Origin of the sequence: Kribbella sp. NPDC048915 (assembly GCF_040649595.1) — a bacterium.
GTDB lineage: Bacteria > Actinomycetota > Actinomycetes > Propionibacteriales > Kribbellaceae > Kribbella.
This window is the reverse complement of the sequence record NZ_JBEZFT010000051.1, coordinates 1-50,222: the sequence shown is the minus strand read 5'-3', so window position 1 is coordinate 50,222 and position 50,222 is coordinate 1. Positions and strand designations below refer to the sequence as shown.

Sequence of the window (50,222 nt, the reverse complement as noted above, 5' to 3'; positions counted from 1 at the left end):
GTCGTAGGAATCTCCGGGTTTCCGCCCCACGGTGGGTTCACCCACGGTGTTGTGGGTTCCGCACCCCTCACACGGGTCAGGAACCCACACCACGATGGGTGAACCCACCGTGCGAGGACGCTCGCGGTCGTCCGGCGCCGGCGCCAGCGCCGGCTCGGTCACCCGGCCCCGGGCCCTGCCATGGATCGGTCACACGCGCCGGATATCCGCTCGTGTTGGGGGTGCCGGGGGAGTACGCCGCGGACGTTCCTCGCGCCGGACCTCTGCCCGGTCCGGCGATGTTGCGTCACTCGGCGCCGCAGCGGGTTTTGCAGAGGGTGTCGGTGAGGGTGAGGATCGCGCCGGGGGCTTCCGAGCTGGATTCGGTGGAGAAGTCGATGGTCCAGTTGCCGGCCTTGGTCGAGCCGGCGGGCTTGCCTTCGAGTTTGTTCAGCCAGTCGACGATCGGCTGCCGCGGGTTGACGTGCGCAATTTCCAGGACCTGTGGAGCGACCGCGGCCAGTTTCGTTGTCGCCTCGGCCGGTGCGCCGGATGCCTGCAGTGACAGCACCGGGGGACGCGGGTGGTCACCGAGGAGCACCTGCACCGACGTGGTGCCTTGGGTACACCGCTCGTAGGCCTCATCGGTGCTGCAGCTGTACTTATTGGCCTTCAACGCGGCCACGACCTGCGCGGCGGTGAGGTCCGGCAGCGTCGCGTCGGCTCCCGGTGAGGTCGGCGTACCAGCCGAAGCAGATGGCGCAGCGGATGGTGTAGCAGGCAGCGTGGTCGACGTGCTCGGGCTGCTGCCAGACTCGGACGACGGCTCCTCGTTGCCGGAGCAGGCGGTGGTTGCGGCGAGCAGCGCTGCGCTGGTCAGCGCAGCGCCGTACCAGCGGTTCAGACCGGCACCTCGATCGCTGCGTCAAGGGCGATCGTGATCATCTCGGAGAACGTCGTCTGCCGCTCTTCCGCGGTCGTCACCTCGTGGGTGATCAGGTGGTCGGACACGGTCATGATGCCGAGCGCGCGGCGGCCGAACTTGGCGGCCAGTGTGTACAGCGCGGACGCCTCCATTTCGATGCCCAGGACGCCGTACTCCGCCGTCCGCGACACCAGGTCGGGGCGGTCGTTGTAGAACAGGTCGCCGGAGAACACCTGGCCGACGTGCACGTTCAGCCCGGCCGTCTCGGCCGCGTCCACCGCCGCGCGCAGCAGCTGGTAGTCCGCGGTCGGCGCGTAGTCGATGCCGTGGAAGCGCAGCCGGTTCATCTGCGAGTCGGTGCTCGCGGACATCGCCACGATCACGTCGCGGACCCGGACCGCCTCGGTGAGCGCGCCGCAGGTGCCGACCCGGATCAGCGTCTGGACGTCGTACTCCGCGAACAGTTCGTGCGCGTAGATCGCTGCGGACGGCTGGCCCATGCCGGAGCCCTGGACCGAGATGCGCTCACCCTTGTAGGTGCCGGTGAACCCGAACATGTTGCGGATCTCGGTGTAGCAGGTCACGTCGGACAGGTAGGTCTCCGCGATCCACTTGGCCCGCAGCGGGTCCCCCGGAAACAGCACCCGGGGCGCGATCTGGCCCTTCTCGGCGGCGATGTGAATGCTCATGCCGGGATGCTCTCATGGAGCCGGGGTAGGTTGAGTCATGTGGCCTACTCCATCGCTCCCGGTTCACTAGCCCTGTCCCGGTCCGTCCTGGACCGCGCCGCCGACCGCCGTCGTGACGACGACTGGCTGGACAAGGCCTGGGCCGCTCCGGACACCCAGGTCGTCGTCGTGGCCGGTGACAAGATCCAGGTGCTCGACGACCGCTCCGCACTGCGTTTCGTGGCGCCGGCCGCGGCACCGGACGGCATTCGCATCTTCCTCGGACTCGACCGCGAGACCGGCGCCGGCATGACCGCCGAGGGGCGGGCCGTCTTCGGCGTGCTGGTCGAGGGCGAGGCGGACGAGTCGTACGGCGGTCTGCGCGAGCTGGGCGCCGTACTGGACGACCGTGAGGCCGGGATCGCGGTCCACATGATCGGACTGTCCAACTGGCACGGCGTCCACACCCACTGCGCGAACTGCGGTGCGCACACCGAGGTGGTGGAGGCCGGCCACGTCCGCCGGTGCCCGGTCTGCGGGCTGTCGCACTTCCCGCGCAGCGACCCGGCGATCATCGTGCTGGTCACCGACGACCAGGACCGGGCGCTGCTCGGCCGCAACGAGGCGTGGCCGCCCGGCCGCTACTCCACGCTGGCCGGTTTCGTGGAGCCCGGCGAGTCGCTGGAGGCCGCCGTACGGCGTGAGGTCCTGGAGGAGACCGGGGTGATCGTCGGGCCGGAGATCTCCTACGCGGGCAGCCAGCCGTGGCCGCTGCCCGCGAGCCTGATGCTCGGGTTCTACGCCAAGGCGACCGGGTTCGACATCGAGGTCGACGCGGACGAGATCGCCGAGGCGAAATGGTTCACCCGGGACGACGTCCGTGCGCTGGTCGAAGCCGGCACGATGGCCCTCCCGGGTGCCATTTCGATCTCCCGCCGCCTGATCGAAGGCTGGTACGGCGACAGCCTCACCGGCAGCTGGTGACCACCCCTCCCGTCACCGGCCCACGTTCGACCGCGCCGCAGCGATCCTGATCAGGGCGCCTTCCCAGCGCTGCACCGATCCGTCCGCCTCGAGCTGCCTCAGCTTGCGGTCGACGGCGAGGACATAGGCCGCGTGGTTGGGCCAGTCCGCCTTCGCGTCCGGCAGGGTGTCGGTCAGCGTGCACCCGTAGCTGAGGAAGCGGTTCTGTACGTGGCTGTCGACGTTGCCGGTCCACACCGTCGCTCGGAGGTCCGACTGCGGACACGAGTCGGTCGGCGGTGTGTAGGAGGCCAGGTTGGTCGGGTTGATGTAGCCGTCCGGGCGAAGCAGCGTGTAGTAGGTGCCGTTCGGTGTCTGTGTGAGCCGGTTGAGTCCCCGGTTGCGCAGTACGGTCGCCTGTCCACTCAGGATGTCCACGACGAACAGCCGGCCACCGGTGACGCCGTACAGGTAGCCGTCACGCCAGGAGAGCGCTCCGTCCTGTGAGCCGGTCACTCCGCTGAACACCGGGAGCAGTCGCTTGACCGCACCGGTTGCCGGGTCGATGGCGAAGACGATGCCGTCGGCGAGGCCCCAGATGTTGCCGTCCGGGCCGGTGATCAGCTCGTTGACGCTGGCTGCTCCGGCCACCGGCACGACGTCGGCGAGCACCTGTCCGGTCGACGGGTCGACCTTGATCAGATGCGCCTCGGTGGCGACCGGCTCGGTGCCCTGCCCGCCTTCGATGCTGGAACCGACCCAGACCGCCGACCCGGACGGCACGATCGAGGAGATCGTCTGGTCGGGCACCAGGTTGCGGTAGACCGTGTGGCTGCCTGTCGGTACGTCGTACACGGTCAGCGCGCCGCCGTACTCGCCGTACGCCGGTGTGGTTCCGACGTACACACGGTCGCCGGCGGGTACTACTGCGACCGGGCGGTTCTGGTGGTCGCTGTCGACCAGGCTGAACAGTTCCTTCGGGTTGGTCGGGCTGTCCGGCTGGGTGGGGTCCCACAGCGAGAGGCGTCCGTACGGGTAGATGCCGACGTACATCTTGCCGTTGCCGTCCCACGCCCAGCCCTCCACCTGGCCCTGCCGGGTGGTGACGGTGGACTTACCGGTCTCAGGGTCGTAGATGGCCGTCGAGCCGTTCAGGTACACGTTGACGAACACCTTGCCCGTGGCGGGGTCGGCCAGCGTGTGCATGAGCGGCGAGGGCACGTACTGGAACGGTGAGCTCCACTGCGCCAGCGTCCCGTCCGCAGGGTTGTAGCGGAACGTTCCGCCGGAGTAGTTGCCGGCCAGCCCGTACAGCACCTGCTGGCCGTTCTCTGTCACCCACCCGTAGCCGATGGAGGCGCCACGGGTCACAGTGCGCGGCGGCGTGACCGGACCGACCGTGTCGGTCTCCAGGTCGTAGTGCGTGAGCGAGAGCGTGTTGTTGGTGAAGTAGACGCCACCCGGGCCTGCGGGCGAGACACCGCGGGCAGCGATCGGGTAGTCCATCACCAGCTCGCCGGTGGTGGCGTCGGTGTACTTGATCTGCTCACCGGTGACCGCATCCACGACAACCAGCCGGCTGCTGGCGTTCGCGAACACCTTCCCGCCGGCGTAGTCCAGGTCGATGAAGTCCTTGGCCGTCGTACCCGGGGGAGTGATGTCCTCGACCGTCTTGGTTTCGGGGTCGATGCGGAGCAGGCGGGCGTTCGGCGTGGAGACACCGACGAACAGCTTGTTGTGGTCCGGGTCGTACACGGTGGACCGCGCGTACTGCTGCACCGGGTCGAGCGAGCCGTAGTCGGTGACCTCGCCGGTCGTGGTGTCGTACTTGAAGGCGTGCGCGTTCGGGTAGGTCCCGGCGTACACGTTGCCCTCGGGGTCGGCGGTGAGGCCGTAGATCTGCGACTGGCCGGGGATCGGCTGCCCCAGGTCGGTCACTTCACCGGTGACCGGGCTGTAGCGGTACAGGTGCGCGTTCGCGTACGTACCGAGGTAGACGTCGCCGTTCGGTGTCACGACGATCGCCCAGCCGCCGGCCGCACCCTGCAGCGGCACGGTGCGGAGCAACTCGCGGGTGTGCAGGTCGACGACGTTCAGGCGTGCATTCTCCCCGGCGGGTACGGCGTACACGACGTCGCGGCCGTCCGGCGTACGGCCGACCGCCCCTTCCATGATCGTCAGCGAGCTGACCGGCGAGCCGAGGTCCTGGATCACCTCGGCGCTCGGCGCGAACAGCTTGGACGGCGTACCGAGCGGCCAGTTCTCCGACGGGAACTGATCGGGTATGCCGTCCGGACGGTCGCCCGGCGGCGCCGCGCCCGCGGGCAGACCCGCGGTGAGCAGCAGGCCGAGCGTGGCGGCAAGGGTGATCAGGGCACGGCTGACGTGACGGCGCTGGAACATGGGCGGACTCCCTGCGACGTGGTTCATCGCAAGGTATATCGGTCATGACCGTAAAGTCCATAACTCAGGCGCTATGACCTGAGTTCGCGCTCCCGGACCGCTCGGTCCGTAACCCGGTCGGTCAGGCGACGAGCTTGTCGGCGACCTGCGCGAGCGACGGGTTGGTCATCGCGGTGCCGTCGGCGAAGACCACGGTCGGCACCGTCTGGTTGCCGTTGTTGAGCCGCTCGACGATCTTCGCGGCCTCCGGGACCTGCTCGATGTCGATCTCGGTGAACTCGATACCGGCGCGCTTGAGCTGGCCCTTGAGGCGGTGGCAGTAGCCACACCACGGCGTGGAGTAGATCGTCAAAGCCGACATCGGCGGACTCCTCGAGGAGCTGGGAGGGGTTTTGTCGGGCCGCCCGTCTAGGGTTGCCTTCGACGTATCCGAACCATGGTGCAGGTGGTGCTGTTCCCGTATGTCCCAGCCCGTGAGCGACTTCACACGCCCCGCCTCCGCCGAGGCCCTGCTCGAGGCCCTCGACCCCGAGCAGCGGGCGGTCGCGACCGCGCTGCACGGCCCGGTCGTGGTGATGGCCGGTGCCGGCACCGGGAAGACCCGCGCCATCACCCACCGGATCGCGTACGGCGTGCAGACCGGGACGTTCGACCCGGTCCGGGTGCTCGCGGTGACGTTCACCCAGCGCGCCGCGGGGGAGATGCGCGGGCGGCTCGCGCAGCTCGGCGTCCAGGGCGTGCAGGCCCGCACATTCCACTCCGCCGCGCTCCGGCAGGCCCGCTTCTTCTGGCCGAAGGTGTACGGCGGGGAGCTGCCGCCGATCGCGGACCGCAAATTCCCGCTGCTGACCGAGGCGGCGTCGCGCTGCCGGGTCCGGGTGGACACGCCTGCGCTGCGCGACCTGGCCGGTGAGGTCGAGTGGGCCAAGGTGAGCAACGTCCGGCCGGACGACTACGCGCGGCTGGCGCCCCGGGCCGGGCGTGCGCTCGCGGCCTTCGACCCACCGACGATCGCCCGGATCTTCGCGGCGTACGAGGACGTCAAGCTGGAGCGCGGCCGGATCGACCTCGAGGACGTGCTGCTGTGCACGGTCGCGCTGCTCGCGGAGGACGAGCGGGTCGCCGCGGAGATCCGCCGGCAGTACCGGACGTTCGTCGTGGACGAGTATCAGGACGTCTCGCCGCTGCAGCAGAGCCTGCTCGACCTGTGGCTGGGCGGCCGTGAGGACGTCTGTGTGGTCGGTGATCCGGCGCAGACGATCTACTCGTGGGCCGGCGCCGATCCGGAGAACCTGGTCCGCTTCAAGGCCCGGCACCCGTCGGCCACGGTGATCAAGCTGGTCCGCGACTACCGCTCGACCCCGCAGATCGTCGACGTCGCGAACAAGATCCTCGACGCGGCCGGTCCGACCGGACTGCCCGGGCGGGTCACGCTGCGCTCACAGAAGGAGGCCGGCCCGATTCCGGTCTACCGCGAGTACTCCGACGAGGTCGCGGAGGCCGATGCGGTGGCGCGGGCCGTCGTACGGCTGAAGGACGAGGGGGTGCCGCTGCGGGAGATCGCGGTGCTGTTCCGGACCAACGCCCAGTCGGAGAACTTCGAGCAGGCGCTCGCCGAGCGGAAGATCCCGACCGTGCTGAAGGGTGCGGAGCGGTTCTTCGAGCGGGCCGAGATCCGCCAGGCTGCCGTGCTGCTGCGCGGTCAGGCGAAGGCCGGTCAGGGGACGGACGATCTGGTGACGACGGTGACCGGCGTACTGGCCGGGGCCGGGTGGACGCCGGAGCCGCCGACGGGGACCGGCGCGGTCCGCGACCGGTGGGAGTCGCTGAGCGCGCTCGTGGCGATGACGACCGACTTCGCAGCGGAGCACCCAGACGCCGGGCTGCGCGAGCTGATGGCCGAGCTGGACCGGCGGGCGACCATCCAGCACGCGCCGCTGGCCGAAGGCGTCACCTTGGCCACGCTGCACGCGGCCAAGGGCCTGGAGTGGGACTGTGTCTTCATCGTCGGGGCGCACGAGGGGACGCTGCCGATCAGCTACGCCCAGACGCCGGTCCAGGTGGAGGAGGAGCGGCGGCTGTTCTACGTGGGAGTAACCAGGGCGAAGCAGCAGCTGTTCGTCAGTTGGTCCACCTCACGGTCGCCGGGCGGCCGCGGGCAGCGCGGGCCGACCCGCTTCCTGGATCCGATCGGCGTGCGGTCGGCGCGGACCGAGTGGTCCCCGTCGCCGTCCTCCGCCCGTGAGCGCTCGGCGGCCGAGGCGCGCTCCGGGCGGCCGATCCCGAAGTGCCGGGTGTGCGGGCGCGGTCTGCTCGACGCTGGCGCGCGCAAGCTCGGCCGCTGCGAGGACTGCCCGTCCACGATCGACCAGAAGCTGTACGACGCGCTCGTCGCGTGGCGTACCGAGCAGGCGGAGTCCGAGCGGATGCCGGCGTTCGTGATCCTCACCGACGCCACCCTGACCGCGATCGCCGAGACCCGCCCCGAGGACGCCCAGGCGCTCCGCCAGATCCCCGGCATCGGCCACACGAAGCTCGCGAAGTACGGCGAGAAGATCCTCAACCTCTGCACCCGCTGATGCCCGTTCGGGCAAAAAATGTTGCCAGCCACGCGATCGGGGGCGCATCCTGGAGGACGTGCCGCGTTCTGCTGCTGGCAGACGTGGCAGTTAGGTGACAAGGGCAACGATCCCGGAGCGTGCGGAAGGCGTCCCGGAGCGTGCCGGAAGTGCGGGGCCGACGGGTAGATCCGGACGTCGGAGCGGCAACTTCCGGCCAACTTCGCAAACTGGCGATAAATAGTTTGCGGGCTCCGGCGCGGACGGCGTACTGTTCCTTCTGCGGTCGAAGCCTGACCGAAAACTTCAAACCACCATAGCGATCGAGCTAACCGCCCGCTTCGCCACAACGAGAGGAGGTGCCCTGGGATGAACATCAACACCGTCAAGAAGCCGTTCGGCGACGTTTTTGCGCTGCCGTGCGCCCTGATTCCGGGCGCCTCGCCGCGTCTTCACGTCGCGACCGTTGTGCTGATGGCTTCCGGCGCTGCCCTGTTCCAGGGCGGAGCTGTCGCCGATGTGAAGTACGGCGGTTCGGGTTCTCGAGCATGGAGTCCACCGGTCTGACAAGCGTCAGAGCCGGCACCTCCAAGGCCGCGGAACCCGACAAGGGTCCCGCGGCCCTTTTGTTTGTCCACAGATTTGGCGGCTGTCAACCGGCAGCTGTCACCGACGACAAGAGACCAGCACCGAAAAGTCACTGGGAGGTGACCGGAATGAGCGTTAGCTTCCTCGATGTCTTCACCGAGGTGGCAACGTCGCAGGACCTGCCCTGTCGGTCCTACGCACCAGAACTCTTCTTCGCCGAATCGCCGGCGGACGTCGAGTACGCCAAGTCGCTGTGCACCACCTGCCCGCTGAAGGCCGAGTGCCTGGCCGGAGCGCTCGAGCGTTCCGAGCCGTGGGGAGTGTGGGGCGGCGAGCTGTTCGTCCAGGGTGTGGTGGTTCCGCGCAAGCGGCCCCGGGGGCGCCCCCGCAAGAGCGACACCGTTACCGCAGCCTGACGACCGACCCTTATTCGAATCGAGTCCGAACGTGACCACTCAGATTTTCACCAGGAGCACCGAAATGCATTTACTTCATGAAGATCTCGCCCGTGCTCATTGTCGTGCCTCACTGAAGGCCGCAGAGCAGAACCGGCGCTTCCGCCTCGCTCACCAGATCGAGAAGGCGCAGAAGCAGGCCGAGCGGGCCAGCAGGCGAGCGGAGAGGGCCAGTGCACGGGCGCGCCTCTACCTCGCACGCATGGTCTGATCCACCACAGAAACACAGCCTGACCAGCTGAACGACCAGGGGCGGCACCCGGCACCGGGTGTCGCCCCTCAGCTGTGCTCTCCCGGCGGCCGCGGCTCAGAGCGGATGATTCGGTCACCCCGTCCGCGCGCCGCCGGTGTCACACTGAAGGCGTGACCCGAGCAACCTGTTCGCTGTGCGGTCAGCAGGCGGAATCCGAGGACCCGCCGCTGACCTGGGCGACCTCCGTAGAAAACGGCCGCAAGCTCCTGTACTGCGACCGCTGTGCCCGCGAGAACGTCCGCAACTTCGAGGGGAAACTCGACTCCGCCTACTGGTGAGTCACACCTCGTACTGATCCGGGACGCGCATCGCCGGCCCGCCGACGTGCAACCCGAGCGGTTCGGCCCTCCCGGCCGGCTCCTCCCACGCCTCCTGCCGTCCGAGCACCGTGAGATCGAGGTACCGGTAGCCGTTGTGGAAGTCCTCGATCCCGCGTCCGAACGTCGACCAGGTGTGGAAAACCTCGTCGTCGACCCGCAGGAACGTGCTGATCCCGGGCATCTCGGTCCCGTTCAGGTCCGTGGTCCACGGGCCGTCCGTCCACGGCGTGCCCTTCTCCATGGCCAGCTCATCCTGCGTCCGGAAATGCAGCATCACCGGCGCCACCCGGTCGTCGAGGGTGGCGTGGAAGTCGAAGTTGAAGCTGCTCCGGTACGACGAGTACCACGGGAACGTCCAGCCCAGGCGGTCCTTGAAGCCGGCTAGCTTCTCGTACGGTGCGCGCGAAACGGCGACCAGCGAGGTGTTGCGCACGTGCAACTGGCGGAGGTGGCCGATCTCGTCGGCGGCGGACGAACAACTCGGGCAGGCCTCGTCCCAGTCCGGCGCGAACATGAAGTGATGCACCACGAGCTGCTGCCGCCCGTCGAACAGGTCCAGCAGCCTGACCGGACCGTCCGGACCCTCGAACTCGTACTGCTCGGCGACGCGAACCATCGGCAGCCGACGGCGCTCCGCGTTCAGCCGGTCCCGGGCCCTGGTCAGCTCCTTCTCCTTCGCGAGCAGCTCCCGGCGCGCGACCAACCACTCCTCGCGCGTCACGACCTCCGGCAGATTCCCGATCTTCGCCACCGTCGAGCTCCTTCCGTCCGCGGACTCACAAGGCTAGAGGTCCGGAGGGACAAATCGGGTCGGCTGTCGATTCGGGCTCGGTTCGGTCGACGCAAGGAGTGAAGACACCTCCTCGGGAAGGACCGGAGCCATGACACTCAGCCGCGAAGCGGACCCCGTGACCACCGGCAGGCGGCAGTGGATCGCGCTCGGCGTGCTGTGCCTGGCCACGCTGCTGGTTTCACTCGACCTGTTCGTGATGCTGCTCGCGGTGCCGGCGGTCACCGAGGCGCTCGGTGCGTCCGCCGGGCAGCAGCTGTGGATCCTGGACGTGTACGGGTTCATGGTGGCTGGCCTGATGATCACCATGGGCACGCTCGGTGACCGGCTCGGGCGACGCCGGCTGCTGCTGATCGCCGCCGCCGTGTTCGGGGTCGCTTCGGTCGTGGCGGCGTACTCCGTTTCGCCCGGCATGCTGATCGGCGCCCGCGCGGTGCTGGGGATCGCCGGAGCCGCGATCGCGCCGTGCACCCTGGGCCTGATCTCGGCGATCTTCCCGAACGAGCGGCAGCGCGCCACCGCACTCGGCGTCTGGGGCGCCTGCTTCACCGTCGGCGCGGTGATCGGGCCCATCGCGGGCGGCGTCCTGCTGAACCACTTCTGGTGGGGCTCGGCGTTCCTGATCGGCGTCCCGGCGATGGTCGTCCTGCTGGCGGTGGGTCCCTTCCTGCTCCCGGAGTACCGCAACGAGCAGTCGGGGCGGATCGACGTACCGAGCGTGGTGCTGTCGCTGGCCGCGATTTTGCCGGCGATCCACGGGCTCAAGCACCTGGCCTCCCACGGCGCCGACGTCGAGGCCGCGGTGGCGCTGGTGGTCGGCGCGGTGTTCGGTGCGATCTTCGTACGGCGGCAGCTGCGGCTGGCGGATCCGCTGGTCGACGTACGGCTGTTCACGCGGCGGACGTTCAGCGTGACGCTCGGCAGCATGACGGCGTACTCGATGCTGTCCGGCGGAACGATGGTGTTCGTTGCGCAGTACTTCCAGCTGGTGAAGGGGATGACGCCGCTGGCCGCCGGGCTTGCTCTGCTGCCCGGGATGATCACGTCGACGCTCAGCTTCCAGATTGCGCCCTGGCTCGCGCAGCGGATCCGGCCGGGCCTGCTGATCCCGACCGGCATCGCCTGCACCGTCGCCGGGATGGTCGTGATCAGCCAGAGCACCTCGACCACGGTGCTGATGCTGGCGTTCGCCTTCGAGTGTTTCGGGCCGGGTGCGCTCGTCACGCTGGGGACGAACTTGGTCATCGGGTCGGTGCCGCCGGAGCGCGCTGGGTCGGCCGGTGCGCTGACGCAGACGGGCAACGAGTTCGGTTACGCGCTCGGGATCGCCGTACTCGGCAGTGTGGTCACGGCGGTGTACCGGAGCCGGACGGACGGCCGGCTCGGCAACTCGCTGGGCGAGGCGGTCGGCAGTGGCGCCGGCGGCGACGTACTCGACGAAGCCCGCGACGCGTTCACCTCAGGCCTGCACGCCGCTGCTGGCCTGACGGCTGTGGCGCTGACCGGGGTGGCGATCCTGCTGGCCGTCACGCTGCGACGGCTGCCGGCCCTCGGCCGTCGGTGAAGCTCGGTCGTCGGTGAAGCTAAGCGGTCGGTGAAGCTCAGCGGTCGGTGAAGCTCAGTCGCTTCCAGGCGGTCGTCATTCTGTGCCGTCCGCACTCGGGCAGGCACGGGGCGTTTCGGACCTGGCCGATTCGGTCTCGGATACGCAACGAAATCGCCGCACAGGGCATTTGTTCCCTACTCTTCCGCGGGGGGAATCCGCCACCGTCCATTCTTCCCTGGGGGGAAACAAATGTTCCGCAAGCTGCTTGTGGCAGCCCTTGCCCTGATCGTTGCGACTGCCGCCCTCGTGTTCGTCGATCGGGCTGCCGACGCAGCTGCGGCGAACGTCTCGATCACTGCGACGCAGGCGACCACCGGGACCACCACGCTGACCTATCGCGCAACCGTCCTCAAGGCCGGCACGATCCGCGAAGTCACGATGGCGATCCCGGCCGGCACCAGTGGCCGGGTCACGTCGATCAACGGCACCGTCAGTTCGGTGACCCGGACGGTACTGCGCTGGCGCCCGGCGAAGGTTGTCAAGGTCGGGGTCGGCGCCCGGCTGGTGATTCCGCTGTACGGGCTGAAGTTGCCGGCCGGTGGCCCGTGGACCCTGGGCTTCAAGTCGATGGGTACGGCGAACCAGGTGATCACCTCCGGCGCGGGCGTCCTGCAACCGCTCCGTACGTACACGCCGCAGGTCGCGGTGGTCACGTCGAACCCGATTCCCGGGAAGACAACGAACATCGTCTACCAGGCGACAGTCACCCGCGCCGGCGCGCTGGCCGCCGTACGGATGCAGCTGCCGACCGGCGCGACCGGCCCGTACACCACGGTCAACGGCACGCTCACGGTCAGCAGCGGGTATGCGACCTGGAAGCCGAAGGCGCCGATCAACGTCGCGGCCGGTGCCCGGCTCGGGATCCCGGTGAACGGTGTCAAGCTGTCCCGGTTCGGCGGAACCATGAGCCTGAGCGTGCAGGCGACCACGTCGACCGGCACCGTGCTGACGTCGGGCTCCACCAGCGTCACCTACATCGCGCCTCCGGCGGAGATGCCTGCCCTGGCCGAGGATGCGATCGCCCAGCCGGCCCCGGGCTGCCCGACGGCCTGGCCGACCACGACCGCCGAGAACGCCAAAGCCGGCACGGCCGACTGGGTGATCTCGACGGCCGCGAACCCGAACCTGGCCGCCTACCTGACCAAGGTTTCGGCCGCCTGCGGCGACACTGTCGACCTGAAGGTCACGTCCGGCAACAACGTCAGCGTCGTCGCGTACCGGATGGGGTACTACGGCGGCCTCGGAGCGCGCGAGGTCTGGCGGCAGGACGACGTACCGACCGTGGTGCAGCCGAAGCCGACCACCGGTGGTCAGACCAAGGACGGCAAGCCGCTGAACATGACGACGGCCGAGAACTGGACCAAGACGCTGACTCTCTCGGTGGACAAGGACTGGGTGCCCGGGACCTACCTGATCAAGGTCGTCGACGGCGCGTCCGCGACGTACGCACCGCTGACGGTCCGCGACGACACCGGCAACAAGCACGCCTTGCTCATCCAGCAGGCGACGGCCACCTGGCAGGCGTACAACTCCTACGGCGGCGTCAGCTTCTACACCAGCCTGTCCGCAGGGTCGGGCCGGCTCACGTTCGACCGTCCGTACAACGAGGGCCAGGGCTCCGGGCAGTTCCTCACCCTCGAGCAGGGCCTCGTCTTCTGGGCCGAGTCGAAGGGCCTGGACGTCACCTACTGGACCGACAACGACCTCGACCAGTACGGCGGTCAGGTGAAGGACCGCGCCGGTACGTTGTTCTTGCCCGGCCACGACGAGTACTACTCGCTGCGGATGCGGGCCGCGATCAGCCAGGCGATCGCCCGCGGCGTGAACGTCGCGAACCTCGGCGCGAACACGGCGTACCGGCTGATCACCTTCACCGACGAGACCCGCCGCGCGTGGGACATCGACCGGTACACCGACGGCTACAACTCCACCACCTGGCGGTACCAGGGCGATGCGTACGCGTCGCAGCCGCTCCTCGGAGCCGACTACATCTGCGCGGTGACACCCGGAGACCTGACTACGACCAGTAACTGGATCTTCAAGGGCGTCCCGACCGGCACCAAGCTGAAGGGCTTCATTGCCGGCGAGGTCGACGACGTCTGGCCGGGGCTCTACAAGCAGCCCGGGCTGACCACCGTGGCCAGCGGGAACGCGACCTGCCACACGAACGGCCGGGTCGCACCGATGAAGACCACCGTCTACACGGCGCCGTCCGGTGCGCGCGTGCTGAACGGGTCGACGTTCGCCTACGGCTGCTTCCTGATGGCCCGCTGCCCGTCCAACTGGAACGTGACCGTCGACGCCGCCGCACAGCAGGCGGCCGCCACGATCGTCGGCAACATCACCCAGTGGGTGTCGCGCGGCACCATCACCGTGCCGGCCGACACGACGGCCGCGAAGGTACGCGTCGCGGTACCGAAGTACAAGCTGGCGACGTCACCGCAGGGCTGACCTCGACGAAGTCGTGGTCGTTGGGGCTGGTCACCGTACTGACCGGCCCCATCGCCTTGCTGACCGGCGCTGAGCGCTCCTGTGCAGGGCGCTCAGTCGTCGGTGAAACCGGGCAGGAGCTCGTCCAGGACGGAGCGGAACGGGGCCTCGGCCTCGAGCTGGGACAGCACCGCGATGCCGCCGATCCAGACCCGGTGGATCAGCAGGTACGACGGCGGCAGGTTGAGCCGGAGCGCCAGTGATGCGTTGGGGGAGCGGAAGTCGCTGGTCCGGTTCGCCTGGGCGCGCATCCACGCCCGGCTGAACTGGAACGTGTCGACCCGCGCCGGCTCGGCGAACGGCGCCAGGTAGTCCATCAGCTGCTCGGGATCGATGTCCATCCGCGGCTTGATGAACCCCTCGGCCCGGAGGCCGTCGCGGACTGCGACACCGTCGCCGTTCAGCGAGATCCGCAGCAGCCGGCCGATCGCCGGCGGCAGGCCGTCCGGGAGCCGGGCGCAGAGACCGAAGTCGACCACGCCGAGCCGTCCGTCGGCCATCACGCGGAAGTTCCCCGGGTGCGGGTCGGAGTGCAGCAGACCGGCGTACTTCGGCCCGCTGAACATGAACCGGACGTACTTCAGCCCGATCTCGTCGCGCTCCTGCTTGGTGCCCTCGGTGATGTACGACGACAGCGGGCGGCCCTCGACCCACTCGGACACGATCACCATCGGCGAGTGCTTCACGACACGCGGTACGACGAACTCCGGGTGGTCCCGGAACGCGTCGGCGTACTGCTGCTGCGCCTGCGCCTCGCGGTCGTAGTCGAGTTCCTCGCCGATCCGCTCCTGCAGCTCGGCGATCAGCGGCTTCACGTCCAGGCCGGGGATCATCGGGCCGATCGTCCGGCCGAGCCGGCCGAGCTGCCGCAGATCGGCGCGCAGCGCCTCGGCGGCGCCCGGGTACTGCAGTTTGACCGCGACCTCACGGCCGTCCTTGAGCCGCCCGCGATGCACCTGCCCGATCGACGCTGCCGCGGCGGGCAGGTCGTCGAACTCGTCGAACCGGTCCCGCCAGCGTTTGCCCAGCTCCCGCGACAGGATCGTGTGCACGGTCGAGGCCGGCATCGGCGGAGCGGAGTCCTGGAGCTTCGTCAGCGTCGCACGGTACGGCGCGGCGAACTCCTCGGGCATCGCCGACTCCATCAGGCTCAGCATCTGCCCGAACTTCATCGCACCGCCCTTGAGTTCACCCAGGACGGCGAACAGTTGGTCGGCGGTCCGGCGCTGGAACTCGGCCAGCACCGCCTCCGCGGGCGCACCGCCGATCCGCTTGCCCAGACCGACCGTCGCCCGCCCGGCGGCGCCGAGTGGCAGGCTGGCGAGTTTGGCGGTCCGGCTCAGCGCTTTACGAGGGAGGTCCGACACGTTCCCATTCTGTCCGGTCACCCAAGCCCGGCGCCCGCAGGGGCCGCTGTGGGCGAGCTGCGGGGTGTCGTGGGCCTGGACCGTGGATCGGGGCCGTGGACGACGAAAGGCGGTGCCCGGCACGGGGAACGTGCCGGGCACCGCCTCTACGACTTGGTGCGTCAGGCCTTGCCGAGGATCCGGTTCAGGTTCGTACCGCACTCGGGGCACTTGGCCTTGGCCATGCGCGTGCCCTTGTCGTTGACCTTGACCTCGCCGTCGGCGGTGCGCTTGGCCTTGCACTTGACGCAGTAGAACTCGCCGCTCCAGGTCTCTGCCATGAGGGCCCTCTCCTTGCTTGAATTCCAGCCCGGGGTCTCGCCCCGGGCAGTCGTTGGATGCTAACGACAGACCGTCCTGCCGTAGGCCGTTCGGCCCAGTCGGGATCACCCTACGGCAGCTTTCCGCTGGCTCAAGCGCACCTCCCGGCCCGCGCGCCGCCTGAACCCGCCTGGGAAAGCCTTTACCGAAAGTTTCGGTCAGACGGAACAGGCTCCCGGTGATCCGCCGTGCGGACCACTCGGCTTCCCCTCCGAGCGGCCCCGGCAGCGGTCCGGGAGCCTGTTGCCGACGACGCTAGGTGACCCCGCCGACGGCGGCAAGCCCGCGTTGTCCACGCCTGTGGACAACCCTGTGGGCAACCTGTGGGACGCGCCGCCGGACACTGTGGACGGGTGGGGGAACACGGTGTGAACAACCGGCAACGCCAAGGTCGCGATCTGCCGCCTGACCTGCGCAAACGTCCGTGCACAGGATGTGGACCGGAGAAAGTTGCCGGAATCTCGGGGTAGATTTCTGAGCCATGGCCGACTCTCCACCGCGTCCGATCCCGCCGTACGTGGACATCCGTCGCAGCAAGCGCCGCAAGCGCACGGTCAGCGCCTACCGGGACGGCGAGCGGGTCGTCGTCCTGATGCCCGACCGGCTGTCCGCCGCGGAGGAGGCGCAGTGGGTCGAGACCATGCTGGCGCGCCTGGAGAAGCAGCGCAGCCGATCCCGCGTGTCGGACGAAAAATTGTTGGCCAGAGCACACGAACTCGCGTGTCGTCACCTCCCCGAAGTGCCCGAACCTGCGTCAGTCAGGTGGGTTTCGAACCAAAACAGGCGGTGGGGATCCTGCACCCCGGCGGACCGATCGATCCGGTTGTCCACCCGACTGCAAGGCATGCCCGCCTGGGTCGTCGACTACGTACTGGTCCACGAGCTCGCCCACCTGATCGAACCGAGCCACAACGCCACCTTCTGGTCGCTCGTTCACCGCTACCCCAAATCCGAGCGAGCCGAGGGCTACCTGGAAGGCATCTCCGCCGCCTCCTCCCTGGATCTCGACGACTTCTGACCCGAACCCCCGACGCGCACGGCCGCACGGCCGCCGCGGGCGGCGCGATGGCGTGGTGCGGCGCGGTGGTGCGGCGCGGTGGTGTGGCGCGGTGGTGTGGCGCGGTGGTGTGGCGCGGTGGTGTGGCGCGGTGGTGTGGCGCGGTGGTGTGGCGCGGTGGTACGGCGCCGTGGTACGCCGGCACTCGTGGCGCCGGGCGACTTTGTGCATGGGATCCGTACTGAATCGGCGGCAGGGTACGGATCTGGTGCACAAAGTCAGTGCCGGCCGAGGCGGTACGGCGTACCTGTGGTGAACCACTCCACACGGCACGGTGACCTTCCACAAGGCACGGTGACCTTCCACAAGGCACGGTGACCTTCCACAAGGAATTGCGTGTGCAAGGTCCGCATCGCTTGTGAAACCTCCCCCCGGGCCTGTGCAACCCACGACAGGAAGGCGACCCCCGCGGTCACCGTCCACGCGGCACGGTGACCGTCCGCGCGGCACGGTGACTGTCCACGCGGCACGGTGACCGTTCACACCGGCAGGGTGACCGTCACACCGGCAGGGTGACCGTCACACCGGCACGGTGACCGTCACACCGGCACGGTGACCGTCACACCGGCACGGTGACCGTCACACCGGCACGGTGACCGTTCATACCGGAGGGGTGACCGTTCACACCGGCAGGGTGACCGTCACACCGGCACGGTGACCGTCCACGCGGCACGGTGACCGTCCACGCGGCACGGTGACCTTCCACACCCCGCGGTGACCGGTCCGCACCGCACCGCGACGCTTCGCAGCCGGCGCGAGTCTCCACACCCCGCGGCGAGCTTCCACAGGGTGTTGCGTGTGGAAGGTCGGCACAGCTTGGCGGAGGTCACCCGGGGGTGTGGAAGGTGACAGTCGGCGGTTGATCCAGCGTGTCTCACGCCGCCTCCTCCGCGGGACTCAACCACTCCCTCCGAGGGTGGGGTGCGTAGGGCGTACGGAAAAGGGTGGGGTGGGGTTTTCCTCAGGGTGGGCTGGGGGGATTCCTGCATGGTGGCGGACGGGTCGTGGAAGCGAGGCTTCTACCCGTAGGCCGGTGCCGCGCCAGGGAGGGCGCCGGGTGGGGCGCCGAGGGGGCGCAGAGGGGTAGGAGACGTATGGCCAGGGGACAGCTCACGGTTCGGGCGGCGCGCTGGAGCGCCACCCATCCATGGCGGGCGATCGCGATGTGGGTCGTGGTTGTGATCGCCTGCTTCGCACTCGGCAACGTGACCGGCACCAAGGAGTCGACGAACGAGGGCGACATCGGCGAGGTGACCCGGGCCGACAACATCGTCAAGTCCGGCAACTTCGACGACCCGGACGTCGAGAGTGTGCTGATCACCGCGCCGTCCGGGCAGCTCGACCAGGCCGCGGCGACCAAGGCGGCCGGCACGGTGGTTCAGCAGATGCGCGCTCTCGGTGGGGTCGCGCAGGTCGCGGACCCGATGCCGTCGCCGAAGAACGATGCGGTGATCGTCCGGGTCACCCTGAAGGACGCCCCTGAGGACGCGGACGACGCCGCGCGGGTTCAGCCGCTGCTCGACACGACAGCGAAGGTTCAGCAGCAGTACCCGGACCTCCGGATCGAGGAGGTCGGTGGGCTGTCGATCGGCAAGGCGCTCGACGAGACGCTGGGCGAGGACTTCAAGCGGGCGGAGATGTTCAGCCTGCCGGTGACGCTGGCGATCCTGCTGATCGCGTTCGGCGCGCTGATCGCTGCGTCGGTGCCGGTGCTGCTCGCGCTGTCCGCGGTCGCTGCCGCGATCGGGTTGTCCGCCGCGGCATCGCAGCTGGTGCCAGCAGTCGACGCGGTCAACAGCGTGATTCTGCTGATCGGTATGGCGGTCGGCGTCGACTACTCGCTGTTCTACCTCCGCCGCGAGCGTGAGGAGCGCGCCAAGGGGCGCGGTCACGTCGACGCGGTCGAGATCGCCGCGGCAACGTCGGGCCACGCGGTCGTCGTTTCGGGTACGGCGGTGATCATCTCGATGGCCGGCCTGTTCCTGGCTCGGGACGCGGTGTTCTCGTCCTTCGCGGTCGGCTCGATCCTTGTCGTCGCGGTGGCCGTCGTCGGCTCGCTGACCGTGCTCCCCGCCGTACTGGCGAAGCTCGGCCGCTGGGTGGACCGCCCGCGGATCCCGCTGCTGTGGCGGCTGACCGTGAGCAAGGGTGAGCCGCGGTTCTGGCCGGCGATTCTCAAGCCGGCGTTGAAGCACCCGGTCGCGACGCTGCTGGTCGCGGTGACCGCGCTGCTCGCGGTCGCGTCGCCGGCGCTGGGGATGACGCTGAAGTTCCCGGGCACCGAGGACCTCCCGCGGAGCACTACGGTGATGCAGGCGTATGACCGGCTGACCGCGGCGTTCCCGAGCACGGGCACCAGCCACGAGGTCGCGGTACGGGCGCCCGCGAACCAGCAGCCTGCGGTGAAGGCCGCGCTGGCCGACCTGATGGAGCGGACGAAGAGCGACAACCGGTACGCGTCGGACGGTCTGGAGGAGCCGCGGTTCTCCGACGACGGTACGGTCGCGACGCTTGAGGTCGCCACGCCGTACGAAGGTGGTAGCGAGCAGGCACGCGACTCACTGACCAAGCTGCGCAAGGAATTGATGCCGGAGACGGTCGGCAAGGTGCCGGGCGTGGAGTACGCGGTCGGCGGGTTCGTTGCGGCGGACGTCGATTATGCGGCGCACACGAAGGACAAGCTGCCGTTGGTGATCGGGTTCGTGCTGCTGCTGACGCTGATCGTGATGATGGTGACGTTCCGGTCCGTGGTGGTCGCGATCACCGCCATCGGGTTGAACCTCCTGAGCGCGGGCGCGGCGTACGGCGTCGTCACCGCGGTCTTCCAGAACACCTGGGCCGAAGGTCTGCTCGGCTTCCGCTCGAACGGTGCCGTGGTGAGTTGGCTGCCGCTGTTCCTCTTCGTGGTGCTGTTCGGACTGTCGATGGATTACCACGTCTTCGTGGTCAGCCGGATCCGCGAGGCGGTGCTCCGCGGCGTACCGACCAAGCAGGCCGTTGCCGAAGGCATCACCAGCTCGGCCGGTGTGGTGACCAGCGCGGCCGCGGTGATGATCGGGGTGTTCGCGGTCTTCGCGACGCTGAGCACGCTGGACATGAAGCAGCTAGGCGTCGGGCTCGCGGTCGCGATCCTGATCGACGCGACGATCATCCGCGCGGTGGTCCTGCCGAGCATCATGACCCTGCTCGGCGACGCCAACTGGTGGGCGCCGAAGTGGCTTCGCCCGAAGCAGGCCAAGCACGCCCTCGACACCCCGCCCGCCCCGGAGGAGGAGCGCGAGCTCACCCCCGTCGGCTGACGACCTGCAGTACGGCGCCCCGCCCGAAACCGTTCGGGTGGGGCGCCGCTCGTGCAGGAGAATGGTGGCCGTGGGTGACCGAGCTGAGGTGCTGGAGCAGCTGGCCGACGAGGTACTGCGGGTCGAGCGCCCGCATCCGGTGCGGGTCGGCGTGGACGGGTGTTCGGCGGCCGGCAAGACGACGTTGGCGGACGAGCTGGCCGACGTGCTGCGCCGAAGGACCGGCCGGGAGGTGATCCGTGCCGGGCTGGATCACTTCAAGCAGGCACCGGAGCTGCGGACGGCGTACCCGGTCGATTCGCCGGAGAGCTACTACTTCGAGATGTACGACAACACGGCGATCCGGGAACGGCTGCTGGCGCCGCTCGGTCCGGGAGGCGACCGGCGGTACGTGGCTGGACTGCGCGACAGCTCAGCCACCGTCGTACTGAAAGGTCCCGTGTGTACGGCGCCGGACGACGCGCTCCTGATCGCCGATGGAGCGTTCCTGCAGCGCCCGGAGCTCAATGACCACTGGGATCTGCGCATCTACGTCCACGTGAGCTTCGCGACCGTACTGCGTCGCGGCATCGCCCGGGACCAGCAATGGATGGACTCACCGGCCGCCGCCGAACAGCGCTACCGCACCCGCTACATCCCGGGCGAGCAGCTGTACATCAAAACCGTAGACCCAGCCGAACGCGCCGACCTGCTCGTCGACAACGAAAACCCTGCAGCCGCCACACTCAGCACTCCCTAGCCCGATCAGCCGCTCGTCACTCGGGAGCCGTCTGGCGGCGGGCTCGGTGGGCGGCGGCTTTGACCCGGGATTGGCATTGGGGGGAGCAGAAGCGGCGTTGGGCGTTCTTCGAGACGTCGACGAAGACACGGTCGCACTGGGGTGCGGCGCAGACGCCGAGGCGGCCGGCCAGGTCGCTGCCGACCGCCAGCGCGAGGCCGGCGGCGCATCCGGCGGCCCAGCCGTTGGCGAGTTGTTCGTCGGGGCCGTGGAAGTGCAGGCTCCACGGGCGGTCCTTGCCGCGGTCGAGTTGTGGGCGTGCGTTCGTGTCCAGTAGCAGTGCGTTGATCTCGCCGGCGGCCGCGTCCAGCTCGCCTGAGTTGGCGGCTTCGAAGACGATCCGCATCCGCCCGGCCAAGGCCACCAATCGCCGCGCGTCATCCACCGGCACCGACTTCGGCGGGTACCCGAGCGCCGTCAACGCCTCCGCCACGGCCCCCGCCACCGCGGCGTCGTCAGCACCCGGCCCGTCGTACGGCGTACCGCCCGAGTACCCGGGGGTCAGCCGATTCACGTACTCCACCGCAGCCGCCAGCACCGCGCGTGCATGACTATCAAAAGACACTTGACCAGTCACGCCATACCTCCGTAGTCTCGAACTCGCGTGACCGATCATAGCCACTTAGACAGTCATGGAGTCACGGATGAACGCAGTCTCCTCGCCGACGATCACCCCGCAAGAACCGCGTGCGTGGCGTGGGTTGCCGCGGGTGGTGTGGGTCTTGATGCTGGCGAGGGCAGTCAATCGGGTCGGGGCGTTCACGTTGCCTTTCCTCGGGGTCGTGCTGGCGGTGGAGTTCGGGGCCTCGATGGGGGAGACGGGAGCGGCACTGGCGGTGTTCGGGGCGGCGACGGTGCCGTCTCGGTTGCTCGGGGGACAGTTGGCCGACCGGCTCGGGCGGCGGCGGACGATCGTCCTCGGGCTGACGGGATGTGCGATCGCGCAGTTGTGGATCGCGGTGAACCACAGTCTCTGGTCCGCAGTGATGGCGACGCTGCTGCTCGGCCTGGTGTTCGAGATCTACGAACCGCCGAGCCAAGCGATGATCGCCGACGTCACCACGCCATTCGAACGACCCAGGGCGTACGGCGTCTACAGTGCAGCCCTCGCCGCTGCGGGTGTACTCGCCGGCCTGGTCGCCGCCGCGATCAGCCACTGGGATCTCCGCTGGCTGTTCGCTGTCGACGCACTCACCTGCCTGGCCTGCGCGGCACTGGTCGCACGAGCGCTTCCCAACGACGTACGCCGACAGCAGCACAACGAGGACGGCAAAGTATGGCGAGATCGCCGGCTGCTGATCCTGCTGGCCGGCGGCACGGTCTTCGCGACGATCTACATGCAGCTCGTCATCGGCGTACCGCTCACCCTGCTCGAGCACAACCTCCCGGAATCAGGCACCGGCATCATCCTCGCCGTCTCCGCGGCCACCTTGATCGTGGCGCAACGCGTCCTCAGAACGCAGCACCTGGACGACTTCCGCGCGATCGCGATCGGCTACCTGCTCGTCGCTGTCGGCCTCGTGGTTGTCGCGTTCGCGCACAGTCTGGCCACCTTCCTCGCGGCCGCAGTCCTGTGGAGTCTGGGCGAACTGTTCCTGCTGACTCGCTACCTCACCCAGGCGTCGGGCCTCGCCCCGAACAAGGCCCGCGGCCGCTACCTCGCCGTCTTCGGCCTGAGCTGGGGCATCGCCACCACGATCGCCCCGCTCACCGTCACCGAACTCCTTGAAACCGCAGGACCAGCAGGCCTCTGGCTCACCACTGCAGCGGCAGCCGTAGCGATGGCAGCGCTCCAGCCGTGGTTCAGGAAGCGGCTGGCTCCAGCCTGACCGTGAGCCCCTTCGCGACCGGCGTGTTGCTGCCCTTCGCGAGGTCGTCGGCCGACATCAGCACGTTGGTCTCCGGGTAGTACGCCGCGACGCACCCGCGCGCCGTCGGATACGCGACCAGCCGGAAGCGCGACGCCCGCCGCTCGACCCCCTGGAACTCGCTGACGATGTCGACGTACTGGCCGTCGCGCAACCCGAGATCCGCCAGGTCGTCCGGGTGCACGAAGACCACCTCGCGCGTCCCGTGCACACCCCGGTACCGATCCTCGAGGCCGTAGATCGTGGTGTTGAACTGGTCGTGACTGCGCAACGTCTGCAGCAGCAACCGCCCCGGATCCGTCGGCAACCAGGTCAGGTCGTTCGCGGTGAACTGCGCCCGGGCATCGGACGTACGGAACTCCCGCTTGTCGCGCGCCGCGTGTGCGAGCAGGAACTTGCCGCCGCCGTCCCGCAGCCGCTCCTCGTACCGTTCGTACCCGTCCGCGACCCGGCCGATCCGTTGCCGGATCAGGCTGTAGTCGTCGGCGAAGTCGGCCCACGGAATCTGGCCGACCTGCGGTACGACGGCCTGCGCCAACCCGCAGATGATGCCGACCTCGGACTTCAGCTCCGGCGCCGGCGGTGTCAGGTTGCCCTTCGACAGGTGAACCGCGCCCTGGGAATCCTCCACCGAGACAGACTGCGTCCCGGCCGCGGTGTGGTCGTGGTCGGTGCGGCCGAGGGTCGGCAGGATCAGCGCCTCGCGACCGGTGACCGTGTGGGACCGGTTCAGCTTGGTGGACACGTGCACGGTCAGGTCGCACTGCCGCAGCCCGCGGTGCACGACCTCGGTGTCCGGCGTCGCCGACGCGAAGTTGCCGCCCATGGCGAAGAACACCCGGACGGCGCCCTCGCGCAGCCGGCGCACCGTACCGGCCGCGTCGATGCCGTGCTCGCGCGGTGAGGTGAACGAGAACTCGTGGTCGAGCTTGTCCAGGAACGAATCCGGCATCCGCTCCCAGATGCCCATGCTCCGGTCGCCCTGGACGTTCGAGTGCCCGCGGACCGGGCAGGGACCCGCGCCGGGTTTGCCGATGTTGCCCTGCAGCAGCAGCACGTTCACGATCTCGGTGATCGTCGCCACGGCCTCGCGGTGCTGCGTCAAGCCCATTGCCCAGCAGATCACCGTCGCTTTCGAGCGAATGAACCGCTGCGCGAGCTCCTCGATCTCGGCGCGACGCAGACCGGTGGCCTGCTCGACCGAAGCCCAGTTGAGCTCGGCGTTGTGCTTGGTGTAGGCCTCGAAGCCGCTGGTGTGCGACTCGATGAACGACTTGTCGAGCACGGTCCCCGGGTTCGCCGCCTCGGCCTCGAGCAACAGATGCCCGAGCGCGAGGAACAGCGCCTGGTCGCCGCCGATCCGGATGGCCAGGTGCTGGTCGGACAGCTTGGTGCCCTTGCCGACCAGACCGCGCGGCTTCTGCGGGTTCAGGAACGTCATCAGGCCCGGCTCGGGCAGCGGGTTCACCGCGACGATCGAGGCCCCGTTGCGCTTGGCGGTCTCGAGGTGGGTGAGCATCCGCGGCGCGTTGGTGCCCGGATTCTGCCCGACGACGACGATCAGTTCGGCTTCTTCGAGCATTTCGAGCGTGACCGCGCCCTTCCCGCTGCCGATCACCTTCGAGAGCGCCGTACCTGACGACTCGTGGCACATGTTGGAGCAGTCGGGGAGGTTGTTCGTACCGTACGCGCGGACGAACAGCTGGTAGAGGAATGCGGCCTCGTTGCTGGTCCGGCCGGACGTGTAGAAGACGGCGTCATTGGGGTCGACGAGCGCCTTCAGATGCCGGGCGACGACCTGGAACGCCTCGTCCCAGCCGACCGGTTCGTAGTGGGTGGCGCCGGCCCGCAGCAGCATCGGCTCGGTCAGCCGGCCGAGTTTGCCGAGCTCGAACTCGGACATCCGGTCCATATCGGCGACTGAGTTCTCCGCGAAGAAGGCCCGCGGCACGCGCTTGCGGGTGGCTTCCCAGGCCACCGCCTTCGCGCCGTTCTCACAGAACTCGACGGTGTGCTGGTGCTGAGGGTCGGGCCAGGCGCAGGACGGACAGTCGAAACCGCGGTCCTGATTCATCTTCAGGAAGGTCCGCCCGGTGCGCACCGGCCCCATGTCCCGCAGACCGAACTTGAACGACGACAACACCGCGGGGACGCCGGCGGCCTTCCGCTTCGGCTGTTCGATGTCGACCATGACCTCAACGATAGGTCCATCTATCAGAAACCGTGGCTGTGATAGCCGAAGCTGTGGACAAGCAGGCGTGCGCCCCCGCGCGGATGGGTGGATCTGTGACCGCATCCCGTCGATGCCCAGCCGGCGGTCTCGGGAGTGGCCCGGATGTGGCATGAAGAAAGCTAATCGGAAGCATCGAAAAGATGACTTGGACTTATTGCGCACACCAGTCGAACACTGGTCTCACCGATGAACCACGATCTCTGGAGGCTTCGATGCCGGCAACCGATCACCTCGACCAGCTCCCCCTCGCGGGCACGCTGATCGCGACCGGGTACGACGGATGGTCGGCGCAGCTGCGTGTCGAGTTCGACCGATCGGCGGGCAACGGCATGGTCGGCCAGCGGCTGCTCAGTGAGTCCGACCGCGTCCGAGTCTGGGAGATCCGGCTCGCGCCGGGGGATCGCGTCCCGGCCCACCGCCATGTGCTCGACTACTTCTGGACGGCGATCACCGCCGGTCGCAGCCGGCAGCACACCCACGACGGCACCACGCGCGAGGTCACCTACACCGCCGGCGAGACGCGGCACTACACGTTCGGCGCCGGTGAGTACCTGCTGCACGATCTGGAGAACATCGGCGACACCGAGCTGGTCTTCACCACGGTCGAGTTCCTCCAGTCCGCGAACCAGCCCCTGCCGCTCGGCTGAGCGATTCACTCGGCGAGCGCTGTCATCCGGAGGTCCCGATGCTGCAATCCGCACCGCCCAGGCGCCCCGGCGCCCGCCCCCTGACACCGCGTCAGGTCGCGTTCACCGCCATGGTGGGCACGGCCGTTGAGCTGTACGACTTCATCCTCTACTCGTTCGTCGCCGCGTTGGTGTTCGGCCCGCTCTTCTTTCCTGGCTTCCACCCGTGGGTCGGTACGCTCGTGGCGCTGTCCAGTCACGCCGTCGCGTTCGTCACCCGACCGCTCGGCGCCGTCGTGTTCGGGTGGGTCGGAGACCGCTTCGGACGCCGACCTGCGCTGGTCGCATCACTGGGGCTGATGGGTGTTGCGACCGTCGGTGTCGGCTTGCTGCCGACGTACCAGACGATCGGCCTCGCGGCGCCGCTGGTGCTGGTGGGACTCCGGCTGCTGCAGGGGATGGCCGTCGGCGGCGAGTATCCGGGCGCCGTCGTCGTGGCCGTCGAGCACGCGCCGCCCGGCCGGCGGACCTTCTTCGGAGCCTTCGCCCAGCTCGGCATCATGCTCGGAATCCTGCTGGCCGGTGCGTCGTTGCTGATCGCGAACGCGGTGGTCGGGGTGGCGACCTTCCAGGCCTGGGGATGGCGGCTGCCGTTCCTGTTCAGCGCCGTGCTCGTGATCTGCGGTCTCGTCCTGCGCAACCGGCTGGCGGAGACACCCGAGTTCGTCGCCGCCGCGCAGCGGCTGGAGGCCGGCCGGCGGGCGGGCCGGCTGAGCGTTCTGCTCCGGCACAACCTCGGCACACTGGTGGTGTGCACGATGATGTGGATCGGCCCAGTGACCTTCGGCTACGCGTTTCTGACCGGCCTGCTCGCGTATACCAAGACCTACGTGCCGGAGTTGTCGGCGACGACCGTGCAGATCGGCCTCGTCCTGACGGCAACCGTGCTCGTCGGAGTGGCCGGCTCCTCCGCCTGGTTCGGTGACCGCTGGGGCCGGGAACGGACACTGCTGCTGGCCGGCGTTTGGATGATGGTCTGGGCGGCCCCGTCGTACTGGCTGATCGAGACCGCCTCGGCCGGTCTGTTGTGGACCGCGATGATCCTCGGTGGGCTGGCGTACGGGGCGATCGGCGGTGTGGCGCCCTCGTTGATGACCGAGATGTTCCCGGTCGAGGTTCGTTACCTCGGCGTGGCAATCGCCATCGCGGTGAGTGCGTTCGTCGGCGGCGCGGTGTTGCCGCTGGGTGCGCTGGCGGTGGTCGGGGCGGCCGGCGGCGCCAGTTGGCCGATGGTCGCGATGATGATCGTCGCCGGTGCGGCGTCCACAGTCGCCGGAGCGATCCTCCACCGGTCCCGCGCGGCCCGGCAGGCTGATGTCGCCATGGTGACCGCGTGACGGATGGCCCGGTGATCGCGGTCGCACCGGAAGTGGCCGCCCTGCTGGCCCGCAGGGCGGCCTCCGGTGCCCACACCCTCCCGGCGTCGGTCGAGGACGCCCGTCGTGGGGTCGCCGCCTACCTGCAGTGGCAGGCGCCGCCTGAACCGGTGGACCGGGTCGTCAACCTGTCGATTCCGGTGGCGGCAGGTCGGGTGCCGATCCGCATCTACTACCCGGCTGGTGGCCCGCCGTACCCGGCGGTGGTGCACTTCCACGGCGGCGGATGGACGGTCGGCGACCTGGATCTGGTCGACGTTCCACTCCGGGCACTCGCCAACCGCAGCGGGTGGGCGGTCATCTCGGTCGGCTACCGCCTCGCGCCGGAACATCCCTTTCCGGTGCCGCTCGACGACTGCTACCGGGCCGTGTGCTGGGTAGCTGCCAATGCCGCTCGCTTGACCGTGGACGCCGACCGCCTGGCCGTCAGCGGTGACAGCGCGGGGGCGAACCTGGCGGGTGCAGTGTGCCTGCGGGCCCGCGACGAAGCCCGGCCACCGTTGACTCTGCAGGTGCTGATGTATCCGCCGACAGACTCGGCCCTGTCGACGCCCACCAGCACCGAGTACGCCGACGGATACCTTCTCAGCCGGCCCCTGATGCGCTGGTACTGGCGCCAGTACGCGCCCGACCCGGCCCAGGCGCGTCATCCGCTGGCGTCGCTGCTGCGGGCGGAGCTCGCCGGCCTGCCGCCCGCCTTCGTGGCCACCGCCTCGTGTGACCTGCTGCGCGACGACGGTGAGCGGTACGCCGAAAACCTCCGTGCCGCGGGCGTCCAGGTCGACCAGCGCCGGTACGCCGGCACGATTCACGGCTTCTTCCTGATGAACGGCGTAGTGCCGGCAACCACCCGCCTGTACGCCGACATAGCGGCGGCGCTCCGGCGAACAGCTTCTTCCGCACCAAGGACCTGACGGCTCGTACGCAGCCCGCGGCTGGGCTGCTACTTGCCCAGGAAGACCTGGAAGATGTTCAGTGCGCCCGGGCCGATGATCACGATGAACATCGACGGGAACAGGCAGAACACCAGCGGGAACAGGATCTTGACCGGGACCTTCTGTGCCTTCTCCTCGGCCCGCTGACGGCGCCGCAGTCGCATCTCCTTGGCCTGCTCGCGCAGCACGTCGGCGATCGTGATGCCGAGTTCACCGGCCTGGACCAGAGCGGACACGAACGCCCGCAGTTCCGGGACCGTCGTCCGCTCGGTCATCGCCCGCAGCGCCTGCGCCCGGGACTTGCCGATCTGGATCTCCTGCAGCACCCGGGACAGCTCGGCGGCCAGCGGTCCCTGGGTGTTGCGGGCCACCTGGGCCAGCGCGGCGTCGAAACCGAGCCCGGCCTCAACGCAGACCGTCAGCATGTCGAGTGCGTCCGGCAGCGCACGCTGGATCTTGTCCTGCCGTTTGGTGCCGGCGTTGTACAGCAGGAGATCCGCGAGGAAGAACCCGAACGTCGCACCGATCGCGGCCCCGACGACGAACAGTCCGATCGCGCGGACGCCGTACAGCGCACCGAGGGCGCCGAAGCCGAACATGCCGAGGCCCTTGGCCGCCAGGACCCGGTCGGGTGTCCATCCCGACGGGTTGCCGGCCAGGTCGAGGCGGCGTTGCAACTTCGTCGTGATCCCGGTCGGTGACAACCGCACCGCCAGACCGCGCAGCCAGCCGGGCAGCCAGCCGGGCAGCGCTCCGAACGCGTCCCGCTCGGGGTCGGCCGGCAGCGATCCCTGCTGGGAGTAGTGGGTCTCGATCGTGGTCAGTGCCCGCGCGATCCCGCTCGGCGCGGGACGTGCGGTGATACTGAGGACGGCCAGGACGATGGCGAGTCCCAAGGCGGCCACTCCGCCGATCAGCAGCACAGTCGCGTTCATGTCATGCCTCCACCTTGATCACTGCACGGATCCAGAACGCACCGACGACGATCAGCGCCGCGCCCGCCGCGACCATCAGGATTCCGGGCGTCGTGGTCACCAGCGGGCTCATGTACTCCGGTTTGATGAAGGCCAGCCACGCTGCGAGCGCGAACGGCAGCGCGACCAGCACATAGCCGGACAGCCGGCCCTCGGCGCTGACAGCGCGGACGTGGCGCCGGATCTGCGCCCGCTCGCGGATCGTCTCGACGGTGTTCGTCAGCACCTCGGCGAGGTTGCCGCCGACCTCTCGCTGGATCCGCGTGGCCATGACCACCCAGTGCATGTCGTCGGACTCCATCCGCTCCGCCACGTGCGTCAGACCGTCCTCCAGCTCCACACCGATGCGCGTCTCGGCCAGTGCGCGAGAGAACTCACCCGCGGCCGGCTGCGTCCCGTCCCGCACCACCGCGTCGACCGACTGCGCGAGGGAGAACCCGGAGCGCAGCGATCCGACGATGAGCTGGAGTACGTCGGCCAACTGCTCGCCGAACGCCGTACGCCGACGTGCGATGCGGATGTTGAGGTAAAGATGCTGTACTACCCAGCCGGTGACCAGGCTGATCGCGGCACTCAGCAGCACGGCGACACCGAGGAGTGTGAACACGGCTGCCAGCACAGCCACGGTGCAGAGTGTCAGTACTACCCACTCGCCCGGTTTGCGCCGCACATCGGCGAGATCGAGGCGCCTCGCCAGTCCCTCCTCGGCGCCGCTCGAGCGCAGTAGCTGGTCGATGAACCCGACTGCCGTGCGAGCGGCTGCGTTGTCGCCCTGCTCCGACAGGTCGTCGCGACGAGGTCCGTAGTGGCTGACCTGCTCGAGCAGGCGGCGTGTGGAGTCCTCACGTGCGCCGCGCCAACGGAGCAACAGCACGACGAACAGGACGATGAGGAAGATGCCGGTCAGCAACGCGAGCAGTTCCCACGTCCAGACGGTTCGATGCGGTGCAGGTGACGCAGGCGGTACTGCGGCCTCGGTCGGCTGCGGTGTGGGCGACGCGGCGAGCGGTGCGAACGTGAGCCCCTTCTTCGCGCTCACCGAGCCGATGGTGACGCGCAACGTGACACTGCGGCCGGCCAGCTCGTCAGGTACGGCGACGTCGACGCGCGCGCGTGCGGTGAAGTTACGCGCCACGGAGGCGAACGCCGCGGTCAGTTCGCCCGCGCTTCGAGCTGTGAGCGTCCGGCCGCCCGCAGCGGCAGCGATCTGCTGAGCCGCCGACGCGTCACCGCTGCCGTAGCGGAACGCGACCACATCAGCCGGAACACGTTCTGCGGCGAGCTTTCCGGTGACCGAGGCGAGTGTGTTGCGGCTGGACGTGTCGACGCCGTCGGACAGCACGACCAGCCTGCGCTGGGCCGTCGGACCGAGCTTGGCGGCGTCGAGCGCCGACACCGCCACGTGCACGGCGTCGTACAGCGACGTGTCACCGACCGCCTTCACCTGTCCCAGTGCAGCGCGGACGCGAGTGCGGTCGGTCGTTGGTGCGACCACCAACCGCGGTTGGTCGTCGAACGTGACCAGTCCGGCCAGCACGTCGCTCGGCAGGCTGGCGATGTAGCTCAGCGCGGCCTGTCGTGCGGCGGCGATCCCTGAGTCGGCCATCGAGCCGCTGGTGTCCAGCACGATCATCATCGCGCGCGGCGGTGCAGCCGTCACCGACGTACTGCTCACGGACGTCACCGTCGCGGGCAGCGCCGTACCGTCCGCGTCGACGCGCACGTTCTTCGCGTCGAGCTTGCCCGGCACGTTGGCGGTGGTGAGGACGAAGCCGGCATGGCCCGGACTCACCTGCACGGAGTCGATGCGGGCCGAGGGAGCGTCGGCCGCGTGCGCGGCTGACGGCACCGCGAGCACGAGGACAGCGGCGACCAGTGCGCGCAGCACGTTTCTCATCGCGGCACCTCTTCCAGACCGAACATGCGTGAGGGCAGCTGGACGCCGCGGTCGGCGAGCCGGTCCAGGAACCCGGGCCGCAGCCCGGTCGCCCGCAGCGACCCGCGGAACCAGCCGCTGTCGTTCACCCCGGCGTGGAAGTCGAAGAGGAACAGGTCCTGCAGCGAGATGACGTCGCCCTCCATGCCGGTGACCTCGGTGATGTGCGTGATCCGGCGGGTCCCGTCCTTGAGGCGCGCCTGGTGCACGATCAGGTCGATCGCCGACGCCATCTGCTCGCGGATCGCGCGCTGCGGCAGCTCGACGCCCGCCATCAGCACCATGGTCTCCAGCCGCGACAGTGAGTCGCGTGGTGCGTTGGAATGCACCGTGGTGATCGAGCCGTCGTGACCGGTGTTCATCGCCTGCAGCATGTCCAGCGCGGCGCCGTCGCGGACCTCACCGATGATGATGCGGTCCGGGCGCATCCGCAGCGCGTTGCGGACCAGGTCGCGGATCGCGATCTCACCACGGCGCTCCACGTTGGACGGTCGCGACTCCAGACGCAGTACGTGCTCCTGGCGCAGCTGCAGCTCGGCCGCGTCCTCGATCGTGACGATGCGCTCGTCGTCGGGCAGGAACGACGACAGCACGTTCAGCGTCGTCGTCTTGCCGGACCCGGTACCGCCGCCGATCAGGATGTTGAGCCGGCCGCGGACACACGCCTCGAGCAACTCGGCGACCGGTCCGGTGAGCGTGCCGAACGACATCAGATCGTCGACCGTGAACGGGTCCGCCGCGAACTTCCGGATCGTCAACAGCGACCCGTCCAAGGCGATCGGCGGTACGACTGCGTTCACGCGACTGCCGTCGGGCAACCGCGCGTCCACCATCGGGCTGGCGTCGTCGACGCGCCGGCCGACCCGCGACACGATCTTGTCGATCGTCCGGCGCAGGTGGCTCTCATCGGTGAACGCCGCGTCCACCGGCGCCAGCCGGCCGTCCCGCTCGACGTAGATCTGGTCGTGGCCGTTGACCATGATCTCGGAGACACCCGGGTCGCGCAGGTACGGTTCGAGGGGCCCGTGGCCGAGGATCTCGTCCGCGACCTCCTGCGCGACCCGCGTGCGGTCGGCGACCGTCATCGGGGTGTCGTCGCGCTGCAGTACCGCCTGCAGGGTCTGCGTCACCTGCTGTTCGAGCACACGCTGGTCGAGGTAGGCGTCGTACAGCTTCGGGCCCAGTGCCTCCAGCAACCCCTGGTGCACGCTGCGCTTCACGCCGGCGAACGGGTCGGCGTTCCGGGCGGCGCGGCGCGGGACATCGGTGGTCTGCTTGCTCGGAACCGCGCGGAGCTCAGTGCCGGAACGGGTCTGCCGTTGCGCGAGTCGTTCGGACAGGTTCATCATCGCCTCCCCGCGCTGCGACGCGCGAACGCCCTGGCCCGTACCGGCGCCGGCCGGCTCAGCAGCCGCTCGTGGGCGAACTTGGTGATCGCCTGGCTGACCGGATGAGTGGGCGTCGCGATGACGATCGGCGTGCCCTTGTTGATCGAGATCGGCACGTTCCGGCTGGACGGGATGTGGCCGTTGATCGAGCTGCGGACCACCCGCTCGACGTCGCTCGAGGACAGCCCGACCTTCGAGTCGGAGCGGTTCACGACCACGGACCGGATCTCCCGCGAGTACGACAGCAGGTCGAGCATGTCGAGGGTGATCCGCATGTTCTTCATCGCGGGCGTGTCCGGCGTCGTCAGCAGGACATGGTGATCCGAGGCGTCCATCGCGGTCAGCACGTGCTCACTGAACTGCGCGGGTGTGTCGACCACGACGAAGTCGTACATCCCTTTCAGGACAGCGAGAAGCTCGGCGACCAGCGCGGCGGGGATCTTCTCGGCGTCGCCGGGTGTGACCGGTGCCAGCAGCACGTCCAGCCCGGGACCGTACGACGTCAGCAGCGACGCCGCACCGGTCGTGTCGAGGTGCCCGGCCATCGGCAGCGCGTCGCTGATCGTCCGGACCGGCTCGAGCTGGACGCTGATCGCGACGTCGCCGAAGGACAGGTCGAGGTCCACGATGCAGACCTGGTTGCCCGCGCTCGCGAGCGCGGCCGCCAGGTTGATCGCGATCGTGGTCTTGCCACAGCCGCCCTTGGCCGCGAACACCGTGACGACCTTGCCCTGCTGCGACGGCTCCGCGCCGTCGTTGAGGCGGGCGTGGTGCGACAGTTCGCGGGAGCGGTTGCAGGCTGCCGTCAGTGCGTCGTCGTCGCCTGCGGTCACCACCTCGCGGACCCCGGCACGCAGTGCCTCGGTCAGCAACGCGACATCCACGTGATCGCGGACCAGGATCACACCCGCGGTCGGCCGCACCATCCTCAGGTCCGCAGCGAACCGGAGTGCGTCGTGGACGTCGGCGGCCGGGCCGACGACGACGAGGTCCTCGGCCGGGTCGTCGCGCAGCGCGTGCAGTACGGAGGGGAGGTCGTCCACGGTCCGCACCGGTCCGCCGATGCTCGGAATCAGGTCGTCCGGCCGTGCGGCCGGGTGGCACAGGATGGTCATCGCACTGGTCCTTTACTTCGACTTCGCCGGCGGGAACAGGGGGACGACGTGGGTGTCGGGCGTGACCTTGGCCGACGGTCCGAGCAGCGCCAGGTACGGCAGACTCGTCTGGGTCAGCAGGATCAGCCGCTCGGCGTCGTCCTGGTCGACCGCGAAGGTCACCATGGTCATGTCCGTCTGGTTCGAGGACGTCTGCGCGGCCACACCGGTCGCCTTCGAGTCGTCCACAGTTCTGGTCGCGGGGCCGATCCCGATCACGCGGACCTTGGGGACGACGACACGGGTGTTGCCGAGCCCCTTGCCGATCTGCTGCTTGTGCTGGCCGGTGCAGTTCGGCTGCCCGTTCGCGTCGGAGCTACCGGTCACCAGGGTGCCGAACACCGCGACCTCGGAGCCGACCTTGATGTTGCCGGCCACGGCCTCCGGGCTGCACAACGTGATCGTCACCGCGACCTTGCCGTCCGGGATCGCCAGCCCGCCCGCGGCCTGCGTTGCGGTGATCAGGGCCGACTTCAGCAGTACCTGACCCGGCGCGAGGTCCGACGACGTGACCAGCGCCTCCTGGCCCGGCGTGATCTCGGTGGCCGCGTCCGAGGACACCGACGACGCGGGCAGGGTTTCCTTGCGCAGCAGGGCTTTCGCGGCGAGTCCCGACGTACCGGACGGGATCTGCTTGTCGGCGACCAGGACGGTCACCGCTTGCTGCCCGGCCACGGCGCGGGCGTCTGCGCGGTTGACGTAGACCAGCACGGCGACCGTTCCCAGCACGGCCAGCGCGACCGCCAGGACGACGCTCACAACTCGACGTTTCATGGTTCTCTCTCTTCTGCGGGCGGTACTAGCCGGCGAGACGGATGACATAGGCACCGAAGTCCGGGCCGGTGCCGATGGTGGTGGAGACAGGCACCAGCGCCTGGGTGAAATAGCCGAAGATGCAGGACGGCGTCGTACCGCCGTTCGGGCAGTCGGCCTTCGTGAACGGCGCCGGGATGGTGTCCGTGAGTGGGTTCATGTTGGCGTAGCCGGTCATCACGAACGCCGCGAGTCCGACGAGGTGGTACGTCGCCCCGCTGCCGGTGCCGGAGGTGGTGTCGAAGATCGGGATGAAGATCGTGGTGCCGTTCGTGACGTACGACTGCAGGGCGGCCCGGCAGGCCGCAGTGACGTTCTTGCCGGGGTCGCTGCCGGTGATGTAGCCGCTCTGCGTGAGATCGATCGCCGCCTGGCAGCCGCCGCTGTCACTCAGCCAGCCGAACTCACCAGGCCTACTGAGACCTGCGCAGGTGGGCGCGTTGGGCGCGTCGCGGACGAAGATCCGGGCCATGACGCCGTACGTCGGAGGAGTACCGCCGGTCGCCTGACTCCAGGCGCATTGGGACAGAGTCATTGCGAGTGAGTTGGCGCTTTGGGCGGCAGGTCCCCACTGGGCACGGGCACAGGCGTGAACGGTGTTGCCGGACGCGCCGGCGTTTCCGGCGAGTGCCCGCGCGAAGACCGGTGGCAGCAGGGTGGAGCCACCAGTGGTCCTCGTGGCTGTGCGTACGTCGACGTAGTTCTTCGCCGGTGCCGGCGCCGGGCAGTCCATCGGACCGGATGGTCCAGGGCAGGCCGGCAGGTTCGGGCCGCTGCCACAGACCGAGGTCACGTCCGAGATGCCGTCCTTGGCATTGGCGTTCGCGTAGCCGACCGCCTTTGCCGAGTCGCAGCTGTTGTCCTGGACGCACGTCTTCGCGACGGCGATCGACCCGGCGTCGGCGCCGTTCTGCAGCTCGGCGCGTTCCTGGTACAGCAGGCCGACGTCGACGGTCAGCGCGGCCATGCCGAGCAGGACGCCGGTCGCCATCAGCAGGCCGACGAGCACACCGACCGCGCCGCGGTCGTCGGCCCGGACCATCCGCATCATCGGGCGGATGAAGCGAGGGGTCAGGTTTCGCATGGCATGACCCCCTGAGCCGAGAGCGTGATCTGTCCGCTCATGCCGTTGCCACCGAACAGGCTGACGATGTTGCCCAGACCCGGCGTGAACGTGAAGCTGTACGACGTTTGGACGATGCCGCTGCTGCTCGGTCCGGCGTTCGCCGGGCAGCCCGACGTGATCGCGACGCCGACCGGATCGAGCCCGGCCGCGGCGGCCTGGGTACGGCCCACGACGTTCGGCTGCCCGAGGGCGACCAGTCGCGAGCCTTCCCGCGCCGCCTGGGTGAGCGTCACCTGGGCGTTGAGCATCCGGCCGAAGTCGATGATGCCCAGCACGATCAGCAGCAGCATCGGCAGCAACAGCGCGAACTCGACGGCGGTGGCGCCGCGGTCCGCGCCGCTGCCCCCATGCGTCAACGAGGCCAGCATGCGGCGTACCCGTGCCTGCCGACTGCGAACCAGCCGGCCGTGGTGGGTTCTCCCGCCGGGGGCTGCTCGTCTCGGACACATGAGATCTCCCAGGTTCTGAATACTTCGGGACTGCTTCAGGTACCTCTCGTAGTGCTTTGCCCGCGCTCTGGTCGCGGTGCCTGCCCGTGGGCGATGTGGTCGCGGTGGCGGCCCGGCCGATCGGCCGGGCCGCGCCCCCCACGCAGACGGACTGAGTGATCGGGCAGACCGCGCCGCGCCCGATCAGGGCAGGGCGTCGACGACCTGCTGGAACAGACCGGCGATGGCCGGGCCCAGGACAACCAGGACCCCGATGACGGCGATGGCAATGAACGCCAGGAGCAGGCCGTACTCGACCATGGCCGCACCGCGGTCGTCACGGCGCATCTGCTTGGCGTAGGTCAGCACGGTGGCTGGCAACTGCTTGAGCATGGTGAAACCCCTTTTCTGGCTGGCGGGTTCAGGGACCCACCGGGTGATCGATCGGCGCTGTGCCGGTCGGTACCGAAACAGTGATCGATCGCCGGCCAGGCCCGGCATCGGTCGATCGGCCAGAACGCGCGGACCGGTCGGCTGACATCGCCCGACACCGATGGCCGGGCGGACGACAGGCGTGTCGTCCGTTCGGCTGACGTTGTCGGCTCAGCGGTCAGTTCTGCGGCGTGAACGTTCCGTTCGGTGCGGGTGCGCCGTACCTTGACCCACATGGACGTGACATGGACAGTCGTTGGGGCGACCATCGGGTTTGCGGCCGGCCTGTTGTTGCGGGGCACGGTGTTCCAGTTGTCGGTGGCAACGGGTGAACCGATGCGAACCAGTTGCGCACGGTGCGCCACGCCGGTGAGTGGGCGTTTCGCGATCCGTTGTGCGAGCTGCCGTGGGTGGTTCGGCGTACCGTTCGCCCTCGAACTGACGACCGCGGGAGTACTTGCTCTGGTGCTGTCGCGGTTCGCAGGGCACGCCGATGCTGCCGGTTTTGCGTTCATCGGCGCGCTCGGGGTTGCCTTGGCTGCGGTCGATGTCGCTGTCCAGCGGCTGCCCGACCGGCTGACGCTGCCGCTGTACCCGGGTTTACTGGTGCTGTTTGCGATCGCCGCGGCGATCGAGGGACGACCGGGCAGTCTGCTGCGTGCGTTGCTCGGCTGCCTCGTCCTCGGCGGCTCGTACTTCGTGCTGGGTGTGCTCAGTCGCGGGCAACTGGGGGCGGGGGACGTGAAGCTGGCCGGCGCGATCGGCATCGCACTGGGCTGGCTCGGCTGGCCGACGCTCCTGTTCGGTGCCTCGCTCGGCTTCCTGCTGATGGGTGTGGTCAGCTTCGGGCTGCTGGTCTTGCGCCGGGTCACCCTCCGGCACAGCCTGAGCTTCGGCCCGTTCATGCTCGGCGGCGCGCTGGTCGCGATCCTGACCGCCGCATGAGAACAGCTCGGCCGCGGTCTGCTTCGAACGCCCGTGTAAACGGGTAACCAAGCGCTCAACTACTTGGGTTGGAAAGCACCTTGGGGAATTCCGTAACGGACCGTAGAGTCGCGCCGATCAGCGTTACAGAAGGTGAACGACAGCGATTCTCCAGCTGGGGGGCACAGGAGAGGCAACACGGGGGGGCCACTATGCAGAACTCGATCAAGGTCGTCGTGATCGACGGCCATACGCTGACCAGGTACGGACTGACCCGCCTGGTCGGCGCCGACAGTGACATCGCTGTCGTCGGCGAATGCGGCCTGGCGGCCGAAGCCGCCGAGCTCATCGCCGCCACGCAGCCGGACGTGGTTGTCCTGGACGTCGCCCTCCCCGACGCCGACGGCCTCCAACTGGCCCGCGACCTGCGCGATCGGCACAGCGAACTCGGCATCGTCGTCCTCACCGCCCAAGGCGAGGACGCCGTCCTGTTCCGCGCTCTGGAGACCGGTGTCTCCGCCTTCGTCGACAAGACCGCGCCCAACGCCGAAGTCCTCGGAGCCATCCGCCACGCCGCCGTGGCCGCCTGCTCCTTCACCGCCACCGGCCTGGCCACCGCGCTTGCCCGCGCCGGTCACGCGGTTGCCGCATCCGCGCCGCTGTCAGGCCCCGCCGAACTCCCCGAGCTCGCCGCGGCCGGCAATGTGTCCGCTGCTCTGACACTGAGCCCGCGTGAGCACGAGGTCCTGTCGCTGCTCGCCACCGGCCTGTCCGTGCCGGCCATCGCGGCAACCATGTTCGTCAGCCACTCGACGGCCAAGACCTACGTGTCTCGCATCTACGAAAAGCTGGCGGTCACCAACCGTGCTCACGCCATCATGACCGCGATGCGCCTGGGCCTCCTGAAACCCGAGTTCAGCGCGACCGCCTAGGGTTCGATGGGTGACGGCTGACTCTTATCCAGCTAACTCGCCTATTGCCGGCCCACCCACGGCCGACTCGTCGGCGGAGTCCGCTCCTGCCGACTCTTCTGCCGATCGGCGGGTGGTGGTGGTTGTCGTGCCGGCGTCGGGGAGCTGGGCTCCGCCGGGACGCGATCCGGAGAAGTGGCGGCTAGCGCTCGCCGAGGACACCTACGAGGTCCTCGCCGCACTGGATCGCGTCGAGGTAGCAGTGGCAGTAGCCGGCGGCGACGAGGCCGCAGTCGCCGAACTCGACGAACTCACCTGGCCCGGCACTCCGACGTACGCCGTCGATCCCACCCGCCCCGTCCTCCACGCCGTCGAACTCGCCGGCCCCGCCGCAGCAGTGGTCGCGGTCTCGTACGACGTACCCGACCTCCCCGGCCTCCTGATCGGCAAACTGTTCCGCGCTCTCAGCCACGCCGACATCGCCGTGACGCCGTCCGAGGACGGTTCGCTGGCCGCGATGGGCTTCCAACCGCCCGTCGCCGACTGGCTCGTGGAACTGGCGCCGACGTTCGACACCCCACTCGAGCTGCTCGAGTCCCACAAACCCCGCCGCCATGCCGTGGCCATCGGGCCTGGCTGGCACCGTCTGCGATCAAACGCTGACATAGCGCGACTGGATCCAGGCCTCGAAGGCTGGGACGCGACAAGGTCTGTTCTTCGTCACCCCTGACCCGTCACCTTCGTCCGTCCCGCTCGTTCACCATGCAACGGGGAGCACAACCGGGGGACACCACCGTCGCCGATGCCGTTCAGGGGCGGTACACGTCGACACCCGACCGCACCGGGGAGATGCGGCCGGTCACGGGGGACGCATGACGGGGAAGTTGGGTGGGGCTGTCTGTGGTCGCGGTACGGGGACACGTCCGGGGGATGTGATGGACCGCGCCACAGCGGGAGGGCCCGGAATGTCGGTTGTCCGCGCTCTCCTGTGTGTTCAGGGGTGGGGGAGCGAGAGGTGGCGCAGGGCTTGGGTGGCCAGGGACTTGACCGAGTGGTCGGTGTGGGGTGGGAGGGCGGTGAGGGGGAACCACGCGAGGGCTTCGGATTCGTCGCTGACCGTGTACTGCGTGGTCGTGGCCGTGACCAGGTACTGGACGTCCAAGTGGTAGACGCCGGCGCAGCCGCCCGCTTCCAGGAGGTGGCGGGAGAGCTGGAGGGGCTCGGGGCCGACCGTGAGGCCGGGGAGGCCGGATTCTTCGGTGGCCTCTCGGAGCGCGGCGCCGCTGAGAGTGGTGTCGGTCGGCTCGCAGTGGCCGCCTAGTTGGAGCCATCGGCCAACGGTTTTGTGCAGGGTGAGGAGGGTGTTCTCACCGGCGGCGTCGACGACCAGGGCGCTGGCGGTCACGTGCTCCGGCCGGCAGGTTCGCCACATGCCGTCGGGGTGTACGGCGAGGTGGCGGAGGTAGTGCGTCCGCAGGTCCTCCTGCTCCGTGTTGGGCGCACGCCAGCGTTCCAGGACCGAGACAGCATCCGCATGAAGCATCCCGCAAGTTTCCCCGCCCCCGCCTGAACGCTGACAGGCGGGGGTTCGGTGACCGAACTACTTGCCGGACTCGTCGCCTTTGTCGCCGTCGGGCTGATCCGTCGAAGGCCTGTCGGTCGGGGGCTTGTCGGTCGACGACTGGCCTGCCGATGACTGGTCCGTCGATGACTGGTCCGTCGACGACTCACCGGTCGGCGGCTCGGAGGTCTGCTCGTCGAGGAAGTCGCTGATGTCGAGGTCGGACAGTTCCCCGGCGTGCTGGGCGAAACCGATCGGGTCGTCCAGGTCGGCGGTGCTCGGCATCAGGTCCGGGTGCGACCACAGGTGGTCGCGGCCTTCGACACCGCGGGCGTCGCGGACCGCGGCCCAGAGGTTGGCGGCGTCGCGGAGGCGGCGCGGGCGGAGCTGGAGGCCGACGAGCGTGGCGAACGTCTGTTCGGCGGGGCCACCGGCGGCGCGGCGTCGGCGGACGGTCTCGGCGAGCTGAACCGCGGCCGGCATCCGGTCTTTGGTGGCTTCACGGACGACGTCGTCGACCCAGCCTTCGACCAGGGCGAGGGTGGTCTCGAGGCGGACGAGGGCGGCCTTCTGCTGCTCCGAATCCTCGGGCTCGAACAGCCCGCCGGCCAGCGCCTCCTGCATGGCCTCCGGGTTCTGCGGGTCGATGTCGGCCATCGCGCGCTCGATCTTGCCGGTGTCGACCTCGATCCCGGCCGCGTAGTCGGCGACCGCGGACAGCAGATGCTGGCGCAGCCACGGAACCCCGGCGTACAGCCGCTGGTGCGCGACCTCACGGAGGGCGAGGTACAGCCGGACGTCCTCGTCGGTCAGCCCGAGTCCGTCGGCGAACTTGGCGATGTTGTCCGGCAGCAGGATCGCCTGACCGGTCGGGCCCAACGGCAGGCCGATGTCGGACGAACTCACGACCTCGCCGGCAAGCTCACCGAGGCCCTGACCGACCTGCGCGCCGAAGACCGAACCGCCCAGCTGTCGCAGCATCCCGGCCATCGGGCCCGCGAACTGCTGCGCCTCGGCCGGGAGCGCGTTGCCCATCGCGCCCGCGACGTGCTCGGCGATCGGGTCCACGATCGTCTGCCAGACCGGGAGGGTGTTCTCGACCCACTCCGCGCGGCTCCAGGCAGCGGAAGTGGTGGAGATCTCAGGCAGCGTGGTGGCGTCGTCCAGCCAGTGTTCGGCGAGCCGGACCGCGTCCGCGACCCGATCCCCGTCGGTCGGTGTCATCGATCGGTCGCCTGCGGCGGAGACGGTCTTCCGGGCGATGTCCTTGGCCAGCTCCCAGTTCACCGGCTTGCCGTCGGCGGAACCGCTCAGCATCTGCTGGACCTGGGCGAAGATCGCGTTCAGATCCGGCATACCGCCCTGGCCGGCCGCACCGGAGAACTGCTGGAACATGGCCTCGAACGGCGTGCCCTTGAACGGGTTGTCCGGTTCGTCGCTCATCGGAGGGCCTTCCTGTGCGGTGGGGCGTACAACTCCAACGTACTGGTTCCCGCGACCAGTTCCTCCTCCGCCGAGCCCCTCACAGCCCGTGTTCGCCGCGGGCAGAGCCGCTGATCCGGTGTGCCGGTAGGTGAGGAAAGCAACAGTCCCTCCAGGTGTCCGGCGCAGCACGCACCGCAGCGACGGTACGGCGGAACTCACCGGCCGACGGCCCGGAAAGGGGGAGGTGCTGTACCCGCCGCGGCAGCGACAGGGGAGAATTGCGCTGCGGGGGAAGGAGAGGTGCGCTGTGTGGGCGGGGGAGCTGCCGGGAATGAGGAACGGATGAGCGACGCGATCAGACTGCTGGACATCCGCGACAGCGCGTTGTCCAGTGACGAGGTGCTGGCAGCCGTCGCGGACCCTTCTGCGGGCGGAACTGCGCTTTTCATCGGCACCGTGCGCAATCATGACCACGACAAACCGGTCGAGAGCCTCGGCTACGAGGCTCACCCGGATGCGTTGGAGCACCTGCGGAAGGTCGCACTGCGGATCTGCGACGACCCCGAAGTGACGGCGCTGGCCGCGGTTCACCGGACCGGGGACCTGGAGATCGGCGACGCCGCGGTGATCGTGGCGGTGGCGGCTTCGCATCGTGATGTGGCGTTCGCGGCCTGCCGACGGCTGATCGACGAACTCAAGGCCGAGGTCCCGATTTGGAAACACCAGCGCTTCAGCGACGGTGGCACCGAGTGGGTCGGGGCTCACTGACCCGTACGCTGGGCGCATGAAGGTGGCCCGATGAAGGTGTTGGCGTGGCTGGCGTTCCCGCTGACCGCCACGCTGCTCGCCATGTGCTGGGCCGCCTGGCGCGGGTGGCGCAGCCGCGAGCCGCGCCGTACCGGTGGTCCCTTCGCCTCGGTCGAGGAGTTCCGTCGCTTCAACGCCGCGCTCGCAGCGCCGGGTCCCCGGGCCGTTCCGGAACGTCGCCGCGGCTTCGGTCGTCGTACTCATCAGCCGGCCTCTTCGGAGGTTCGAGGCTCCGGCTCCAAGATCGCAGGGCAGGGTTCGTGACACGTCGTACCGCCACATTGGTCGCTTCGATCGTCGTGCTTGTCGTCTCGCTCGGCCTGGTCACGGCCTTCCCGGTGCCGTTCGTCTCGTTCAGCCCCGGTCCGGTCAAGGACACACTGGGGTCGTCGAAGGACAAGCCGGTCATCCAGATCACCGGTCACGAGACCTTCCCGACCACCGGTCAGCTCGATCTGACCACGGTGTCGGTGACCTCGCCGGATCGCCAGCTGACTCTGCCGCAGGCGATGCGGAACTGGCTCGACCCGCATCACGACCTGTTCCCGCGCGACATCATCTACCCGCCGGAGCAGAGCGCCGAAGAGGTCGAGGAGCAGAACACCGCCGAAATGACCGGCTCGCAGGACAGCGCGGTCGCGGCCGCCCTGCAGGCGGCGAAGGTCCCGTTCCACACCAAGGTGTCGACGGTCGCGGACAAGTCGCCGGCACAGGGAAAGCTCAAGCCGGGTGATCTGGTGCTGGCCGTGGACGGCCAGCCGGTGACGCAGGTCCCGCAGGTCGGTGAGTTCGTCCGCAAGCACAAGGTGGGGGAGAACGTCGTCTTCCTGATCCGCCGGGGCACCGCGGAGCAGACCGTCCAGCTGAAGACGGCCCCGACCCCCGGCGACGAGACCCGACCGATGGTCGGGATCACGATCGGCGTCGACTCGCAGGTGAAGGTGACGGTCAACCTCGGCCAGGACATCGGCGGACCGAGCGCGGGCACCGCGTTCGCGCTGGCCATCTACGACAAGCTGACCCCCGGGCCGCTGCTGAACGGCAAGCACGTCGCCGGCACCGGGACGATCGACGCGCTCGGCCAGGTCGGCGCGATCGGCGGCATCCAGCAGAAGATCGCCGGAGCCCGGGAGGACGGCGCGACCGTGTTCCTGGTGCCGGCGCCGAACTGCGAGGCAGCGCTGCACGCGGACGTGCAGGGCATTCAGCTGGTGAAGATCGGCACATTGACCGACGCGATCGACGCTCTCAAGGCGATCGCGGACGGTAAGGGGGAGGTTCCGTCGTGCAGCCAGTGACACATTTGGACCAACCGGTGAGCCGAAGGGAAGATCTGTCGGCATGGATTCCGTAGGCACCCTGCCGCCCGACGCGCTCAGCCGCGCGGTGATCGAGATCGAGAAGCACGTGAGCAGCGCGGGCTGGGACCAGCCCGCGCAGTTGTTCGCGCTGGTCCCGACCGAGGAACTGCTGCGCGCAGAGCCGCAGCTCGCCGCCCAGCTCGGTGCCGATGACGCGTCCCAGCCGCTGACGCCGGTCGCCCAGGGGGAGCTGCCCGGCGGGGTCGAGGACGAGCATCTCGCCGACACGCTCGGCCGGATCGAGTGGCCCGACGGGGTCACCGGCTGCGCGTTGGCGATCGAGCGGATCGTGCTCCCGGCGGCCGCCGAGTCCGGGCTGGACGACGTGGATTCGGATGCCGAGCTGGCGCGCATGGCCGGCAGCGATCCGCGCCGCCACGAGGTCCGGATGGTCGCGGCCGTGCTGCGTGCAGGCGGCCGGTTCGGCGCCGTCCGGTTGCGCGCGCACGACGAAGACAGCGCGGTGCTGACCGGGGTCGACTTGGTCCCCACGCTGTGCGAAGTACTGTCTTTGACATTCGAACCTTCGGCCGGCAGCCGGTCGGGTGAAGGTCCTGGGGTCGACGGCATGAGCGACGAGGAGAAACCATGAGCGACGGCGTCTACGACATGCCGGAGGAGCCTGCCGCCCGGAGACCACGGCGCAACGGCGGGCGTCCCCGTGCCCTGCTGCCGACGATTGCCACACTGATCGTCCTGCTGATCCTCTTCAGTGTCTTCACCGACGTCTGGACCCAGCGGCTCTGGTATCGGTCGGTGGACCTCGGGTCGGTGTTCAGCACCGTGCTCGGCACCAGGATCCTGCTGTTCTTCGTCGTCGGCCTGCTGATGGCGGCCGCGGTCGTCGCGAACATCATCATCGCGTACCGCACCAAGCCGCGCGTAGCACTCGCGCCGTCGCCCAGCCCGGGCTTCGAGCGGTACGGCGAGCTGCTGCAGCAGCACGCGAAGATCGCCATCGGCGTCATCGGCGGCCTGATGCTGATCTTCGGCGGCTCCGCGGCGTCGGGGGAGTGGAAGACCTTCCTGGCCTGGCGGAACCGCACGCCGTTCGGCGTCACCGACAAACACTTCAACAAGGACATCGCGTTCTTCGTCTTCGACTACCCGTGGCTGCGCGTGCTGCTCGGCTTCGGCTACTCGATCGTGCTCCTCTCGCTTGTCGCCGCGATCATCACCCACTACCTGTACGGCGGTTTCCGTCCGTCGGCCAAGGGACAGAAGGCCTCGGGCGCGGCGCAGGTGCAGTTCTCGGTGCTGCTCGGTCTGCTGGTGCTGCTGAAGGCCTTCAGCTACTGGTTGGACCGCTACGGCCTCACCACCTCCGATGCCCGGCTTTTCACCGGTATCTCCTACACCGGTGACAACGCGGTCCTGCCCAGCAAGGAGATCCTGGCTGTCATCGCGGTGCTGTGCGCCGGTCTGTTCTTCGCCAACGTGGTCCGCCGGACCTGGCTGCTGCCGGGTGTCGGCACGGTCGTGCTGATCCTGTCGGCGATTCTTCTGGGCGCGCTTTGGCCCGCCGCGCTTCAGCAGTTGCGTGTGCGGCCGAGCGAGCCGGTGAAGGAAGCGCCGTACATCACGAAGAACATCGAGGCCACGCGGCAGGCGTACGGACTCGAGAACACGCAGGTCACCGAGTACAACGCGAAGACGACCGCGCGGCCAGAGGAGCTGACCGCGGACGCCGAGGTGTTGCCCGGTATCCGGCTGATCGACCCGACCGTGATCGGTCCGACATTCGAGCAGCTGCAGCAGGTCCGTGGTTTCTACTCCTTCCCGACCGATCTCGACGTCGACCGGTACAAGATCAAGGACAAGGTCAACGACACGGTCATCGCTGTCCGCGAGGTCCAGATCGACCGGCTGCCCGCCGGACAGCGGAACTGGAACAACGACCACACCGTCTACACCCACGGCTACGGCGTCGTCGCGGCGAACGGCAACCAGTCCCAGGGTGGCATCCCGGTGTGGACCGAGAAGGACCTGCCGCCGACCGGTGATCTCGGGGACTACGAACCGCGGATCTACTTCGGCGAGAACTCCCCGGAGTACTCGATCGTCGGCGCCCCCGAGGGCGCGCCGGCCGTCGAGCTCGACACCCCCGAAGGCCGCAAGGGCGGCGATCCGACCTTGAACACCTACGAGGGCAAGGGCGGCGTCCCGATCGGCTCGTTCGCCAACCGGCTGCTTTACGCCACGAAGTTCCGCGACGCCAACATCCTGCTGTCCAGCCGGGTGAACTCCGAGTCGAAGATCCTCTACGACCGCACCCCGCGTGAGCGCGTCGAGAAGGCCGCGCCGTGGCTGACGCCGGACGGGGACCCGTACCCGGCGATCGTCGACGGTCAGGTGGTCTGGATCGTCGACGGCTACACCACCTCGGACAACTACCCGTACGCCGAGAAGGTCGACCTGGACGTCAGCACCCGGGACACCACCACCGGCCGCGGGACGATCGCGCAGCAACCGAGCGAGAAGATCAACTACATCCGTAACTCGGTGAAGGCGGTCGTCAACGCCTACGACGGCTCGGTCGAGCTGTACGAGTGGGACCAGACCGACCCGGTGCTGAAGACCTGGATGAAGGCCTTCCCCGGCACGGTCAAGCCGCGCTCGGACATCTCGCCCGACCTGATGTCGCACCTGCGCTACCCGGAGGACATGTTCAAGGTGCAGCGCGACCTGCTCGCGAAGTACCACGTCCAGGACGCCAGCACCTGGTACCAGAACAGTGACCTGTGGCGCGTGCCGGCCGACCCGACCGCGGTGTCGTCCGCCGGTAGTGACTCGCCTGCTCAAATCGCTCAGCCTCCCTTCTATCTGTCGTTGCGGATGCCGGATCAGAAGGAGCCGAAGTTCTCGCTGACGTCGGTGTACGTACCGAACGGTGAACGAGAGAACCTCACGGCTTTCATGGCGGTCGACGCCGAGGCGACGTCGCCGGACTACGGCAAATTCCGGATCCTGCGATTGCCGGGCAACCTGCAGATCCCAGGTCCGGGGCAGGTGTACAACAAGTTCCAGACCGACGAAGGCATCAGACAGGCGCTGCTGCCGATCAACCAGCCGAACAGCGGTGCGAGAGCGCAGTACGGAAACCTGCTCACGCTGCCGCTCGGCGGTGGTCTGCTGTACGTCCAGCCGGTGTATTCGGTGCGGACCAGCGGTCCGGGTAGTTACCCCGTCCTGCGGTACGTCCTGGTGTCGTTCGGTGAGCGGGTCGCCTTCGGTGGCACGTTGCAGGAAGCCCTGACGAAGGTCTTCAACACCAGCGTCGACACCGGCGAACTGCCACCGGGGACCGAGAAGCCACCGACAACGCAGCAACCGAACCAGACGGTCAAGCAGGCGATCGCCGATGCCCAGGCCGCGTGGAACCGGGCACAGACGGCGCTGAAGAACGGCGACCTTGCTGGTTACCAGAACAACCTCAACCAGATGAAGTCCGCGCTCGACAGAGCTGCGACTGCCGCCGCGGGCACGTCGACCCCGACACCGTCGGCACCACCGTCGGGCGCGCCGACGAACCCACCGGCGACACCGACGAACCCTCCGCCCTCACCGACAGGATGAGCCGGCCGGCCCGGAAACAAGGCTGAGTGCCAGGCCGGGCAGGCAGGACTCCCGGGGCGGCGACACCGACATCACATCGGCGTCGCCGCCCCGTTCGTCGTCAGGGGGTTGGGGCCGGACGGAAGCCGGCGGCGGTGTCGACCAGGTCTTCGTCGGTGAAGCGGTCCTTGTCGATCGTGACCTCGGCCGCGACACCGGGCTCGATGAAATAGAACACCTCGTTGTCCGCGAGCAGACCGTCGTACCCGCCGACCTTGACGGGGACGAGCTGCCACGAGCCGGGCTCCTTCTCCTCGTACTCGACGAGGAAGTCCTTCACGGCCTCGAGATCGGTCAGTCGCTCGCCGCGCAGCGTCTTCACGGTCAGGTCGACCTTGTACGCACCCTCCGGATCCGGCCCGGTCTCCCAGACCCGGCTGTGGAACGACACGTCCTCCCACTCGTACTCGAAGTCGCTCGGGGAGCCGAGACCATCGGGGAGATGCTCGATCACGAAGCCGTCCAAGGTGCCAGCCTTCTGCTCGGGGGAGGGGTGGAGCGCCGAACACGTCGGCGAAGGATCGAATTCCGCTGCTGAGGCAGTGCCCACCGAGAATCCGAACGCGGCCAGCACGACCGCACCTCCGGTCACGATACGACGGGCGGACGGCACGGCTCGGGAACGAAACGACGAACGTGACATGGCTGCCTCCTGAACACCGCGGCGCCTCGCCTGCTGCGAAGCGCCCTTCGTGACCAAGAAGATGCAGCGATCACGCCCCTGCCGAACCGGTGAATTCGCAGCTGTGGAAAACCGAGCGGCCAGAACCTCGATCAGCCAGCGGCAGCTCAGTACCCGATCAGCCGATGCAGCCGGTGGAACGTCTGCCGGAATCCCAACCGCGGCCACGTCCGCGACGACAGCAGGTTCGTCACCCGCCAGTCGGTCACCACCGAGGTGTACCCGGTCTCCGCCGACCACTGCAGCACAGCCTCGCCCAGCGCTCGCCCCGCACCCAGCCCGCGCGCCTCGGGCAGTACGGCCGCGAAGCCGAGGAACCCGGCGTTGTCCGGCTTGGCGAGTCCGCTGTGCAGGCTCGACTTGTCGAGTGCGCAGCCGACAGCCGACCCGATGACCTCACCGTTGTACAAGGCAACGAAGGTCGCGTAGTCAGGGTCGTCGATCGATTCCTCCCAGTCCGCCACCGCTTCTTCCAGCGTCGGCAGTTCGCCGGCCGAGAACACCGGCGAGAGCGCCTGATGACGGGGCAGCGCGAGATCGAGTTCCGCGAGTACGGGGATGTCCGCGCGGACGGGACGCCGTACGGCCAAGCGCGTGGGCGGAGGGAACGGAGCCTCGGGCGCCGGGCGGATCGCATGCGCATGCTGCGAGCCGAACGCCAGCCGGAACCACGCGTCGACCAGCGCCGCGTCATCGGGCACCAGGACGTAATGTGCGATACGCCCCTCGTCGACCCATGTGGTTGCGGCGGCACCGTACAGGTCGCGAATGTGTTCTGGCTCACGAACAGCCTGGCCGGCGGCCTCGGCCCAGATGTTCGGGCCCCACACAGACGACGGCTTGGGTGCGGCCAACAGGTACCCGGTCAGCTCGCCGCCCTCGACCATGACGGCACCGGACGCACCCTCGGTCTCCCACGCCGCCGTGACCTCGATCAGCGCGAAGCGCTCGTCCTCGTAGTCCGCGGGCAGCAGCGGATGCCGCTTGCGGTGCTCCTTGTGCCGCTCGGCGAGCAGCGCGGCCGCCGCCGGCAGATCCGCCTCCTCGAACGGCCGGATGAGGTGTCGAGACATACTTCGGACGGTACGCCGCGATGCCTCCGGGAGGCACCCGATTTCGACGGATCCGAGGCGTACCGGGACCCGATTTGGTTGCTCAGCCCGGATCCTCTAAACTAAAGACACAACGACGCGGGGTGGAGCAGCTCGGTAGCTCGCTGGGCTCATAACCCAGAGGTCGCAGGTTCAAATCCTGCCCCCGCTACGGAAGAAGGCCCGGACCAGGTGGTCCGGGCCTTCGCTTTGTCTGCGGTGTCCTTGTGCAAGGGTGTCCTTGTGCAAGCTACTTGACGGCTAGTTCGCCGAGTTCGGACCAGTCGTCCTGGGGGAGTTTGAAGTTCACGATGCGCGGGGTTTCGACCAGGTGCGGTGGGAGGTGCTCCTGGGCGGCCTTGAAGTGCGCGGACGTGACGTGGTGGGTGGCTGCGTCGTCGTCGGCGAAGGCTTCGACCAGGACGTACTCGTTCGGGTCGTCGAGGGAGCGGGACCAGTCGAACCACAGGCAGCCCGGCTCGGCGCGGGTGGCGCTGGTGAAGTCGGCGGTGATCGCGGGCCAGTCCTCGGCGTACTCGGGCTGCACGCGGAACTTCGCGGTGATGAAGATCATGAACCCAAACCTAGCGGCTCACCGCGAGCTCGGCCGTCGCAATCTGAGATCAGCGCAGCGTGAATCCAGTGCCCAACGGATCCCGCGGATCCAGGCTGAACGTCGCCGTCCCGGTCCGGTACGCCGACCCCGTGACCTCCGTGATCACACCGTCCGGCGTCTGCGAGACCACCCGGCCGAGGAACGTCGTACCGACGATCGAGTCGTGGCGCAGCGTCTGCCCGACACGCAGCCGGCCCTCGTCGTGCAGCAGCGCCAACCGGGCCGACGTACCCGAGCCGCACGGCGAACGGTCCGCCTCCCCGTCCGCGAACACCGCGAGGTTCCGCTGATGCGGCCCGTCCGCACCGTCGCCGAGATCGTCGTAGAGGATCGTCCCGTAGAGCCCACTGAGCCGAGGGTCGGAGGGATGCACCGCCGACGAGTCCAGCGCCCACTTGATCGAGCGGCCCGCGGCGATCAGTTCCGTGTAGCACGCCGGCGTCACCGACAGACCGAGCGCTGAAGCGGGGACCGAGGCGTAGAACGCTCCGCCGTAGCTGATGTCGGCCAGTACGTCGCCACGCGCCGTCGGCACCGGTACCTGACGCCGCAGCACGTACGACGGAACGTTGCGAAAGGCAACACCTCTCGCGGCGTCCACGCGGGCGGTCACCCGCCCGGACGGCACGTCAATGGTGACCTCGGGCCCCTGGACCAGGCCGGTGTCGAGCGCCCACGTCGCGAGCGCGATCGTCCCGTGCCCGCACGCCGTCGAGTAGCCGTCCTTGTGCCAGAACACCACGCCGAAGTCCGCGCCGTCGTCGTCGGCCGGTACGACGAATCCGCCGTACATGTCCGCGTGACCGCGCGGCTCGTTGACCAGCAACTGCCGTACGGCGTCGATCGCCGCGGAGCGCTGCGCGGTGACGCGACGGTCCGCGACCGAGGCCCCCGGAATCTCGACGGAAGTGACGATCCGGAACGGCTCTCCGGCCGTGTGATAGTCCACCACGCTGACGTCGTCCACAAGCAGCACCCTAAACAGACAAAGCCGCTGCCTGCCCCACAGTGTGGGGCAGGC

Annotated in this window: 46 protein-coding genes and 1 tRNA gene; 24 read left to right on the top strand and 23 right to left on the bottom strand. The window is 68.8% G+C overall.

Annotated features, from left to right (window positions below):
* Positions 1-286 precede the first annotated feature (286 nt).
* Complete coding sequence (locus AB0B82_RS23720) at positions 287-664, bottom strand: hypothetical protein (protein ID WP_360172368.1); 378 nt, start codon at positions 662-664, stop codon at positions 287-289.
* A 215-nt stretch (positions 665-879) separates the two neighbouring features.
* Positions 880-1,593 (bottom strand): purine-nucleoside phosphorylase, encoded by a 714-nt coding sequence (gene deoD / locus AB0B82_RS23715; protein ID WP_360172365.1) that lies wholly within the window; start codon positions 1,591-1,593, stop codon positions 880-882.
* Positions 1,594-1,632: 39 nt separating this feature from the next.
* On the opposite strand from deoD, the gene nudC reads away from it, so the two are divergent.
* Positions 1,633-2,556, top strand: a complete 924-nt coding sequence (nudC, locus tag AB0B82_RS23710) for an NAD(+) diphosphatase (RefSeq protein WP_360172362.1) — start codon at positions 1,633-1,635, stop codon at positions 2,554-2,556.
* Positions 2,557-2,568: 12 nt separating this feature from the next.
* On the opposite strand, the gene AB0B82_RS23705 is transcribed toward nudC, so the two are convergent.
* Complete coding sequence (locus tag AB0B82_RS23705) at positions 2,569-4,938, bottom strand: hypothetical protein (protein ID WP_360172359.1); 2,370 nt, start codon at positions 4,936-4,938, stop codon at positions 2,569-2,571.
* 121 nt (positions 4,939-5,059) lie between these two features.
* Positions 5,060-5,299 carry a mycoredoxin gene (locus AB0B82_RS23700; RefSeq protein WP_360172356.1) on the bottom strand — a complete coding sequence of 80 codons (240 nt, stop codon included), beginning with the start codon at positions 5,297-5,299 and terminating at the stop codon, positions 5,060-5,062.
* Between the two features lie 100 nt (positions 5,300-5,399).
* Between AB0B82_RS23700 and AB0B82_RS23695 the strand changes: the two genes are divergently transcribed.
* The 5 genes from AB0B82_RS23695 (at position 5,400) to AB0B82_RS23675 (ending at position 9,070) form a co-directional block, all read left to right on the top strand.
* Entirely contained in the window at positions 5,400-7,517 is a 2,118-nt protein-coding gene (locus AB0B82_RS23695; RefSeq protein WP_360172353.1) for an ATP-dependent DNA helicase UvrD2, read from the top strand.
* Positions 7,518-7,865: 348 nt separating this feature from the next.
* The gene (locus AB0B82_RS23690) at positions 7,866-8,063 is read left to right on the top strand and encodes a hypothetical protein (RefSeq protein WP_360172350.1); all 198 of its coding nucleotides are present in this window, start codon (positions 7,866-7,868) and stop codon (positions 8,061-8,063) included.
* 149 nt (positions 8,064-8,212) lie between these two features.
* A complete protein-coding gene (locus AB0B82_RS23685; protein WP_131285495.1) occupies positions 8,213-8,500 on the top strand; it encodes a WhiB family transcriptional regulator in 288 nt (95 codons plus the stop codon).
* Positions 8,501-8,531: 31 nt separating this feature from the next.
* Positions 8,532-8,750, top strand: a complete 219-nt coding sequence (locus tag AB0B82_RS23680) for a hypothetical protein (RefSeq protein ID WP_360172347.1) — start codon at positions 8,532-8,534, stop codon at positions 8,748-8,750.
* 152 nt (positions 8,751-8,902) lie between these two features.
* Positions 8,903-9,070, top strand: coding sequence for a hypothetical protein (locus AB0B82_RS23675; protein WP_360172345.1), 168 nt, complete (start codon positions 8,903-8,905; stop codon positions 9,068-9,070).
* Between the two features lies 1 nt (position 9,071).
* Here the strand turns inward: AB0B82_RS23675 and AB0B82_RS23670 are convergent, their stop codons facing one another.
* Complete coding sequence (locus AB0B82_RS23670; RefSeq protein ID WP_360172342.1) at positions 9,072-9,863, bottom strand: DUF899 domain-containing protein; 792 nt, start codon at positions 9,861-9,863, stop codon at positions 9,072-9,074.
* Between the two features lie 130 nt (positions 9,864-9,993).
* Between AB0B82_RS23670 and AB0B82_RS23665 the strand changes: the two genes are divergently transcribed.
* A complete protein-coding gene (locus AB0B82_RS23665; protein ID WP_360172339.1) occupies positions 9,994-11,466 on the top strand; it encodes an MFS transporter in 1,473 nt (490 codons plus the stop codon).
* A 231-nt stretch (positions 11,467-11,697) separates the two neighbouring features.
* On the top strand, positions 11,698-13,959 hold the full coding sequence (locus AB0B82_RS23660; RefSeq protein ID WP_360172336.1) for a N,N-dimethylformamidase beta subunit family domain-containing protein: 2,262 nt from the start codon (positions 11,698-11,700) through the stop codon (positions 13,957-13,959).
* A gap of 92 nt (positions 13,960-14,051) precedes the next feature.
* Here the strand turns inward: AB0B82_RS23660 and AB0B82_RS23655 are convergent, their stop codons facing one another.
* Entirely contained in the window at positions 14,052-15,365 is a 1,314-nt protein-coding gene (locus AB0B82_RS23655) for an AarF/ABC1/UbiB kinase family protein (RefSeq protein WP_360172333.1), read from the bottom strand.
* A gap of 161 nt (positions 15,366-15,526) precedes the next feature.
* Positions 15,527-15,685, bottom strand: coding sequence for a DUF5679 domain-containing protein (locus AB0B82_RS23650; protein ID WP_012922897.1), 159 nt, complete (start codon positions 15,683-15,685; stop codon positions 15,527-15,529).
* Between the two features lie 521 nt (positions 15,686-16,206).
* Here AB0B82_RS23650 and AB0B82_RS23645 point away from each other — a divergent pair.
* The 3 genes from AB0B82_RS23645 to AB0B82_RS23635 all read left to right on the top strand — a co-directional run bounded on the left by AB0B82_RS23645 (position 16,207) and on the right by AB0B82_RS23635 (position 20,820).
* Positions 16,207-16,743 (top strand): YgjP-like metallopeptidase domain-containing protein, encoded by a 537-nt coding sequence (locus AB0B82_RS23645; protein WP_360172330.1) that lies wholly within the window; start codon positions 16,207-16,209, stop codon positions 16,741-16,743.
* 1,133 nt (positions 16,744-17,876) lie between these two features.
* Positions 17,877-20,081: an MMPL family transporter gene (locus tag AB0B82_RS23640; protein WP_360172327.1), complete on the top strand. Its 2,205-nt coding sequence runs from the start codon at positions 17,877-17,879 to the stop codon at positions 20,079-20,081.
* 70 nt (positions 20,082-20,151) lie between these two features.
* On the top strand, positions 20,152-20,820 hold the full coding sequence (locus AB0B82_RS23635) for a uridine kinase (RefSeq protein ID WP_360172325.1): 669 nt from the start codon (positions 20,152-20,154) through the stop codon (positions 20,818-20,820).
* Positions 20,821-20,836: 16 nt separating this feature from the next.
* Here the strand turns inward: AB0B82_RS23635 and AB0B82_RS23630 are convergent, their stop codons facing one another.
* A complete protein-coding gene (locus AB0B82_RS23630; protein WP_360172322.1) occupies positions 20,837-21,382 on the bottom strand; it encodes a CGNR zinc finger domain-containing protein in 546 nt (181 codons plus the stop codon).
* A gap of 121 nt (positions 21,383-21,503) precedes the next feature.
* Here AB0B82_RS23630 and AB0B82_RS23625 point away from each other — a divergent pair, with 121 nt between their 5' ends.
* On the top strand, positions 21,504-22,688 hold the full coding sequence (locus AB0B82_RS23625; protein WP_360172319.1) for an MFS transporter: 1,185 nt from the start codon (positions 21,504-21,506) through the stop codon (positions 22,686-22,688).
* On the opposite strand, the gene AB0B82_RS23620 is transcribed toward AB0B82_RS23625, so the two are convergent.
* Positions 22,663-24,918, bottom strand: a complete 2,256-nt coding sequence (locus tag AB0B82_RS23620; RefSeq protein WP_360172316.1) for an FdhF/YdeP family oxidoreductase — start codon at positions 24,916-24,918, stop codon at positions 22,663-22,665. The genes AB0B82_RS23625 and AB0B82_RS23620 overlap by 26 nt on opposite strands.
* Positions 24,919-25,172: 254 nt before the next feature.
* On the opposite strand from AB0B82_RS23620, the gene AB0B82_RS23615 reads away from it, so the two are divergent.
* The 3 genes from AB0B82_RS23615 to AB0B82_RS23605 are packed head-to-tail and all read left to right on the top strand — an operon-like array spanning position 25,173 to position 27,936.
* Positions 25,173-25,607 (top strand): hypothetical protein, encoded by a 435-nt coding sequence (locus tag AB0B82_RS23615; RefSeq protein ID WP_360172313.1) that lies wholly within the window; start codon positions 25,173-25,175, stop codon positions 25,605-25,607.
* 38 nt (positions 25,608-25,645) lie between these two features.
* Complete coding sequence (locus AB0B82_RS23610) at positions 25,646-26,983, top strand: MFS transporter (RefSeq protein WP_360172310.1); 1,338 nt, start codon at positions 25,646-25,648, stop codon at positions 26,981-26,983.
* Positions 26,980-27,936: an alpha/beta hydrolase gene (locus tag AB0B82_RS23605; RefSeq protein ID WP_360172307.1), complete on the top strand. Its 957-nt coding sequence runs from the start codon at positions 26,980-26,982 to the stop codon at positions 27,934-27,936. The genes AB0B82_RS23610 and AB0B82_RS23605 overlap by 4 nt, the downstream gene beginning before the upstream one ends.
* Positions 27,937-27,965: 29 nt before the next feature.
* On the opposite strand, the gene AB0B82_RS23600 is transcribed toward AB0B82_RS23605, so the two are convergent.
* From AB0B82_RS23600 to AB0B82_RS23565, 8 genes are all read right to left on the bottom strand, one after another.
* A complete protein-coding gene (locus tag AB0B82_RS23600) occupies positions 27,966-28,892 on the bottom strand; it encodes a type II secretion system F family protein (RefSeq protein ID WP_360172305.1) in 927 nt (308 codons plus the stop codon).
* Between the two features lies 1 nt (position 28,893).
* Positions 28,894-30,828, bottom strand: coding sequence for a VWA domain-containing protein (locus tag AB0B82_RS23595; RefSeq protein ID WP_360172302.1), 1,935 nt, complete (start codon positions 30,826-30,828; stop codon positions 28,894-28,896).
* Positions 30,825-32,213 carry a CpaF family protein gene (locus tag AB0B82_RS23590; protein WP_360172299.1) on the bottom strand — a complete coding sequence of 463 codons (1,389 nt, stop codon included), beginning with the start codon at positions 32,211-32,213 and terminating at the stop codon, positions 30,825-30,827. The genes AB0B82_RS23595 and AB0B82_RS23590 overlap by 4 nt, the downstream gene beginning before the upstream one ends.
* Entirely contained in the window at positions 32,213-33,370 is a 1,158-nt protein-coding gene (locus tag AB0B82_RS23585; protein ID WP_360172296.1) for an AAA family ATPase, read from the bottom strand. Before AB0B82_RS23585 ends, AB0B82_RS23590 begins: the two co-directional genes overlap by 1 nt.
* A 12-nt stretch (positions 33,371-33,382) precedes the next feature.
* Complete coding sequence (locus AB0B82_RS23580) at positions 33,383-34,183, bottom strand: RcpC/CpaB family pilus assembly protein (protein ID WP_360172293.1); 801 nt, start codon at positions 34,181-34,183, stop codon at positions 33,383-33,385.
* A 25-nt stretch (positions 34,184-34,208) separates the two neighbouring features.
* Entirely contained in the window at positions 34,209-35,306 is a 1,098-nt protein-coding gene (locus AB0B82_RS23575; RefSeq protein WP_360172290.1) for a pilus assembly protein TadG-related protein, read from the bottom strand.
* On the bottom strand, positions 35,294-35,716 hold the full coding sequence (locus AB0B82_RS23570) for a TadE/TadG family type IV pilus assembly protein (RefSeq protein WP_360172287.1): 423 nt from the start codon (positions 35,714-35,716) through the stop codon (positions 35,294-35,296). Before AB0B82_RS23570 ends, AB0B82_RS23575 begins: the two co-directional genes overlap by 13 nt.
* A gap of 264 nt (positions 35,717-35,980) precedes the next feature.
* A complete protein-coding gene (locus AB0B82_RS23565; RefSeq protein WP_360172284.1) occupies positions 35,981-36,169 on the bottom strand; it encodes a Flp family type IVb pilin in 189 nt (62 codons plus the stop codon).
* 408 nt (positions 36,170-36,577) lie between these two features.
* Between AB0B82_RS23565 and AB0B82_RS23560 the strand changes: the two genes are divergently transcribed.
* The 3 genes from AB0B82_RS23560 (at position 36,578) to AB0B82_RS23550 (ending at position 38,773) form a co-directional block, all read left to right on the top strand.
* Positions 36,578-37,153: an A24 family peptidase gene (locus AB0B82_RS23560; protein ID WP_360172282.1), complete on the top strand. Its 576-nt coding sequence runs from the start codon at positions 36,578-36,580 to the stop codon at positions 37,151-37,153.
* Between the two features lie 191 nt (positions 37,154-37,344).
* Positions 37,345-38,064: a response regulator transcription factor gene (locus AB0B82_RS23555; protein ID WP_360172279.1), complete on the top strand. Its 720-nt coding sequence runs from the start codon at positions 37,345-37,347 to the stop codon at positions 38,062-38,064.
* Positions 38,065-38,074: 10 nt separating this feature from the next.
* Positions 38,075-38,773 carry a DUF2064 domain-containing protein gene (locus AB0B82_RS23550; RefSeq protein ID WP_360172276.1) on the top strand — a complete coding sequence of 233 codons (699 nt, stop codon included), beginning with the start codon at positions 38,075-38,077 and terminating at the stop codon, positions 38,771-38,773.
* Between the two features lie 264 nt (positions 38,774-39,037).
* Here AB0B82_RS23550 and AB0B82_RS23545 read toward each other — a convergent pair whose 3' ends face one another.
* Together AB0B82_RS23545 and AB0B82_RS23540 are read right to left on the bottom strand one after the other, a co-directional pair.
* Positions 39,038-39,586, bottom strand: coding sequence for an NUDIX domain-containing protein (locus AB0B82_RS23545; RefSeq protein ID WP_360172273.1), 549 nt, complete (start codon positions 39,584-39,586; stop codon positions 39,038-39,040).
* A 57-nt stretch (positions 39,587-39,643) separates the two neighbouring features.
* Positions 39,644-41,047, bottom strand: coding sequence for a zinc-dependent metalloprotease (locus AB0B82_RS23540; protein ID WP_360172270.1), 1,404 nt, complete (start codon positions 41,045-41,047; stop codon positions 39,644-39,646).
* A 324-nt stretch (positions 41,048-41,371) separates the two neighbouring features.
* Between AB0B82_RS23540 and AB0B82_RS23535 the strand changes: the two genes are divergently transcribed.
* From AB0B82_RS23535 to AB0B82_RS23515, 5 genes are read left to right on the top strand one after another with little or no spacing between them, the layout of a single operon-like run.
* A complete protein-coding gene (locus AB0B82_RS23535) occupies positions 41,372-41,797 on the top strand; it encodes a molybdenum cofactor biosynthesis protein MoaE (RefSeq protein ID WP_360172267.1) in 426 nt (141 codons plus the stop codon).
* A 30-nt stretch (positions 41,798-41,827) separates the two neighbouring features.
* On the top strand, positions 41,828-42,100 hold the full coding sequence (locus AB0B82_RS23530; RefSeq protein ID WP_360172264.1) for a hypothetical protein: 273 nt from the start codon (positions 41,828-41,830) through the stop codon (positions 42,098-42,100).
* Complete coding sequence (locus AB0B82_RS23525; protein ID WP_360172261.1) at positions 42,097-43,134, top strand: PDZ domain-containing protein; 1,038 nt, start codon at positions 42,097-42,099, stop codon at positions 43,132-43,134. Before AB0B82_RS23530 ends, AB0B82_RS23525 begins: the two co-directional genes overlap by 4 nt.
* A gap of 43 nt (positions 43,135-43,177) precedes the next feature.
* Positions 43,178-43,789: a PPA1309 family protein gene (locus tag AB0B82_RS23520; RefSeq protein ID WP_360172258.1), complete on the top strand. Its 612-nt coding sequence runs from the start codon at positions 43,178-43,180 to the stop codon at positions 43,787-43,789.
* Positions 43,786-46,773: a UPF0182 family protein gene (locus AB0B82_RS23515; protein WP_360172255.1), complete on the top strand. Its 2,988-nt coding sequence runs from the start codon at positions 43,786-43,788 to the stop codon at positions 46,771-46,773. The genes AB0B82_RS23520 and AB0B82_RS23515 overlap by 4 nt, the downstream gene beginning before the upstream one ends.
* Before the next feature lie 100 nt (positions 46,774-46,873).
* Here the strand turns inward: AB0B82_RS23515 and AB0B82_RS23510 are convergent, their stop codons facing one another.
* Together AB0B82_RS23510 and AB0B82_RS23505 are read right to left on the bottom strand one after the other, a co-directional pair.
* Positions 46,874-47,404: a hypothetical protein gene (locus AB0B82_RS23510; protein ID WP_360172252.1), complete on the bottom strand. Its 531-nt coding sequence runs from the start codon at positions 47,402-47,404 to the stop codon at positions 46,874-46,876.
* 197 nt (positions 47,405-47,601) lie between these two features.
* Positions 47,602-48,567: a GNAT family N-acetyltransferase gene (locus tag AB0B82_RS23505; protein WP_360172249.1), complete on the bottom strand. Its 966-nt coding sequence runs from the start codon at positions 48,565-48,567 to the stop codon at positions 47,602-47,604.
* A gap of 116 nt (positions 48,568-48,683) precedes the next feature.
* Between AB0B82_RS23505 and AB0B82_RS23500 the strand changes: the two genes are divergently transcribed.
* Positions 48,684-48,757 (top strand) — tRNA-Met (locus AB0B82_RS23500).
* Positions 48,758-48,835: 78 nt separating this feature from the next.
* On the opposite strand, the gene AB0B82_RS23495 is transcribed toward AB0B82_RS23500, so the two are convergent.
* Entirely contained in the window at positions 48,836-49,159 is a 324-nt protein-coding gene (locus AB0B82_RS23495; RefSeq protein WP_360172246.1) for a putative quinol monooxygenase, read from the bottom strand.
* Positions 49,160-49,208: 49 nt separating this feature from the next.
* Positions 49,209-50,168, bottom strand: coding sequence for a proline racemase family protein (locus AB0B82_RS23490; protein ID WP_360172243.1), 960 nt, complete (start codon positions 50,166-50,168; stop codon positions 49,209-49,211).
* Between the last annotated feature and the right edge of the window lie 54 nt (positions 50,169-50,222).

Coding starts and splice junctions, on each gene's coding strand:
- deoD (WP_360172365.1), bottom strand. CDS start 1,593: ATGAGCATTCACATCGCCGCCGAGAAGGGCCAGATCGCGCCCCGGGTG.
- AB0B82_RS23705 (WP_360172359.1), bottom strand. CDS start 4,938: ATGTTCCAGCGCCGTCACGTCAGCCGTGCCCTGATCACCCTTGCCGCC.
- AB0B82_RS23700 (WP_360172356.1), bottom strand. CDS start 5,299: ATGTCGGCTTTGACGATCTACTCCACGCCGTGGTGTGGCTACTGCCAC.
- AB0B82_RS23695 (WP_360172353.1), top strand. CDS start 5,400: ATGTCCCAGCCCGTGAGCGACTTCACACGCCCCGCCTCCGCCGAGGCC.
- AB0B82_RS23690 (WP_360172350.1), top strand. CDS start 7,866: ATGAACATCAACACCGTCAAGAAGCCGTTCGGCGACGTTTTTGCGCTG.
- AB0B82_RS23685 (WP_131285495.1), top strand. CDS start 8,213: ATGAGCGTTAGCTTCCTCGATGTCTTCACCGAGGTGGCAACGTCGCAG.
- AB0B82_RS23665 (WP_360172339.1), top strand. CDS start 9,994: ATGACACTCAGCCGCGAAGCGGACCCCGTGACCACCGGCAGGCGGCAG.
- AB0B82_RS23660 (WP_360172336.1), top strand. CDS start 11,698: ATGTTCCGCAAGCTGCTTGTGGCAGCCCTTGCCCTGATCGTTGCGACT.
- AB0B82_RS23650 (WP_012922897.1), bottom strand. CDS start 15,685: ATGGCAGAGACCTGGAGCGGCGAGTTCTACTGCGTCAAGTGCAAGGCC.
- AB0B82_RS23645 (WP_360172330.1), top strand. CDS start 16,207: ATGGCCGACTCTCCACCGCGTCCGATCCCGCCGTACGTGGACATCCGT.
- AB0B82_RS23640 (WP_360172327.1), top strand. CDS start 17,877: ATGGCCAGGGGACAGCTCACGGTTCGGGCGGCGCGCTGGAGCGCCACC.
- AB0B82_RS23625 (WP_360172319.1), top strand. CDS start 21,504: ATGAACGCAGTCTCCTCGCCGACGATCACCCCGCAAGAACCGCGTGCG.
- AB0B82_RS23620 (WP_360172316.1), bottom strand. CDS start 24,918: ATGGTCGACATCGAACAGCCGAAGCGGAAGGCCGCCGGCGTCCCCGCG.
- AB0B82_RS23615 (WP_360172313.1), top strand. CDS start 25,173: ATGCCGGCAACCGATCACCTCGACCAGCTCCCCCTCGCGGGCACGCTG.
- AB0B82_RS23610 (WP_360172310.1), top strand. CDS start 25,646: ATGCTGCAATCCGCACCGCCCAGGCGCCCCGGCGCCCGCCCCCTGACA.
- AB0B82_RS23600 (WP_360172305.1), bottom strand. CDS start 28,892: ATGAACGCGACTGTGCTGCTGATCGGCGGAGTGGCCGCCTTGGGACTC.
- AB0B82_RS23595 (WP_360172302.1), bottom strand. CDS start 30,828: ATGAGAAACGTGCTGCGCGCACTGGTCGCCGCTGTCCTCGTGCTCGCG.
- AB0B82_RS23590 (WP_360172299.1), bottom strand. CDS start 32,213: ATGAACCTGTCCGAACGACTCGCGCAACGGCAGACCCGTTCCGGCACT.
- AB0B82_RS23585 (WP_360172296.1), bottom strand. CDS start 33,370: ATGACCATCCTGTGCCACCCGGCCGCACGGCCGGACGACCTGATTCCG.
- AB0B82_RS23580 (WP_360172293.1), bottom strand. CDS start 34,183: ATGAAACGTCGAGTTGTGAGCGTCGTCCTGGCGGTCGCGCTGGCCGTG.
- AB0B82_RS23575 (WP_360172290.1), bottom strand. CDS start 35,306: ATGCGAAACCTGACCCCTCGCTTCATCCGCCCGATGATGCGGATGGTC.
- AB0B82_RS23570 (WP_360172287.1), bottom strand. CDS start 35,716: ATGCTGGCCTCGTTGACGCATGGGGGCAGCGGCGCGGACCGCGGCGCC.
- AB0B82_RS23565 (WP_360172284.1), bottom strand. CDS start 36,169: ATGCTCAAGCAGTTGCCAGCCACCGTGCTGACCTACGCCAAGCAGATG.
- AB0B82_RS23555 (WP_360172279.1), top strand. CDS start 37,345: ATGCAGAACTCGATCAAGGTCGTCGTGATCGACGGCCATACGCTGACC.
- AB0B82_RS23545 (WP_360172273.1), bottom strand. CDS start 39,586: ATGCTTCATGCGGATGCTGTCTCGGTCCTGGAACGCTGGCGTGCGCCC.
- AB0B82_RS23540 (WP_360172270.1), bottom strand. CDS start 41,047: ATGAGCGACGAACCGGACAACCCGTTCAAGGGCACGCCGTTCGAGGCC.
- AB0B82_RS23535 (WP_360172267.1), top strand. CDS start 41,372: ATGAGCGACGCGATCAGACTGCTGGACATCCGCGACAGCGCGTTGTCC.
- AB0B82_RS23530 (WP_360172264.1), top strand. CDS start 41,828: ATGAAGGTGTTGGCGTGGCTGGCGTTCCCGCTGACCGCCACGCTGCTC.
- AB0B82_RS23520 (WP_360172258.1), top strand. CDS start 43,178: ATGGATTCCGTAGGCACCCTGCCGCCCGACGCGCTCAGCCGCGCGGTG.
- AB0B82_RS23515 (WP_360172255.1), top strand. CDS start 43,786: ATGAGCGACGGCGTCTACGACATGCCGGAGGAGCCTGCCGCCCGGAGA.
- AB0B82_RS23505 (WP_360172249.1), bottom strand. CDS start 48,567: ATGTCTCGACACCTCATCCGGCCGTTCGAGGAGGCGGATCTGCCGGCG.
- AB0B82_RS23495 (WP_360172246.1), bottom strand. CDS start 49,159: ATGATCTTCATCACCGCGAAGTTCCGCGTGCAGCCCGAGTACGCCGAG.